We start from the raw sequence: 57671 nt of genomic DNA, 5'->3' as shown, positions 1-57671 counted from the left end.
TAATTGCATCGATGAAAACATCTGCGAGACCTGCTTGAACAGAAGGATGTAGGTGAATTTCTGGTTGCTCAAGGATGATAGTGGAATTCTCTGGAACGTAGTAGCAAAGGGTAAGGACGGGAAGGATTTGTGATACACCGAAGCCAACATCAGTAATAGGAACTTCCGCACCAGTAGGAGTGCGTCGGACACGAATTTCGTATTCCCTGCGATTCTCAGCGATTGCCTGTAAACGAAAATCATGAATTAGTCCTAGTTCCCGCAGCCAGAATGCAACATGCTCTTCGACACTTCTCTCTTCTTGATTTTGCTTGCGAGAGCGAGCCTGAGAAGAAAGAAGTGCAGGTACAGCAAGTTCTCCGCGTCTTCCAACATCCTGTGGTCTCTCACCAGACCAAGCATAAATTCGTTTCGGGTATTCTCGTAGTGGTCCTAGGTAATAAATATTTTGGAAAAGAGTTTCAAACTCCAGAATTAAACTTGATGCAAATTCAGGACGAGAAGAACCGTAGCTTTTCATAGGAGACAGTGCTGCTTCCAAAATTCGTTGATCTGGCAGCAATCCATAAGATCGCCTTAACTCAAGTCCTTCCCAAAAAAGTTCGTACTTCGAAATATAATCCTTTATTTCTTGACGACGCATTCCAATGTGAGCTTTCCTTTCTGGATTCTCAAAAAAATAAGAAAACTCAATAATGTCAGTGTTGTCAGAATCAAACTCAACTACCGCGTTAAATGTGATGGGTCCTGAGAAACGAGTAAAGCGAGTTTGGTTGCCCATGCGCTCTGGGAACGCGAAACGCCTACGCGTTGACCAGGAGAGCGAATAACTTAGATATCCAGGAACTTGATGCTGATGAATAATGTCGTAAGAAGTGCCAAGATCAACATAAGTGTGCTCATCGCCCAAATGGAGTATTCGTTGTCTGTCGCTCGATTCAACTGTTTGCTTTAGCATCAATAAAAGTTGCGAAATCGCAGTTTTTCCAGAACTGTTTGTTCCGAACAGACCAGTAATTTGAGCAAACCGAATATCTCCAGTATCTTTCCAAGATTTGAAATTTTGAAAGCTTAGGTTTGTTAACATTGCTCAACTCCTAGAACAGATTGCCTTGAGTAGGGGCAGATTGCATGTGCTCCGATGCTAACCGGGAAATCTCCGGGTAGGAGATAACCAGGCTGTTGTAAGCCATCGCTTCCTGTGTCCAGTTTTTGCGATCGCAAATGCTATAGAGTCGGTAGGCTAAATCTCTGGCGACTTCGCCTTTATCGCCCAGTTTCATCAACAGGTTCGCGGCTCCGGTTTCGCCCTGTTGGTCGAGGGTGCGAATCAAATGCTGGGTAGCTTCCCAGTCGGGCACACGGTCATCGTCTGCCGGGTTCCAGTTGTCGGGCAGTTCATCCCGACGCAGCAAACGTACTTTGCCACCTTTTGCTATCAGGATGCCTGCATTGACCATGCCCTGAACGGCAGTATTTTTAGCTTTGGAGAGGGTTTCGGCATCGCCGTAAAGCCCATCGTTGAACTGGTGCTGCTCGAACCACGCAATTGCCCACCGGCTGTCGCCATCAAACTCGCCTTCTTGCTCAGATAGAAACTGGTCGAGGGTCTGATTAATCAGTTGCAGAGCCGTGCGAACCCGCATGGGGGAACCATCGGCTTCGAGGACTTTTGCATAGCGAGAGTAGATTGCCATGCCAGGACCAATGCTGGCTTGGGCAAGGTCTACAGGCGCGATGTTGCCCTGCTGGAGTTTCTTAATTGCATCAGGCAGTTCGCGCTGGAGTTCGTTGAGGAGTTGGCGACGGGTAGCTTGAGGAGCGTTTTCGGGACGGGGGCGACAGACGAGGACAATGGACGATGCAAGAGCATTAGTTGCTACCTTCACACCAGTGGGTCTTTCAGTTCTCATAGGCCAAGTCCCATTGATTGAAAATCCTGACTGAAGAAGACCTTCTAACATAGTCTCCCAACCTGTAGAAGCTACGGCAGGGAGGTTGTCACTTGTTATAGTCTGGTTTTCACTTTCAGTTTGTTTGAATGCGTAATAGACAGAAAGTGGATAATTTGGATGGCTAGCCTTGTACATTCTCTCAAACGCTCGAGTTAAGCCCTGTTCAAAGAACTCTTGAGCTTTCTTCCGATTCCCATCAAATCTATGATGAGAAGCTACAAGTTCTTGGAATTTTGGAGTAAGAAGCGTGCCGAATATACTTGGGTAGAGCGTATTAAGAGAACGTCTTAGCCAAACATAAAAGAAGTCCGATAAGTCGGCATAACCGACATTGTCGAAATATGGCGGATCAGTTGCAATTAGTGCACAAGATAAAGGTATATCTTCTGTAGCAGCATCTCTTTGCAATACTGTTGCTGCTACGCTTGCAGGTGCAGAAGCAATGGTCTTGGACATTGATTCAGTTGTTTGTCCAAAATCGCCTGCTGCCCGAGCAAAGGGATTAACTTCTGGAAAATCCCAATTCATTGCCAAAGCTTGACGACTAAAGACATTTACGCTTTGGTCACGACTTTGAGACCATATAGCAAGTGAACAGATAGTGTTTGTTGTCCTGCTAACAGCTAGTGCAAGATATGTGGCTACAGCATCAGCGTAAACTTTGGCATTAGAAGCACCTTTATGAATAGGTATCTCACTATCATGAACACCAGCAATAATAGTCTCACGATGTATTTTGGCTTCTACTTCATCAACTAAATCGTTCAGTGTAGTCAGCGCAACTAGCTGCCGAGCAGTGAATGCGTCCCCCCAAGAGCGCATACCATACATAGGTAATCGATCTACATCATGGCTAGGAGTAGTAACTAACTCATCAGGTTGCCATTTAGGTTTAGCTGTATGAGCGATTTCCTCCTGTATTTTATCAGCAGGTAAGTAAACTCGCCCTTTGCCTATATCTGCGACAATTGCCATCATTTGTGTGGACATTCTTCCTGCTTTTCCTTCTACTCTTAAATATTCAAAGGAAGCAGGTGTTCCACAACAAATACAGGTAACTCCTTGGCGATTGGATTTATTAGTAAGTATTTCTTCTTTCCCCTTTTCTACGCCAAATAAGATAGAGGGAGGATTTTGACTGTGAACGACAGTAGGATGTAATCTAGTTTCCTTTCCCTTTTGGGTCGAGAGATTAAGCGATCGCACCAAAGGCATTTGGCATCCACATGCAGGGTTTGGGCATTTTGCGGTTCTTGTCCATAACCAAGCGATTACTGTTGCTTCTCCTTCACCGTACTCCTGCGGTAGCTTCACCTTCGGGTACAAGTGCCCAATCCGTTTCTCTGCCTCATCCCGCATCCATTTGCCGTAATAGCGCACATCCTCTGCTAAACCCTGCGCTCCCTTCCACTGGTTCACCTTTAGCTTTTGCCGCGCCTCTGGATTCACTGGAGACATATCCTTAAATTTCGGTGGAATCTCAATCAACGCCTTATTGATCAGCACTGCCACCGGATTCAAATCACTGGCATGAGCTTCTAGTCCTAATCGCTGCGCCTCTAAAGGAATTGAACCACCTCCAGCAAACGGATCATAAACGGGAGGTGCATTTCCAGCCAAATACCGCCGCACCGCTTCTGGCTCTGTTGGTGGTTTATCTCCTCGGTTCCAGGCAATGCTGCGGGCAATCTCTCTCTGCGCCGCAATCAACACTCCAGAATTAGGATCATTGATGTCATCCCAGGACACTAAACCCCGGACGACTTGCTTCGTAATGCCTTTCTTATTAGTTTCGATGGTAATCCGCCCTAAAATGTCGAAAAGCCTTTGTCGCTCTGCATTCTGCGCTTCTTCAGTCGGAAACTTATCCGGCCAACTCGATGGGTCATCCACCAATGATGCAAACAATACCGCTCGACAAGCTGCTAACGGTCGCCGCGCCCACCAGAGATGCAACGTACTGGGATGACCATGTCGAATCGACTTTTCCCGCGCCGATTCCATATTGATCGCTTCGAGCGGTAGGGCAACTTCAATCAGCTTTTTGCGGTAGGTCATGAGGGGGCTAGTTAGTTTGAGATTGGTTAGACATTATTTGGGACTGGAGCATGTGAATTAGCTCGCGTGCCCAACGAACAGTTTGAGCAACGTCCTTTGCTGTTGTAGGCGTTAAGGCATAGTCTCCTGCATGTGCTACCGAATTTCGTAACTTTCCGATAGCCTCCAGTTTTCTCTTTGCCTCATTCTCTAAACCAGAAAAAGCTCCTAGGTTCAGAGCTGCATCCCGCTTGTCGCGGAAATCAGTCGTGCTAATGCGATCGATCGCCATATTACTCTTCTGCAAGTCCTGCCATTTTTTCTCAATCCTAGGTCGCCGGTTTGGCTCGACCTTGCAGAGCCAGTCCTCCTCATTCGGATAGTTCTGCCTCAACCACTCAGCTAAAAGCAATTCAACTGATGTGATCAGCATGAATAAAACAGGACGAACTGGTAGCTTTTGAAGATCGCTCAGTGTAACAATGCCAGCAATCTCGCGCCCTCGTACAACCAAGCAAAAAGGTGTTTGATCGACCTCTGCTACAAAAGAGAGCAAGCTGGCATCTGCTGAAATCAACATTGAAGGGTGAAGTTGCCTCATTACTGCTCTTACAGGCTCATTAGGTTTAAGAGCATCCTGGTGCACTAAAACTCCAACGACGCTTTCAGATTCATCACGAACCGGAATATAGTCAAAGCCTTGTAAATCAGACCGGGACAAGACTTCCTCCATTGGGTCGTCTAGCTCGCAAGTTATGAGGTCAAACGATGTAATCAAGGTAATGGGTATCCCTTCTTCTAAAGCTGGAAGAATTTGAGTGACATCACCATTAATCGAGTTGCTGGCCCAAATGGGAACTGGGATGTTTTGTGTTTCAGAAGCTGCTCTTTCTGCTTGACTCATTCTGGCTCCTCCCCTCGTTCCCATAGCTCTTGCCAGTTGTAGTTCACACTCGTCACCCCAAAATCTGGCTCCTTCTGGAAAGGCTGCTGCACATAGCGCACCACACAGCCATCATCCCCAACGTTGTAGGTGCCCTTCGATGCCGAAACTTTAAACGCATCCCCCTCCGGGAACTCCTTCGACTCCGGTACCTGCACTAACGCCAGCACAAAATCCTCCGGCTTATTGAGCGCCGTCAAAATCTCATTCTTTGAGACCGTTACCGTCTCTGCCCCTTCAATCCGCCCCTTCACCTCGATAAACCGCATCCGACTTGGGTTCCCGTTCGTTCCCGGCAGTCGAGACTCAATATCGTACCCACACTTCTCCCGGCTCACGTCTCGTGGTTCATACCGCAGCCTTCGTTCTGCCGCCATGACCGCCTGCATTGCCAGCAGCTCCACTCGCTTCGTCTCCCTGGCAAACAACGTTGGCTCAGACTGCCGTTTCCCTTGCAAGCGTTGCAGCAGACCGCTCGGCACCACTAAAGCACCCCCAACTGCTACAGGTGGCAACGGTGACAGGCGGCGCTCCTGTTCTAAGTCTGTCAACCGCTTGTGCAGACGTGACTCTAGCTCATCGGCTCTTGCCCTGGCCTTCCCAGAATTAATCTTGGCATTGACCTTTCCTGCCGCTTCTTGCTGCTTTAACTCCACCGCCCGCTGGTCCCAGTAATTAATCTCCTTTGTCAGCCGCTCCTTCACTGCCCGTATCGTCTTGGCAATCAGTTCCTCTTTACGCTGCCGCACCTCCTGAAGATGGTCGGGAACAATGTGGGCGATCGCATAACCCGTAGCCTGAGCTTCCAGATCCGCCCGTAGCCATCCTTCCTCCAGCACTGTCTCGACGATCGTTTTCTCGTCCTCTTGCAACGGTCGATAGTTGAGATAGGGCGCATACCCGGCATTCTGAGTCTTGCTCTCTGGGTCAATTTCCACGTACTGCATCCGGCGCGACACAATCCGACGCTTGCCGCTGGCATCCGTGCTGGCATCCTGAATCGAATGTTCCAGATAAACCAGCGCTCGCACCTGCTCACCGGGGTCATTCTCGTCCACCAGCACAGCCCCCTGCTTCAGTAAGTCTCGATGCCGCTCTTGCATCAGGTCAATCACTGCATCAAGTAGTGGGTGCCCCGGACACACAAAGGTCGCCAGTGGCTTCCCTGGCACACTAATCAGACTCTTCTCAAAACAAATCCGCTCGTAGCTCCGCAAAATTGGTTCTCTCAGACCAATCTGTCTGTCTCGATTGCGAATCATGGCCGGAACATGCGTCACCTCATAGCGCTTCGGCTCTCGCAGTCGCACAGTGCCACCGAGCTGCTGAAACGCTTCCAGAAAAAAAGAAGCGATGAAATGAGGCTGGAGCCGTCGGGCTTCCGCCCGTTCCATGTCTTCGCGGATTTGCTGCACTCTGGATGCATCCATCGAATCCCGCGACAGTGCTCGTTCCTCCAGCAGTTCCAGCAGCTTAGCCTTATCAAGGCGAGAGACCATTTGATCCAGCTTGGCGCGCACATCGGGGCGATCGCCATAGCGGATTGCTTGAATCAGCAGCTCCCGAAGTTCTGTACCCGCGATCGCCTTGCCCAGAACATCAAAAACTTTGCCCCCTAACGCCTTCTGCTCTAGCTCCAGTTTCTTGAGCAATGTCAGGTAGACATCCCCCTCACGAGTTTCTGCAGAGACCAGGTTCCAGAGATGACAGACCTCCGTCTGACCAATCCGGTGAATCCGTCCAAACCGCTGCTCTAAGCGATTAGGGTTCCAGGGCAAGTCATAGTTCACCATCAGGTGTGCCCGTTGCAGGTTAATCCCTTCTCCGGCAGCATCCGTAGCAAGCAGTACTTGTACATCGACATCTTGCTTAAAGGCTTGCTCTGCCTTCTTTCGCTCCTCACGACCCATCCCACCGTGAATCATGACAACCGCTTCTGCTCGTCCCAGCAACATCCGAATGCGGTCTGACAGGTAGTTGAGCGTATCTCGGTGTTCCGTAAACAGCACCAGCTTACGCCGATGACCATGAGCATCAAACAACTCTTTCTCATTCTGTAAGAGCTTTGATAACTCCTCCCACTTCCTGTCATTCCCGCTCCGTCGCACCTTCAGCGCCAGGTTTTCCAAATCTTCTAGCTGGCTGATCTCTGCCTGGAGTTCAGCGATCGTGCGGGCAGCCGTCGCTTGGTCAACGACTTCCTGCTCAGTCGCTTCCCGCTCCTCCTCAGAAATATCCTCAAAGTCATCGTCCCAGTCTTCTGAATCGATGGTCTGGCCAAACTCAATTTGAGCTGCCAAGCCATGCTTCAGAGTTTCCTCTTCCCGCAATCGCTTCTGTAGACGCTCTCGCCGACGTTTCAGTGACTGATAAATGGCCTCTGGGGAGGAGGCTAAGCGGCGCTGCAAAATCGTTAACGCAAAACCAACCGTTCCCTTACGCCCATCGTTTTCCAGCTTTTCTGCTCGGTTAAACTCCTCCCGCACGTACTCTGTGACGCGACGGTAGAGCATGGCTTCCAGATCAGAAAGCGGATAGCTTACTGTGTGGGCGATGCGCTCGGGGAATAAAGGCTTGCCGTCAAACTTGAGGAGATCCTCTTTGACCAATCGGCGCATCAGGTCGGAGGTGTCTGCGGTATGAACCCCATCGCGGAATTTGCCCTCAAAGCGATCGCCATCCAGCAACGCCATAAAGAGTTGGAAATCCTCTTCCTTGCCGTTATGAGGCGTTGCCGTCATCAGCAAAAAGTGGCGGGTAACGTTAGAGAGCAGCTTGCCCAGCTTGTACCGCTTGGTCTCTTTTACCTCACCGCCAAAAAAGGAAGCCGACATCTTGTGGGCTTCATCACAGACCACCAAATCCCAGTCTGTCTGTGCCAGCTTTGCTTGCAGTTCATCATTCCGGCTCAGCTTGTCCAACCGCACAATTAGGAAGGGGATTTCAGTGAATGCATTGCCGGTTCGAGCCGTCTCAATGCGATCGTTGGTCAGAATTTCAAACGGCAAATGGAACTTCTGAAACAGTTCATCTTGCCACTGCGCCGCCAGGCTGCCAGGACAGACCACCATGCACCGATGCAAATCCCCTCGGATTAGCAATTCACGCATTAGTAACCCTGCCATGATGGTCTTGCCAGCTCCAGGGTCATCAGCCAACAGGAACCGTAACGGCTGACGGGGAATCATTTCTTCGTAGACGGCTGTAATCTGGTGCGGCAGAGGCTCTACCAAAGATGTGTGAACGGCCAGCAACGGATCAAACAAATGTGCCAATCGGATACGGTGGGCCTCAGAGACTAAACGCAGCAAAGCGCCATCGCCATCAAAGCTCCAGGGTCGCCCTGCGGTCACAATCTCCAACTCGGACTCGCGATCGCGTAGTACCAGCTCATTACCAAGATTGCCGCTGGCATCCTTATAAACCAGCTCAACGACATTAGAACCATGCCAAGTCACATCCACAACAGTGACCTGGTGATTTGGCAAAATGCCTTTGACCGTAGTACCGCGTGTTAAATCCTCAAGCTGAGCCATGTTTAGGCACCTCTCCATCCACTCCCAGCTTTAACTCATCCTCTGGGAAATATTTGGCGAGGAGATCCTGACCGCGATCGCCCATCCTCTCCAAAAGCTCCTTCATCCGGTCAAAGGCCATCGGTGAAGGCATCGCTTTCTGCCGCTCCCACCGACTCACGGTTGAGAAGGTGACACCTAGCTTGGCAGCAAATTTCTCCTGCGACAGCCCAACCCGCTGCCGTAGCTCATGAACAAGCGCGGCAACACTGGCTAAGTCTGCCGGTTTTGCGTCTGGTGTCATCAAATTGACCAAAATTCAGAATGTCTGGTATGTCATACGCCATATCAATTGTTCCCTAAATTCTTTACAGGCAGCACCAAACCAACCAGGATCTTTCCTCTAACTTTACTGAACAAGCGTTGAGCTAAGGTTCTTGTAAGATTGCAGCTACAACTTAAGATTTGTTGCCGAATAAATACTTTTATCTCAAAGAATTGCAATTGATCGGTGGAGTGCCAAACCTTTCTGATGCATAGTCTTCTTCCAAAACTTATTTAGAAGATTCGTTTTCCTCTGCTAAAGTGGTTACAGTTCTGATTACATCAAATAGGTCACAGCTTGAAACTATTGCCAGGTAATGCTTTCGTAAGTAGTAAGTAGGATTGCCTAAATCCTTGCACCTGATTTGCTGTGTCTATCTCTTCTTTGTGTCCTGCAGGAAGCAAGCTACAAATAGTAACACTTTTGCCTGAGATCATCCTGCTGCATATGTGGTGTTGCTATTCCTTGAGCGATCGAGCTTTAGGGGTAATGATGTCCGAGCATGGGGTGGTGGAGCACTCGACAAGCAAACGCTGGGTACTGAAGCACATACTTGGCTAATGCTTCGACGCTACTTGCAGCCGACCTACAACTCCTAAAGGGTTGACGGAAAGCAAGAGCGGCGTTTCAAGACAAGTTGAAACGCCGCTCTCATGTTGTTGCTGGCTTGCACCGCTTTCAGAATTGCCACAGGTTTGTGTAGCCTCGACTGATGATCACCCGATCATCGATCGAAATTAGGCTTAGAAACTCCTCGCAGCGCTTTTCGCTTGGACTGAGCGAAGGTCATAGCGATCGAGGTTCATCACCTTGTCCCATGCCGCCGCAAAGTCATTCACAAATTTCTGCTGCGAGTCCACGGCTCCATAGACTTCTGCAAGGGCGCGGAGCTGAGAGTTTGAGCCGAAGATAAGATCGACACGGGTAGCCGTCCACTTGGGTTCGCCGGTTTTACGATCGCTCCCCTCAAATATGTACTCCGCTTCAGAGGTCGCCTTCCACGTTATGCCCAGGTCGAGCAGATTCACGAAGAAGTCGTTGGTCAACGTCTCAGGACGATGGGTGAAGACACCGTGTTTAGACCCTCCAAAGTTTGCACCCAGGACGCGCAAGCCGCCCACAAGAGCAGTCATTTGAGGGGCTGTCAGGTTTAGCAATTGCGCCCGATCGACCAGCAATTCTTCAAGTGATTCGCTGTGTTTGCCGCTGGTGTAGTTGCGGAACCCGTCGGCAGTTGGCTCCAGTGGAGCAAAGGATTCCACATCCGTTTTCTCTTGCAACGCATCCGTGCGTCCCGGCTTGAAGGGAACCGTCACATCGTGACCCGCATTTTTTGCCGCTTGCTCAATGGCAGCGCAACCGCCCAGAACGATCAAGTCAGCGATCGAAACCCGCTTTCCGCCAGATTGCGAGTTGTTGAACTCCTGTTGAATTCCCTCCAGGGTTTGCAGCACTGTCGCCAACTGGTCTGGCTGGTTGACTTCCCAATCCTTTTGCGGCGCGAGGCGAATGCGCGCTCCGTTGGCTCCACCGCGCATGTCAGAGCAGCGGAAGGTCACTGCCGATGCCCAGGCGGTCGAAACCAATTGGGAAACAGACAGACTCGAAGCCAGAATCTTGGCTTTGAGAGCGGCGATGTCCTGCTCATCAATCAATTCATGATTGACAGCGGGGATGGGGTCCTGCCACAGGAACTCTTCTTGAGGAACCTCCGCGCCAAGGTAGCGCGATCGAGGACCCATGTCGCGGTGCGTCAGCTTGAACCACGCCTTGGCAAACTGCTCGGCAAACTCATCCGGGTTATCGTGGTAGCGCTTCGCGATCGGGTTGTAGATGGGATCCATCTTCATCGCCATGTCTGCCGTCGTCATCATGGGGGCGTGCCGTCTTGATGGATCGTGTGCATCGGGCACTGTACCTGCACCAGCGTCGCCCTTGGGCTTCCATTGCCACGCGCCAGCGGGACTTTTCGTCAGTTCCCAGTCATATTTGAATAAGTTTTCAAAGTAGTTGTTATCCCACTGTGTCGGATTGGTAGTCCATGCGCCTTCGATACCGCTAGTGATTGCATCGACACCGACACCCGTGTTGAAGGCGTTCTTCCAGCCAAGACCCTGATCGATGACGGTGGCACCTCCAGGATCAGGACCGACGTGCGTCGTTTCGCCCGCACCATGACACTTCCCAAAAGTGTGTCCACCAGCAGTGAGCGCGACGGTTTCCTCGTCGTTCATCGCCATCCGACCAAAGGTTTCGCGAATATCGCGCCCTGATCCGATCGGGTCAGGCTCGCCGTCTGGTCCTTCTGGGTTTACATAGATCAGTCCCATTTGAACAGCAGCGAGGGGATTCAGGAGCACTCGATCGCCTTCGTAGCGCTCATTGCCGAGCCAAGCTTTCTCAGACCCCCAGTAGATGTCTTCCTCTGGTGCCCAGACATCCACGCGCCCACCAGCAAAGCCGATCGTCTTGAAACCCATCGACTCCAGGGCACAGTTGCCAGCAAAGACCATGAGGTCAGCCCACGAGATTTTCTTGCCGTATTTCTGCTTGACTGGCCAAAGCAACATCCGTGCCTTGTCGAGGTTGGCGTTGTCGGGCCAACTGTTGAGCGGCTCAAACCGCTGGCTACCAGAGCCCGCGCCACCACGACCATCGCCAATCCGATACGTACCGGCGCTGTGCCACGCCATCCGAATGAAGAGCGGTCCATAATGACCATAATCAGCTGGCCACCAGTCCTGGGAAGTGGTCATCAGCTCATAGATATCTGCCCTTAGGGCAGCTAAATCGAGGCTCTTGAACTCCTCAGCGTAGTTGAACGCCTCACCCATAGGATTGGATTGGGGTGAATGTTGGTGAAGGACGTTCAGATGCAAATAATTTGGCCACCAATCTCGGTTCGCTGGCTTGTGACGAGGCTCAGATTTCTGACCGCCGCCTGCAAATGGGCATCCGCTTCCGCTGCTCATGGTATCTCCTGTGAAGTGTTGTGGTGGGGCTTTTGACGTTGCAGGTATTGCAAACAAATAGCACACCAATAACTATTGGGATAATCCATGAGAAATATAATCGACAAGAAATATAAACAACGTTAGGGTTTGAAACAATTGGTTATACTACACCCAAAAATGAGCCTGTACGTGCTCTGGTTGAGCGCAGCTGCTTTCCACAAAGCTTACAAGACGTTGAGCACTTCTAGATATGGCAACAGCGACAGATGGTTTAGCTGACAAGCTTTACGCAATCTGATGCAACGGTAATAACTACTTTGGGAGAGCGCTAATAAGCAGTGTGACAGTTAAGACTGAGAAACAAAGAGTGGCAAAAGAGAGGCTAAGAAGGACGATCGCCCTGTTCCATCATCTATTGGTTTACAGCCTGTGCGATCGCCGCCAGCGCTTCATCACACCAGGCTACCCACTCTTCCTGATAGCGAATACCACGACGAATAATGAGATGCATGTAGATGTCTTTCAGTTCTAGTGAATTGAGATGTTTGGCAAAATGCTCATCTAGTTTTTTGACGTGTTCCACCATTTTTAAATGTAGCTGCCGTCGTCGTTCAATTTCGCGAATGACGACCTGAGGAGAAACTAGATGACCCGCCAACCCCATTACTCCTAAATCTTCACGAATGGCACTGGGTTCACAGGGTTGTGTGAGCCAGTTGAGCAGTTCTTGCTGCCCCTGCTCTGTGATGGAATAAATTTTTTTATCAAGCCGTCCCGCTTGGGGAATCGCCTCATAGCTAACGCTGCCCTGCTGTTCTAGCTTAGTTAGTTCGGCATAAACCTGCTGCTGACTCGCTTTCCAAAAGCAACTGCCAAACCCTTCAGCAAACTCTTTAGCAACGTCGTAGCCGCTCAGAGGGTGACGAGAGAGAAATGCCAGGATCGTGTGCTTAAGTGCCATAACTAAAAATCTGCTTGACGAATGCAATAGATTGAGTATACCTTGTTTTTGTATTCAAACTTTTGAATACAAAAACTGGAGTAATATATGGCTAATCCTAACTGGCGGGTTAAGCGGCAATTTGGGGGTAGATGGCAAAAGCGGTTGTCTACCCGGTATGGTCCTTGGGCGCTAGTCACAGGAGCGTCCTCAGGTATCGGTCGAGAAATGGTACTGAGGCTGGCTGAGGCAGGGATAAACCTTGTTTTAATCGCTCGGAGCCAAACTGTACTGGAGCAGATGGCGGTTGCTTTGACATCTCAACACGGCATTGAGGTCCGGGTGTTTGTCCTCGACTTGTCGCTGGCGGCAGGAGTTGAAACGCTAGTGGTTGCTACTCAAGATTTGGATATTGGGTTGCTGGTGGCTGCGGCTGGTTTTGGTACATCGGGGCTGTTTCTCAACTCTCTGCTGGAACAAGAGATGGAAATGCTCAACGTCAATTGTCGATCGCTTTTGGAGTTGATCTGGCATTTTGGGCAGCGCTTCGCAATGCGTGGTCGTGGTGGCATGGTGCTGATGAGTTCGATCGTGGGGTTCCAGGGGATGCCGTTTGCTGCCCACTATGCAGCGACCAAGGCGTATGTGCAGGCATTAGCTGAAGCGTTGTATGTGGAACTCGCACCGATGGGAATTGATGTCTTGGCTGCTGCTCCGGGTCCTACCCATTCGGGCTTTGCCACTCGCGCAGGTATGCAGATGGGAATGGCTCTAAAGCCCGAGGACATCGCTTTACCAATCCTTAATGCTTTAGGTCGTCGATCGGTGTTATTGCCTGGGGTCTTGTCAAAACTGCTCACATACTCGTTGGTGCCACTGCCAAGATGGTCACGGGTGCAGATCATGGGTGGGGTGATGGGCAGTATGACGAAGCATCAGCGAGGAACGATCGCAGACCTGGCGGAGGTTGAATAGCATGAGCGCTACATTGACCAAGATGCGTCACTTACCTCTAGTTTTAGGGACAATCGCTACTTTAATTGCGGGTGGAATCGGCTATGGCGCGATCGCAAAGCGTCCCACTCCACCGTTGATCTCAGAAACTCCACCTCAAGTGAAAACGGTATCGGCGTTGGGGCGCTTAGAACCACAGGGTGAGGTCATTCAGGTGTTTGCGCCCACATCGGCGGAGGGGGCACGAGTCGAAACCATTCGTGTCACTCATGGTCAACAGATTCGCCAGGGTGATGTGATTGCGGTGCTCGATTCGTATGCGCGGCGCTTAGCAGCGTTTCAGGAAGCTCAGGAACAGGCGAGGGTCGCTCAAGCCCAGTTGAGCCAGGTGGAAGCGGGTGCGAAAGTAGGACAAATTCGGGCACAGGCGCGAGTGGTCGATCGCCAGCAGGTGGAATTACAAACTGAAACTGAGGCGCAGGCAGCGACGATCGCCCGTCTGCAAGCAGAACTGCATAATGCGGCACTGGAAGCGAGGCGCTATCAAGTGCTGTATAGCGAAGGAGCCGTTTCTGCGTCTTTGCGCGATGGGAAGCAATTAACCGCCGATACAGTGCGACAACAATTGAACGAAGCGCAAGTTAATTTGAGTCGCATTCAGCGATCGCGGCAACAGCAGGTATCTGAAGCACAGGCGACACTCGACCAGATTGCTGAAGTGCGTCCGGTCGATGTAAATGTGGCGCGATCGCAGGTGTCTGCGGCACAGGCAAGGGGTGCACGGGCAAAGGCAGAACTGGATCTCGCAACGGTGTGATCGCCCCAAGATGGACAAATCCTCAAAATCCATACTCGTCCTGGAGAACTTGTGGGTGAGCAAGGCATTATCAGTCTGGGTCAAACTCGGCAAATGGTGGCAGTGGCAGAAGTGTATGAGCTGGATGTCAGCCGCATTCGATCTGGGCAGACGGCAACCGTGATCAGCAAGAACAATGCCTTTCCAGATGTGCTGCGCGGTCAGGTTGTAGAAGTGGGGCTGGAAATCAATAAACAAGATGTGTTGAATACTGATCCGGCAGCACAGTTTGATGCGCGAGTGGTGGAAGTGAAAGTGCGGTTGGATGAAGCCTCTAGCCGTCGGGTTGCAGGTCTAACCAATTTGAGCGTGCAAGTATCCATTGATGTCAATTGAGGCAATGGCAGTGAAATGACTCAAAAGAAAAAACCGCTATTTCTCTCCTGGTTGCAGTTACGCAAAGAACGGGCACGGTTACTGGTAGCGATCGCTGGCATTAGCTTTGCCAATGTGCTGATGTTTTTGCAAATGGGCTTTCGAGGTGCGTTATTTAGCAGTGCAGTGGAATTCCACCATAGCCTGAACGGTGAGCTGGTCATGATGAGTAGCCGATCGCGATCACTGATTTCCCTCGATCGATTTACAGACCGCAGGCTTTATCAAGCAGCAGGTGTAACTGGGGTTGCATCGGTCAGCCCCATTTTCCTGAATACAATTCAGTGGCGTAATCCTGACAACAAAGAGATTTGGGATATCTACGCCATTGGTATCAATCCAGAACATCAAGTATTGAACATTTCTGGGGTAGAATCCAACCGCAAGCAACTGCGACAGCCTGATACAGCTCTGTTCAATCTCGGTTCTCGTCAAGAATTTGGCGCGATCGCTCAACAGTTTCAGGCAGGAAAGCTAATTGCGACCGAAATCAATGAACGCCAGGTGCAAATCCAGGGTTTGTTTAAACTTAGCCCCACGTTTGGCATTAATGCCTATTTAGTCACCAGTGATGTCAACTTCTTACGCATGGCGACCTTTCGTCAGGGTGGACTCATTGATATAGGCGTGATTAAACTTCAACCTGATGCAGATATCCAGGCGGTTCTAGCAGAGATGCAATCGCGCCTGCCCAGTGATGTCAAAGTCATGACCAGAGAGGATTATGCAAAAGCAGAAGTTGCCTTTTGGAATGCTAGCACTCCGGTAGGCTACACCTTTGATTTGGGTGTAGTGATTGCCTTTATTGTCGGCGCTGTGATCGTCTATCAAATTCTCTACAGTGATGTGACCGATCACTTACCTGAATACGCCACCCTCAAGGCGATGGGCTTTCGCGATCGCTATCTCCTCATGGTTGTGTTCCAAGAAGCTCTAATTTTGGCGGTTATGGGATTTGTTCCGGGGACTGCGATCGCGCTTGGCATCTATCGCATTACGAATGTGGCAACGATGCTACCCATGGCAATGGATTTGGGACGAATCGTGTTTGTGTTGCTTCTCACTGCCATCATGAGTTCGGTCTCTGCTGCAATGGCAGTGCGTAAGCTGCAAACTGCTGACCCTGCGGATATTTTCTAGGAGTTGAGCATGTCCAAATTGCTAGAAAGCAATGCCCTTCATACCGCTGCACCTGCTATTTCCATTAGCCATCTGAATCATTACTATGGTCAAGGCGCTCTGAAAAAACAGATTTTGTTTGATGTGAATCTGCACATCGATCGTGGCGAAATCATCATTATGACGGGACCATCAGGTTCAGGTAAAACCACATTGCTGACGCTGATGGGAAGTTTACGATCCGTTCAGGAGGGCCATTTAAGCATCTTAGGACAAGCGTTACATCATGCCACTAAAGCACAGATGACCCTCGCTCGTCGCAAGATTGGCTATATTTTTCAGGCGCACAATCTCTTAAACTTCCTGACTGCCTATCAGAATGTTGAGATGGCATTGGAACTTCAAGAAATTACTGCTGCCGAAGCTGATACCCGTATTCGGACTGTCTTAAGCGCAGTCGGTTTGGCAGATCGAATGGACTACTATCCTAGTGATCTATCAGGTGGGCAGAAACAACGAGTGGCGATCGCCCGTGCCTTGGTCAGTCAGCCCAAAATCATTTTGGCAGATGAACCCACTGCTGCACTCGATAAGCAATCAGGGCGGGATGTGGTGGAAATTATGGAAAAACTCGCTAGAGAGCAAGGCTGCACCATCTTACTGGTGACTCACGACAACCGCATTCTAGATCTCGCCGATCGCATTATCTACATGGAAGATGGACGTTTAGTGAATCATGCCGCTACTGCTATCGCTCAATAGCTTTTTCAGTTCTGTGACAATAGATGGCTATGATTCAGCAGCCCAACTGGAGTTCAGCTTGGGGACGACGCGCAGTTGTGGCAAACCCAGACGGACATCGAGTAGAGTTGACACAGCTTCAATAATCTTGTTGTCAAGTCCTGCGGTACAACTAGCATGTTGCAGCAGTTGATCTAGACACTCGTTTGATTGCAAGCGAAACAGCATGAAACAGGAAACACTGGCAAAGCTTCAGTCCGCAGACGACCCAGCAGAATGGGAATCACCTGTTGATTTTGACTGGCATGAGGCGATGTCTCGCGTTAGGCGACTGAAACCAGAAATTGAGCAGTTGACTGGTCGCCCCTTCGAGATCGACGAAAATGTGCAAGACGCCTCGTTCTTCACAGAATTATCACTGCACAAGCCAGGTGGGAAGCTGAATTTTATTGAGACAGTTTTAGCCATTCGGTTTTCTGCGTTTGGCAATTTATTCGCTGTCTGGAACCGTTCTTCTGAGCAGTTCCCACCAAGCGTGGTAGAACAAGTTATTAAGACAACTGAGCATTACGGGTTCATCTACGTCAACGCGGATGAACTGGACGAACAATATACGGGGCAACACGAAGGCTTCAAAACCCAATCATGGTGGATTCGCTTCTTTGACTACATCTGACCAATAGCAGCATAAAGCGCTGCACTTGATCGCCCTTAGAGGCGGGAAGGCAAATGTACGTTCGCACATTAAATGTCGCAATTCATGAATCGTTTTCGCTTAGTACAAACAGTCTTAAACAACTGTTTACCAGGTTGTTCAGGCTATTTGTACCAAAAAAGCGACATCCAAGCAGATTCGCATATTATGCGTCGCAAAGTCAGCTTCGCTAATTAACTGTCGTTTTTCCAAAGCAATTTGCTTCGCAAATTGAGTGTCGCTTTTCTAGGACTAATAGTTTCACTGGCTCATGGAGCTAATTTAATTGTGTAATGTCAAGTAAATTACTTCCTAGCCTCAAGTGGCTCTAAGTTGATTTGGAGGTTGCGCATAACTTGTTCTGCTTCGGCTACAGGCAGACGATCGAGCAGGTAAGCAAGCAGATCTTCCTGACGGCTCTGCCCAAAGACCAGCCGGTAAACTGCCAGCGATCAACGTAGAGCTAGCAAACGCTCAGAATCAGGTTGCGTCGCGAATATTGTATTGGCAAAGACTTTTTCAAGGCTACCTGCTTCACTCAGAGCAAAGTTATTTAATCTAAACTCAATTTTATTCTTTACGTTAATAGACAAGACTTTAATTGATATTGCTATTGTACGAAAATCATCAAGAGTATCTCTCTTAACTACCATGTTTTTCGTAGTCTGAAGTTATACTCAAAGACATAATTAAAAGTCTGTTTGATCGTTTGGGTATTCTTACAGTTCTTCTACATCTACTTTAACAGGCTTCAAAATATCAAGCCGGCGCTGGAAGTTCTTCTCTGTAGCAATACATGTATTCAAGGGATCTAAAGTTCCTTTGCGAATTGCCTTTTCTAACGAGTAATTCATATCTCGATGTTTAAAGACTGATATTTTATCTGCAAATAGAGTTGCGACAGTGTAAACCAATTTAATTTCGTATAGAGATTCAGCATAGGTTATTTTGACAGCAAGCAATCGTAGCTGTGTAGAAAGTTCTTTTGCCTGCTCTTGATCTAGTCCATGATCCTGAAAGTAATAATTAAGGGCTTCTGCCATCCATTGAGCGTGTTTTGCGGAGTTTTGAATTTGATGTTGTGCTGCTTCAATTGGAGCAAGAAATTTATTCAGTAGTAATTGCTGAACATAAGCATCGCGTAAACCGGAGCTTTCAATAATGGACAACTCCCTGATTTTGAGGTCATGCTGCCTCCGCTGCTCAGCAGAGACTTCATCAATAATCTTGTCTAACAACCCCGTAAGTATGAGAACACTCATGTGTAATTCCTGTGTCTTAGTGAAGAAGGATTAATTCAGCCGAATAGGCTATTCCAGGTTTAAAGGATGATGTGTTAGTTGCAGTGCTCATCGAATTTTGTGATTTCGTCGCTCTTCAGGCCGCCAAAGGTTTTACCGGAGAAGTCAGAACCGTAGGCATCAGCCGGAGCAAAGATGTAACTGGGAAATATGATTGCGTCGCAACTATTACTTAACAGCTTTACTATTGCCTTGTTCATTACCATGTAAATCTAACAGAGTTGATTGAAGCATACGGGGTGAAGGAAATCGCTGCTTCAGTACAGCGTCATCCCCAGAACAGCACCCAGCTATTTGAAATTGTGGGTTGTTGCTAGCACTCTTGATTCCGGTGATTCAACAGCTTTATTAAAAGCATCACTTCCGCTCTAAAGCCAGCCTTCTCAACAGACCTCATCCCGATCACACAGCTTGTTCACAGATTTCTAGATACGCACAACTATTACAACTTGCCTGAGACGGCTGGGGTAGGTATTGCCCTTTGGTGATCGCGATTGCTACAGCCTCAGCTTCGTCTTGCAGTTCAGTTAAGTCTTGAGCGGTAAAGGTATGCACCTGGCTGTGGCGGAGATACGCGATATGAGCAGTCGTACGCTCAGTGGCTTTTGCATAGGCCCACAACTGCAAGCGATGGTGATGGGGGTTGGGGTCCTGATCAGTCTTGAAATCCAACACAGATTCCGGGGTTAACCAATCCATGATCCCGTTGAACGTAATTTGACCTAGATTCAGCGTCATGGACTGTTCTGACAACCCTTCTGGATGACGATACGGTGCATAAAGCTCCAGTTGATGGAATCGCTGTGCTAATGTCAGTGCCTCTTGTAAAACGTCGATTGACAGGTGTGAAAAGTTTGCCGACAGTGGTTGAAGCTCTTGAATCTGATGCTGTAACGCCCAATGAGTGACTGTGCCAATCTCAGTGCCATGATTACCATTTGCTTCACGGTAGCCCAGATGTCCGTCAAGGTAACGATAGCGGAACCGTTGGGGGCACTGAGCATACTCGGTAAGCGCGGTAACAGGCAATTCCCAAAGCCCTGATCCCGCAGCGCCAGTCAGAATGCGTGTGGGTATGCTGGGTAATGGTGGCTCTTCAATATCTGTGGAGTGAAGATGATTTCCCTTTTGGGAGGCGTTGCCAAGGTGCTCCATTGAAATTTCCTCAATGGGTATCCCTTCTAGCCCAGGTTGAAAGATATCCAAACCGCCCCCTTTGCTACCTGCGGCGGTGAGAATGAGGTGATCCCGCGCACGAGTCAGCGCAACATAGAGCACCCGCTTGTTCTCCTCCTTGTCAGCCTGGCGCTTACGATATTCCAGCAACGTGTAAAGGGCTGATTTCTGTTTATCACCCTCTTCATCTGCCAGTTGGAAGGCTAAACCGAGGTCTGGATCAAACCGAACTTGTGAGGAGTCTGATGGCGATTTTCGTGTTAAATCAGCAACTACAACCACTGGCCATTCCAAGCCCTTAGAAGCGTGAATTGTCATCAACTGAACGGCATTGCCTGCTTTCAGGGCTGGACGAGGCACTTCCACCGCACTCGCCACTAGCACCTTCAGTCGCTGCACAACGCTCAGTACATCATTGCTTCCCTGTTCCAACTCCCGGACAAAAGCCAAAAAGCCGCTCCAATCAGCTTCTCGACGGGGGGCATGCGGGAGATTGGCGATGACTGCCGTGTAGCCAGTGACGCGATCGGCTAATTGCAGGAGACGAGTGGGAGCTTCGCTGCGTCGTTCGATCAACAGTTTCTCGAGCACTTCAATAGCAGTGTGGCTTTCAGCGCTTGTCTGGTGTTTCAGGTGCTTCCACCAGGAGCCTTGGTCGGGCAGGGTTTGAGCTAATTGAAAGAGCGTACGATCGCTCACAGCAAAGAAGGGACTCCGCAGCACTGCCATTAAGGCAATATCATCAGTAGGGTCTGCCAAAAAGCGCAACAGCGCCCAGCCATCCTTAGCTTCACGGGTTTCCAGAAGGCTGCCACCTCCAGCTTGAAAGATCGGCATGCCCTGGCTTTCTAGAGCCTGACCATAGAGCTCTAAGGGTCCCCAGGTGCGCGACAAAATGGCGATATCACGATATTCAATTGGGCGTAAGGTTCCTGTCGGTTTGTCGTACACCATCACCTGATCGTCCAGCAGTTGTTTGATCAGGTCAGCGATTTGTTGGGCTTCAATTTGCCGACATTGATCGATCGGCAGACCCTGTGCATCTTGAATCGTCAACAAGCGCAGATGGGGAGCGGTATGAGGTTCCTCCTGACGATGAGCATCCAGGTGCTGATGTAACCCATTCAACACCGGCTTAAAAATGGTGTTGATGCCCTGCATTAAGGTGTGATGAGTCCGAAAACTGAGGCTAAGTTCTCTGGGCGGATTGGCTGCACTATGAATGCGATCGCGCCAAGACTCAAAGACCTTCACATCGGCTCGACGGAAGCCATAGATGGATTGCTTCGCATCCCCAACGATGGTGAGCAATTGATTTGCCGTTAGTAGTTCCAGAAGCTTCCCTTGGACGGGGTTGGTATCTTGAAATTCATCAATCAAGAAAGCTTGCCAGCGTTGCGCGTAGTAGTCCCGTACCGCTTGATTTTCTAAGGCTTGCAGAGCGTGAACTTCCAGGTCATTAAAATCTAATACTCGTTGACGTTGCTTTGCCTGCTGGAGCTGCGATCTCACCTGCTCAAAGGCCTCTCGTAGAACGGGTAAGATTACTTCTGCTTGAACATCCCATGTATTAGGTTCTAGGATGATTAGACCTTGCTTTTGATTCTCCTGAGCCAATTCACGTAGGCATTTGATGGCATCTTTGACAGTATCTAAAGTTTCTTTGCCACCCCATGCTTTTGGGCTTCCCACATTAACTTTCAAATCACATAACGCTTCCAAAGATTCGGCAAGAGCGTGTCCTTGCCCTATGCTAGCGATCGCGTTTAGAGCAGATTCCCGTACATCATTGAGCTTGTCCCCAGGAGCTGCGTAACTTTGCAAAACAGCCTTGGCATTAAACCAATGCTTATGCTGAATGAACGTTGCCAACGCTGCTTGCTTCACGGCTTGAAGTGTCGGTAACCAATCTTCCCGACTTCTCGTAAGTGCCTTTGCTGCCGTTAATGGATCACCCAAGAGCGCCAGCATAATCGCTCGCATTGAAGAGTAGGGCACTTGCTTGTAAAGGTGCAGTGGAATCTGATCGAGCGCCTCTGCAAACGCTTCTGCCAGCCAAACCGTGCCAGCCAAATCATCTAGCACAGCAAAGTCTGGCGGCACCCCTGCGGCATCGGGATGTTCTCGACAAACGCGAGCTGCCAACGCATGAAAGGTACTGATCTGAGCCGCTTCCAGCTCTGCAACAAAATCAGGATTGGGTAAACGATCGCCAATGGTTTGTCGGATGCGCGATCGCAACTCAGTCGCTGCTTTTTCAGTGAACGTTAGAGCGACAATTGTAAGCGGGGAGTAACCTGACTCCAGATGGTACAGATACCGCTCTGCCAACATGTGGGTTTTACCCGTTCCTGCACCTGCTGTGACTGCAACACTATGGACTGCATAGGCGGCAGCGGCTTGCTGTTCAGTCAGCCCCATTGGTATTCTCCTTACGTGATTTGCGACTCAAGCGGCTTCCCTGACGGCAAACCATATCAAAGGCACAGTATTGACAGGCAACACCGCCCACATCTGGCTGCACTGGAAAATGACCGTGCTCCAGGTGAGCTTTACAACGATCAGCAACGTCTGCTAATGCTTGATCGGAGGGTAATGTCTGGGATAGCTTTTTCGTTTTGGTCAGTGAGTAGTAATACGATGTAGCCACCGTCTCATCTGGAAAGAGAGTAGGGGCGGCAACCTGTTGATAAAGGGGGAGTTGTAGATCAATACAGGCTTTGCCCTCTGCGTTGCTAACGCCTTTCGGGGCTGAGGAACCTGTCTTGTAATCAATGAGCACCAATCCCTGTGGTGTGCGATCGATGCGATCAACCCGTCCTATTAATTTCAGGTCATGCCAGATCCCTTCAAATTTGGCTTCTAGCGCGATCGCCTCTGCTCCGTCTGGCAAGAAGTCAGGTTGATTGAGGACTCGCTGCAACGTCTGTAGATGCTCGGTTCGCCATGCTTCCCAAACAGGCAAATCTGTGAGCTTCATTGCTTGCTCAACGATTTGGAATTGCGCTTTCAACAGTTCTGGATCGTGCAACGAACGTTGTGGGTCGTTCTGTACTTCCTTAAAGACCAATTCCAGCACTTTGTGATACAGATTGCCTCGACGACTGGGACTGAGATCATCCTCGCTTTCTTCGGGCTCACCCAGTTTCAGCACTTTATTGGCAAACCACTTAAAAGGACAAAGCCCCAAGTTGGTTAATTGAGAAACGCTAAAAACGCGATCGCGGTAATCAAGGGGCATTCCAGTAACACCGTCATATTCATCCTGCGGTGCGCTACTTTCGCGGTGACGTTCTACAGCCCAAGCGTGAATCGCGTTTTGAAGGACGACATCCTCAGGATGGATTGCCCTGCGTAAGGAAAGCTTTCGCAATGCCTCCAAACTGGCAACAGGCATTTCAGGTGGTGCGATCGCTTTCAGCCCTAGCTGAGCTAGATACGGGCTGGGTAATTGCTCCTGACGACCGTTTAAGCTTGCATAAGAGAAGACAATGGCTTCTGTAACGGTTTGCAGCAGGTAATGAAAGAGAAGCGCTTCTTGACGAGCCGCTTCAGAAGCCAGTTCAAGTGGAATGTCAACGTGTCGCAGTGCCTTGCGCTCGTGAAAGTCCAAGACGCAATCGTTACGCACTGGAGCAGGCAAACTCCCTTCTGCCATTCCAAAGACAAACAAATAGGAATAGCGTGCTCCAACTACAGAGCCTGGATTATGCAGTTCTACGCCGCCGCGACCGGGTTGGGCAGGCACTCCCTCGATCGCCAGCAGCTCTCGTATCTCTTGGGCAAAGGCGCTCCAGGTTAGTATTTCTTCCTCTGGTTTCGCTAGATTAACCAACGCTCGATTCAACGCATTGAACGCTAAGCTCTCTCGTGCCCAGCGGGAGCAACGCCGTCGCAAATCGAACGTCTTTAGCATCGTTTGAATGCGTTCAACCCAGGTTTCCCGACGTGCCCGAGGACCAAACTTGAGCACTGACAGATCAAGGTTCAAAACACTTTGGCAAACCTCCTGCCATGCCGCAAAATCAGCAGGATGGCGACGCCGAACCATGCTCCAAAATTCGGCCTCTGGGTTTGTGCAAAGCGGATGGCTAAGGAGTTTTGCGGTTGCCTCAAAAGGAAATTTCTGTTCGATGACCTCCAACACAAGGGTTATCCAGGCACCGAAGCGGGTCGTGTTGAGTGGTGTTGCATAGAGCGCTCGCAGTGGGATGCCATATTCCCAGGCAATCTCCAACAGTTGAGGACCATAGGCAACTTCATCTCTGGCAATGATGGCAATCTCACGGGCAGAAACCCCCTCATGCAACAATTGCTTGACCTGCGCCAGGGTGCCTCGGACTTCCGCCTCAATGTTGCTGTAAGCATAGGCTGAAGGACCTGCGATCGCGTTAGCGGGTGCAAAAAATTGTTGCCCTAGCTGTTCACCAATCGTCTGGGGTAGTGCTTCCAACTCATGAATCGTCCAGCCTTTCTGCTGTAGCCATTCGACTGCAATGCGACTTTCACGAAAAAGGTCTCCAGTCCCAATGGGTAAGACAACGATGCTACCATCAGCGGCGATCGCATCAATCAACGTCAACTCGTCCAAGCGCGGTTGAAAGTAACCATAAATGAGCACTGGGCGCTGTTCAAGTTGTTGCTCAACTGATCGCCACAAGGCTGCTGCTGAATCAAGCTGGCTCTGCTGCCGCAGGATATCCACATAACGCTGCGTCACTTGCAACAGCTGCGTTGCCCGTTCTGAGCAGTTTTCTAACGTGATATTAAATGAAGGCGACGATCGCAGCAAGGCTTGAACTGTTGGCATCCACGCTCGTGCTGTCCCTTCAATATCGTGAGGATGAACAGTTTGATGAATTGCCTGGCGCAAGGCTCTTTGTGCTCCCAAGGGAGATGCGATCGTTGTCTCCCGTGGTAATAGATGCATGGCAAGATCTTGCAGCGATCGCTTCTGTTTGCCTAAAGCTCTTGCTGCGGTTTTTGTAGGAGTAACCACAGCAAGCTGATTTTGATCAGCTACTTCCTTCGCACGGAAGTATGGCTGAACCTCTAAGTAGATTAAACGGCTCATTAGTTACTTTAATGACGACTACAGTTACTTTAGTGACTGCCTAGTTTGTGAAAATCTCATTCTGTAGCCAAGCATTCCCACCTTTTTAGAGTTCTAACTGTGCAAAACAGGATAATGCTCTGTATTTCTACTGAAAATTAATAAAGTTCATGAAAAGCTTACATTTGAAGAAGATCTGACAAAGCTCTCATTCAGTAGTGTTGAGGAGCATCTCAAAGCAATGTGCAAAGTGGCGATTATGTAGCTACTCCTAAAGCTGAGGAGAATACGAGCCTTTGCCAAAGCTCTGCCTATCCCTTGCTGATCATTCCTACCAAACGTGAGTTCGGGATAAGGAAGGGGCAAAGCAGTTAGGGTTTAAGTGCTTAAATTCTCATCCTTTCCTTATGCTCCGTGCGTAGTCTAAAAGACCTGTTCTGGCACGTCGATGATTTTTGGCAATGCTTTCAGCCGCAGTGGGAAAGCAACTCTTGGGTAACGGTCTGAAACAGCGAAAGCGTCCTCTGGGTCTGTGTTTGAGCGAAATTATGACCATCCTGATTGGCTTTCATTGCTCCTCCTACCGCAATTTTGCAGCCTATAGCTGGAGCCGTGTTGCTGAGTGTAGCGATCGCGTTCCCTCAAGCAAACAAGCTCTCTAGAAACTTCTCTCCTGCCCGGTGCAAGTCTCCATCGACGGCAAAGGCTAGGGTACGGACGCGAATCTGCTGCACTCTAGTATGCAGAGGATTTTGTAGCGGTTGCGGATAGATGAGAATCGCTTCGGAACAACCTTGTGTGGCTGCATAGGCGATGATTTGGGCTACATCGTCTGCTCCGGGAGCATTTGGGGTTTTGTACTTGGTATCCAGTACGTAGCGGGTTTGCCCTGTCGTGTTGTCAAAAAGCACAAGATCGATGTTAAAGGAAAGCGACCCTTCCTGATTGATGTGGACCTGGTGTTGAGCTTTAACACCCAGGTTATGAGGCAGCAATTTCGTCGCCTGGTGCGCTTTGAGCCACTCTGCGATAAACAGTTCGTAGAGTCGAGCCATGCTGACGAGGAAGGGAAGCATTTTGCGATCGCCCTCAGTATGGCTGGGACCGCTCTGCTCTAGAAAGAAGTGACAAAGGGCATGAAGCGGCTGGTAGTCCTCATTGAGGCGATGATAGAGGCGTTTGATGCAAGCTTGAGCGGTTTGGGGTTCAAGCGAGACGATGCCTTGAAGTGTATGGTAAGCCTGCCGCACGTTAGAGAGGACTTCTGGGCTACAGGCTCCACAAGTGGCAATTTTGCGGAGTGTCCAAAGCAAAATTTGGTTGTCCTCAATGTCAGGCGTATGCTCTTTGTAGTGGCACTTGATTTTGACTTCCCAGGGTCGTTGTACCAATTGCCGTGAGTCCATGCGTCCTCGCACGAAGGTCATCCGATCGCTCTTGGGAATGTAAGTACGATACAGACCTTTTCTGGTGCGATCGTGAATGCGACGTGCCAGGATGTTCGCCAAATAATTGTAAAAGTCTTCTAGTTTGTCGAAGTTGCTCAGACCGTTTAGAAAATGAAAACTCTTGAGCTTGTAGGCGTATTCCAACATGCCAAAGATGTTTGCCAGCCCCACTTTAGGTTGGAGCCGAAAGCCTAATTCGTCTGACAGCGGAATGTAGCCAACCCATCCCTGGGACGTTAGCCGCCACTGTCCAACTGTGATGGGCGTGGGAAAATCAACGTCCACTACCCCTTTTCGCAGGGCACCGTTTGCACCATACGACTGCCAGAGAAGCGTTCCCAGTTCTAAGGGGATGAGGTCTTCGGCGAAAAGCTTTGAGGCGTACTCAGTCAGTTCGTAAACTATAGGATGAGTGGCATTCATGGGCGTAATTGCCCCTCAACCTGTGCCCATCTCAAGTTTTTCATTTTGTCGGACTGGTCAAAGAAGAATTCTTCCAGATACGGCTCAATTTCCAGTTGCCAGATGCTTTTAAGTTCTGCGTCGAGGTTTTCTCGCAGAAAGAAGCTGGTGCCAAGCTGATAGTGCGAATCACCAATTTGAGCGTTAATGTGCTGCAATAAATTGACGAGATTTTCCGTGGCATAACCAGTCAATTGGTGGTATTTTCTCAGACCTTCGTAGTTGGGCGGGACGTAGAGAAAGGCAAAACGGCGACGGAGTGCATGATCAACCAGGGCAATGGAGCGATCGGCCGTATTCATTGTGCTGATGATGCGAACATTGGTTGGAATACGAAACTTTCTACCACTGGCGAGATTGATCTCCTCGTCGCGATACTCAAGTAAGTACATTAGCTCACCAAACACTTGAGCTAAATTGGCACGGTTGATTTCATCAATAATCAGCACGCAGCGATCGTGGCGTTGCTCAGCCTTTTCGCAAAACTCCAGCAAGCGTCCTGGAACGTGAGGATATTCCAGTCCACTTTTACCCATTTGGGGACGGATGCCTTCAATAAAGTCTTCATAGGTGTAGGCAGGATGAAACTGGACAAGTTCGACAAAGCCATCACCTTCACTAATTAAATGCTTGGCGAAGCATCTTGCCAGGAATGTTTTACCTGTACCAGGAGGACCATAGAGCACCGCCTGACCTTTGCGCTCGATCGCCTCTACCCAGTCGCCTAGAAGGCTTTCATCAAGGTAGGTGCTCGCAGCGCAAGCAGCCAGGGAGTAAGGAGTATTTAAAACTTTTGCTTCAATATCATCATCGTCTAGCGGTTCAAGGTAATCCAGCAAGAGCGGCAAAGGCTCTTCAGTGATCGCCAGCAAGATAAGTGGGAAAAAGCGTTTGTAAGTCTGTGTAATCTGGTCAATTAACTGCTCTGTAGAGCGACTTAGCACGTCCTGCCGGGACAACCGCATATCGACGTGGATGTCTAACCCCTGCGGATTTTTGAGCCAATCCTTCCAATCGAGTTTCGTTTGACTGCCGCGAATACCATACCAGATGTCATCATCCGCCAGGCTGGGTTCAAGTAGAGTCAGCAGGGCATCATAGTGGGTCTGGCAGTTGGTAAGGAACTGCTGACGCTGAGCACCACCATATGCTCCAATGTAAAAGCCGAATTCTAACCGCTCGTGGTTCATCCAAAGGAACAATTGAGCATCCTCAATGCGCTTGCCCCCTTTAAGATAAAAAGCGCCCCAGTAAAAGTCCCAGGCTCCGCCGTGGTTAAAATCATTTTTAGGAATGCGAGCAAAGAGCTTACGCTCCGTTTCCATCTGCTCAGTGATGGCTGCTGGTAGTTGCGTTGCCACCTGTCGAAGTAGTTTCTGGAATGGTTCTTCTAGCTGCTGCTTAAAATCATCTCTTCGTGCAAGGTAGGTCGTTTTTCTTGGGCTGGCGTTGAGTTCTGCCAACAGTTCAAAGGTTTTTGCAGTAAAGGGGCATTGAGAGTTCACTTGTGAAGGTACTGTTTGAGGAAGCATCGTGTCACCAACAATTGCTTCAAAAATTTCTGGGTTCAGGGCAACCAACGTTCTCTGCCAGTCTTTTTGGTCAACGTCTTTAGGTGTCAAGTCATGCCAGTGAACGGGTAAGCGATGTTTTTGTCGAGGAGCATTTGGCTCAAAGTAATAAGTACCTGTCACAGTGCCAATGCCAAGCACTTTTGTTTTGCCCTTGTTGGCGACGATGTAATCACCGGGCTTAATCTGAGCGAAAACATAAACTTGATTGACTCCAGATTTTTTCCATTTCAACTCTGGATGCTGGGCAATCAGTTGATCGCGACGCTCATCAAATTCTTTGTGATCTAAAGTGGAAATATCGCCGAGTTCATCCCACTCGATCGCAATGAAACCCTGATCGCGGCATTCTTCCCACTGCCATGCGGTTTCACCCGGTGCAATCTTCCAGTAGCGCACATCGAAGGTGTATTTTTTCACTGCCACTAGCCAGTGGCAGAACATATCAAACAGGTCATTATTATGCAAGGCCACATTAGGGCAAATTTGGCGCATTTCGGGTGCAACCGCCTGAATCATCCGTTGTAGCTCTGTATTGATTTGCGGATAGCCAGTCAGAAGCGCGTTATAGGACGTGTCCTCAAAGTAGTTAATGACGCGCCAAGGTTTTTTGTTGACCAGCAAAAACTCGTCTGGGCGGAGGGCATTGAGAATGGGGGTTAGCATTCCCACCTGAAAGCCTTTACTGCAAGTGAGACTGGAGAATTCAAGACAGGCATCTTTTAGCTCTGTGGGGTCGGTGACACAGCGTTGCACAAAGTTGAAAATCGCTTGGGCGATCGCTGTCCAGTCGTAGCTTTTGCCGTCACTCTCGTACCACTTCTTTAAATTCCCTGAAATTGAAGGAGCATGGTGAACCCAGGCTCCTCTCGCCTCGTTGCTAACTGTACCAGCATGGGGCAGTAGCTTCAGCAATACGAGGTCGGTGATATCTTCACCACGGGCTACGGCAGCTTGAATCTCCTGAAAGTTGTGGCGACCTGTTTGACGATTTTCGTCGTAAAGGCTGATGTGCTTTTGCCCGTCTGACGTAAATGGAAAAGCGTCTGCAAATTCTTGGAAGAGATGGACGAATTCAGCCTTTTTGCTGCCAAACATTGGAGAAGATGTCCTGTTTTTGGGAATGGAGGGAGTCTCAGGCACTCTGTTGAAGTTCAGCAAACTGCCACCGTTTAGTGTGCCCATCTTCACGGCAGAGAAGTACGCCAAACCATTCGAGACGCTCCAGGTTTTCGGTGATCGCACCTTTATACCGTCCACCTCCTTTGAACTGAGCGGCAATCTGTGCCACTGTCCATTCGCCGCCAGTGGTGCGGAGAAGCTCGCGGATGATGGCAAGTTGTTCTTTAGGGTGTTTCGGAAAGGGTTTTTGTTCGACAGGGGCGACTACAGCTTCTTCGGCTTCGACAACTCCGGCAATCACCTGTTAGGTCTGCACTTCGTTAGGTGCCTGGTAGTCGGGACGGAGCCAGCGAATGATGCCGTTGCGTTCTTTTTTGGCACGTTCGGCGTTGAGGGCAACGAGTCGTTCCAGGATAATTTCGTCGATGCCATCTTTCATCTTGCCACTAGCATCTTGCAGGTCTTGCCAACCGTAGGCATCGAGGACGGCAGCATCAAGGTCATCGTGGATTTGCTTGAGGATGGAGACGAGTGCTTTGTCGCTGTAGGCGGGATCAGCATCCGTAAACGGTTCGCCCTTGCGGAGTTTTTCCAGTGGGTTATACATCCCGGTAATGGTGACTTCGGGATACTGCGTCTGAATGCGTTTGCGGTGAGCTTTGAGATGGCTCCTAACAGCATTAGAAGTGCTCCCAAGGCAGCTCTTTGGGACGAGCTTTCAAATTTTCTTTAAAGTAAACGGAGGTATTGGATTCTCTAGCTTGCCTCATTAAAGCCTCAACCCAAACCCATTCAGGCTGAAATTCAGGTTCCTTACTAGTACGACTTTGACCACCAATGGCAATCAAATCAAACATATCCAAGCTCTCAAAATTCAATGGCTCTAACATTGGCTCAATAGATAACCATTTAACCTTAGCTTGAATGTTTTTGAATGATTTTTCTGCGAGAGATACTCTTGACTGAGTATCAACAGTGGTGCCAACCCAAACATTATCTGGAAAGCCACCTAGTTTATCATTAATCTCCTGCAATCTTTGTGGGAACTTTGTCAGAAAAAGAAAATTCCATTCGGGAGAAAATTTAACTGCTTGAAAGACCTGAAAAATCCAGTCTTCGGGAACCCATTTACCAAACAAATCTGCCATTGAGCAGGTAAACACATTTTTGGCAAATATGTGGGCATCTTCAAGCTTAATTCGTCTCTTTTGGGCTTCGTTTTTTACCCGCTCATGAGACATTGGCTTCATATTTTGAGGCGCATGAAGTCTATTCGGATAGAAGGTTGGTTCAAAATTAGTTTCATAAAATCGATTGGCAATGTCCCGGGCGTAGCAATATGAACATCCATGCCAGCAACCAGTCACAGGATTCCAAGTCCACCAAGCCCAGTCAACCATCTCATTTGTACTGTTGAATTGAGACTTAGTCTCACTCTGAACAATATATAATTTACGTCCATCTTCTAGATAGAGAACTTGCATGTCCTCTTGCTCTTCAAAAAGAGAAGGTTGTAGATTTTTTTTCATGATTCAGTCTCCTATTCTTCACTATCCAATACATCCGAATTCTGTATATCGAAGTTCAAGTTGCCTTGAATTGAAACTGATCCATCTTCATAAATGCCGGGTAATGGATTGGATTTAGGATTAAACAGATGGTCTAAAATTCCTTTGTCAATATCGCCATCGACGCTATAAAGTTGAATTTTAGTTAAATCTTTCTGTTTAGCCCAATTGGTAGCGTAAATAAAAGTCCACTTTAAGGAAGGATTCTCAGGTTTCCGTACAAAAATCTTTTCCTTGCCATGCCCAGTAATAATCTCTTCAAGAGAGTAAACTTCCCAGTTTGCTTTCGGATTAGACTCCCAACGCTTTACGTACGTGGTTGCAACATTCATCAACAGATCTACTCTTCTCATTTGAGAAAGTTGAAAAACTTCCTTAATCTCTCTAATTGGAAAATCTTGTTTGCCATTGGGGTCTGAATACACCAAACCCTGAAATTGAGAACTAGTGAGATCCTGGGATATGTTGAGTAGTGAGTCTTTATTGTCACCTAGCCAATAACGAGCCTCACACTTCAGCTTTAATTTTTCTACTGTTCTCTTTAAAATTTCTAGAGATTCTTCATTGGCATCGCAAAAGTGACATATTGGCTCAATACCTTGTCTATTAAGCTCTTGTAAAGCAATGATAGGTGAACCAAGTGCTTCATCACCAAATTTCCTGTAGTCAGGTTGGTAACCTGCTCCACAGTTTAAATCAATGTAAATATATGGCTGATTAGTCTTACTGAGAATCAACTTACACACGCGAGAGTGATAGCCCATGAGATAACGAAACCCTTTGAGCTTGTACGGGGTGGAGGCAGAGTACTGCTGTCCAGTGCACGTAGTATCTTTTGGCATGGTTTTCAATGTTTTGCATCTTTAAGTTTGATTTCCTAGGAAGTACATGTATACTACCCTGTTCTGAACGATGTCGGAGTCATGAAAATTCACACGACCTTAACTACTCCTCACCCTTAAAGTTTGATGTGCCCCTATGCGGCTCTGCTACTTCTTGTCCAATGCCCGCTCCAGCAACGTTCCAAAAATGGCAGACTCCCTCCGCCCAATCTTTCTCTGCCGCCTCATACAGCGTTTCTAGCTATGCTTTTGGCAGGTCAAACGCCGTTGCATCCGCAAAAAAGCTCCCGTTGAACTGCAAAATGCGCTCAAACCCAAAATTGCCGCCTGTGTTCATCGTTTGCTAGAGGCTCTCAATTTCTGGCTGAAACAGTTTTGGGTCGGTAAGCTACCGATCCTTCAACGCCTTCGTAAAAACCTCACCACGCACCAGATCCATATCTTCCGCAAACATCGTGAAAATGCAGCGCATCAAGAAGTTGGCAACCTCCTGCGGCTCATTGCCTTGCTCTTCCACCCATCGCGCCAGCTTCGCCAACGTAGCGGCAACTTCCCGCGTCACTTTTGCCCCGAATATCCTTGTCAAAGGCATAGGGATCGCTGGGGATATTGCCCTTTGGCGGTGGGCGATCGACTCCCAACGCATCACACAGGTCAAGAAAGAAGCCCTGATAGTTGGCTCGTTCATTGCCCTGAGAGCCCTGCCATGTTTTTAGAAATTGCTGGACTCGCTGCCTGCCTGCATCATCCATTCGGCACTCCTTAGCTGAAGCAGAGCGGCATCGCTATGAAGGAACCAAGTCTGCTACCTTACCTCCCCATACAGTGTTGACACAGCTACAGCCAGATAGAACACATTCTTCAGAAAGTCATTACAGTCTGCTCACAAATACTCTGCACATCAGCAGTCTCCTTATGCTCCCTTAAGAAAAGGCATGGTCATTGAGAAATCCGCTCCCTCTACCGCTCCACTCGCTCTAAACAGCACTGGGGTGAAATATCGAAAAATCGACATTCTGAAAGCTGAGCACTTTACGAGCAGGCATGGTGCTGCTGAGGGTGGCGATCGCTTCTCGCAACTGTGCCTTAAATTCAGCATTCATCTACTCGCTGGAACGTCCATGTAGCTACTACACTACAGAAGCGAAACTGACAACTTTAGGCAGCAGCGATTAAGCCTCAACAGCATGGCAAGAAAACCTTGCCATTTGGCAAATCTCAATAAGTTATTCTCCGTGGCTTCTTGTGATACATCGTCCGCAACACCCGCAAATATTCCGGTTCTGTCTCGATCGTCGTCCAAATATGGTGGGTCAGAGCCAGCTTCTGCTGATGCTTCTCACTGGGAAACCGACGGTGCTCTCCCTGCGAGAACCAGTGGTTAACCGTTGTCACTGAACAATCGCAGATGAACGCTAGCTCATCCCGTGAAACCTCCCAAAGCCGCAGAAACGTCTCAAGTTCCATCAATTCATTGTGCGCCAGTTGCAGATAAAGCTTTAACGCACACCAGTGTGTATGAGACGGCGGTCGAGGAGCAAGAGTCATGTCAATGAATTTGTCATCGTGACAAGGTTAGAGTATGATGCCTTATAGAATAGCAGTACACTTGAACTGTTGTTGAATTGCTTAAAACTTTTCGGTCGCTTGATCTACTGGATCGTTTTCAACCATGAGCATCATTACGATTCACTGCCGCCTTGTCGCCTCTGAACCAATTCGACGCCACCTCTGGTACCTTATGACCGAGAGCAATACCCCCTCGTTAATGACCTGCTAAACCAAGTCAGCCAGCATCCCGATTTTGAAACCTGGCAACGTCGAGGGACTGTCCCAGAAAAAACCGTTAAAGAGCTTTGCGAACCGCTCAAAGCCTCTTATCCAAGTCAGCCTGCACGTTTCTATGCCTCAGCGATTCTCATGGTGACGTACACCTATGAGTCATGGTTAGCACTCCAACAGAACCGCCGCCGCCGTTTAGATGGGAAACAAAAGTGGTTGTATGTGGTGAAGAGCGATGCGGAACTACTTGAACTCAGCGGTACCACTTTCAAAGCCATCCAGCAGCAGGCACAAACGATTCTGAACCAAATTGATGTAGAGCCTGAAATCCAAGCATCTCCTAACGCCAAGAGGCGTAAGCCAGCGCAAAAACAGGCTAAGTCTGTCAATACAGCAAGTCTCATGACGCGTCTATTTGAGGCTTATGAAGCGACAGACGAGATCCTGAGCCGTTGCGCGATCGCCTATCTCATCAAAAATGGCTGCAAAATTTCTGAAACTGAGGAAGATCCAGAGGCATTTGCTCACCGCCTTCACCGCAAGCAGCAAGAGATCGAGCAACTGGAGGCTCAAATGAGTGCCCGCCTACCCAAAGGGCGAGATCTAACCGGGGAAGAGTTTCTGAAGACGCTGGCGATCGCGACGCAGCAGGCTTCTGAAAGCGTCACCCAAGCGAGAGAGTGGCAAGCTAAACTACTCACCCGGCCAGCCTCCTTGCCCTATCCCATTCTCTACGGTAGTTCTACAGATGTACTTTGGGGAAAGACAGCAAAAGGCAGACTCGCCGTTAGCTTCAATGGCATCAGTAAATATCTAAAAGCAGCTGATTCTGACATCAAAAATTGGTTCAAGGACAACAAAGAATATCCGTTCCGGTTGTATTGTGACCAACGGCAACTGCCCTTCTTTCAGCGTTTTCTAGACGATTGGCAAGCCTATCGAGCTAATGAAGATACTTATCCAGCAGGCTTACTCACTCTCAGTTCAGCCATGCTGACTTGGAGAGAGGGTGAGGGCAACGGTGATCCCTGGAATGTTAACCATCTCACTCTGCATTGCTCCTTCGATACTCGCTTGATGACTGCAGAAGGAACCTTGCAAGTCCAGCAAGAGAAACTAGCTAAAGCTATCAGGAACCGGACTCTTGAAACCTCTGACCACGAGTTGACAGAACACCAGCAAAAGTTCCATCAGCGCAATGCCTCTACTCTTCGCCGCCTGACAAATTTGCCCCATCGCCCTAGCCGGAAACCTTACCAGGGCAACCCTGAAATTTTGGTGGGACTTAGTCTTGGGCTGGCTAACCCAGTTACAGCCGCCGTTGTCAATGCCAGTACAGGCGATGTGCTGTCTTACCGCACGCCTCGTACCTTACTCGGCGATCGTTACCACCTGCTTAACTGTCAGCGCCAACAGCAGCAGCAAAATGCTCTACAACGTCACAAAAATCAGAAGCGGGGGGTGGCGTACCAGCCATCAGAATCAGAGCTGGGTCAGTATCTTGACCGGTTGCTGGCAAAGGCAATTATCCAGCTCGCTCAAATCCACCAAGCAGGCAGCATCGTCATTCCAAACCTGACGCATCTGCGAGAATTACTTGCCAGTGAGATTACAGCAAGGGCTGAACAGAAATCGAGCTTAGTTGAAATTCAAAACAAGTATGCCAAGGAGTACCGCCAGGCGATCCATCGCTGGAGCTACAACCGACTCATTGACAGTATTCGTGGCAAAGGGCAGCAGCTCGGCATCATAGTTGAGTCAGGCTTTCAGCCGCTCCAAGGCACCCACAAAGAACAAGCAAAAGATATGGCGATCGCCGCCTATCATGCCCGTACGATTGCCACAAAATAGGCATGTGCTTTAGTACATTTGAACCTAGACAAGTTAATATACGGAACAATAGCGCCGCAGTTCAAGCTCTTCGAGCCGCTGAACTGTGAAAAATGAGGGTCAGTTTGGTCGTCGTGAGACGGCTGTGCTTTCCGACCCTAATAGCTGTCCGCTTACTGACTGCCATCCTGGTGCAGATTTCACTTTGAAGTTTGTGTGGAGATGGGAAGCTGCATTAGTTGAGTCCGTTCTTCAAATGTAGCGCAGGTGCGCACCCAGCAGAAGTAAGTGAAGCCTTCATCATATGGAGGGACAGGAGCATCATCCATTTCAATTTATTGATGGCGGTGGTGTGACTGAAGTGGCGGCTACTGAATCGCCTCTGATCAAGGAGGAGTCCTCCATTATTTTTGGCAAACCGAAGCAAGGGCGAAATCCTTGGGGGGTTCGCCAAAATCCTACAATCTCCTTCTGGCAGTAATTTCATTAGTTTGAAGATTGCCAGCGTGAGCTCTCAAAAAAGTTGAAAGTGTACTTTTAGACAGGTTTGCCAAAAGCGAGCTTGGAGAGCTTACAGGTAAAGGATTCTAGCGCTGGGAGTCGCAATCGCCTTTCCAGCAATGGAAGGGCTGAAAGAGATCGTTGTCTCGCGTTGAATCGTCAGCTGGAAAGAGGTCGCAATCGCCTTTCCAGCAATGGAAGGGCTGAAAGGATCAACGTTGCATAGCTCGGATACATCAGTGTTGGGTCGCAATCGCCTTTCCAGCAATGGAAGGGCTGAAAGAGTATCAAGACGGTTTTACGGTTATTATTACAAGCACGCCAGGTCGCAATCGCCTTTCCAGCAATGGAAGGGCTGAAAGCGAACTGCCTGAACAGACCCGCTATCCCCATAAGGCAAACGTCGCAATCGCCTTTCCAGCAATGGAAGGGCTGAAAGGAAAAAGCCATGTACCTAGAAGAGCCTCTTTTTATAGTCGCAATCGCCTTTCCAGCAATGGAAGGGCTGAAAGTTAAGTCCGTCTTTTCGTCAACAGCGTTATCCCCGATGAGTCGCAATCGTCTTTCCAGCAATGGAAGGGCTGAAAGACTTCGCTAAGGTTGCTGACTCTAAAATGAACCAGGTTGCAATCGCACTTCCAGAAATGGGCAGGCTGAGAGAGGCTAGTTTTGAGTAAAGCTTTGGAGGACTGAAAGGAGCGCTGCGATCTCACCCTTAAGCGAACTAAGCTTAATCTGGCGATTGCAGCAGAAACGACATTAATCTGCGAAATGCTAGCAAGCTCTCACTTAACGACATTAATGTGCGAATGCAACAAAAATGCCCTAAAACGACATTAATCTGCGAAGCGCGACATTTAATGTGCGAATGTACAGCTGTTGTCCATTAAAAAGTAATTTGCCCAGCTTAAACATTTAATATCAAGCCTAAATTAGAGCCTGAAGAACGCCTACAAAGCACACTTCAGGCTTTTTCAGTGGGTTTTTATTTTGCAGTCGAAGTTAAACAGCTATTTGCTTTTTTCTGAAAACAACTGAAAACAGCTTAAACTGATAAGTGCCTTTTTTCTGTCAACCGCTAAAGCCTATCAGGTTTAGCTTATGGAAAGTCTAGAAACTGCATCTGCTGCTCAACCACCCGCTGTTCCTACCGGGGTAACTGCCCTTGTAGAAGAAGATCAGCAACCCGCGCATAAGATTCTGATTGAGCTTATTGAGGATCTGGACAAGCGAAGAGAGGTGATGCGGAAAGTCGAGGCGGTTGAAGACATCATCCAAGCTTCTGATGAACTCAAGCAAGAGAGAATCCAGTTGTGGGCAGACAGGCTGGAAAAACACCCTTCAACGATAGACCGATGGGTAAGGAAGGCAATGGGACCGGATGGTCTAGCTTCGCTCGCTAGAGCTACACGATCTGATGCAGGGCAGATTAAGGGTTGCAAGCGGTGGAAGCAATCAGTTGAGTATTGGACAGAGTTTATTCTCAAGACCTATAACGATGGCGTTAAGGCAAAATTGGGCATGACCCGCAGCCTTGTCAATAACCAATTGAAGGGGCATGCTGAACTTGATTTGGGATTGAAACAGGGTGAGTACCCCTCACACATGTTTGTTTACAACATTCTAGATCCCCTTATTGAGAAGAAGAATCGAAAAGTTCGCAACCCAGGGCAGGGACCTGGAATCATCATCAAGGTTACGACTGGCAAAAAAGATGGTAAGTGGGTTGAGGAAGATATTGAGGTTATTCGTAGCAACCAGGTTTGGCAAATCGACCATACGCGACTAGACAATCTACTTACAGATGAAAGCGGGGGTCTTGCTGGATCTGTGTGGATCACTGCGGTGATCGATTCCTGGTCAGGCTGTGTGATGGGCTACCATCTTAGCTTTGGTTCTGCCGGATCGCATGAAGTCGCCTTAGCCCTTCGCCACGCCATTTTGCAAAAGCACTGCGAACCGGAGTATCAACTCCGACATGAGTGGGAGGTTTGTGGTTTACCTGAATATATTGTTACTGACCGAGCGAAGGAGTTCAGATCGGCACACCTGAAGCACATTGCATCAGATTTGAACATCAAACTGCGTCTGCGTCTCTACACGGAACAAGGTGGTATCGTAGAGCGATTATTTCTGGCAATAAAAACCGAATTCTCAGCACTGGTGTTGGGGTTTAAGGGCGGCAGTCTCAAAGAACGTCCAGAGCATCCTGAGAAGTATGCCTGCGTTGTCTACGAAGACTACGCTAGGTGGCTAGTGCAGTATCTCGTGGATCATCACAATCAGCACTTATACCCAAGGGTTGCGAACCAAACACGCTTGATGCGATGGTGGGCAGGTTTGCCGGATCTCAAGCCTAGAATGCCTGTTAGTGAGCGAGAACTTGACCTTTGCTTGATGAAAACTCTAAAACGCAACGTTGAAGAACGGGGATGCGTCAATTTTGAAAAGCTAGTCTATACAGCAAGTTTAAGTCGTGATGTAGAGGGGCATTGGCGTTACAACAAGTCGGCAAACTTTCTTAAGGATTACGAAGGGAAGAAAGTCATCATCCGGTATAACCCAACCAATATCATTTACGTTCTTGTTTACACACTCGAAGAAAATGGTCAGCCATCTAAGTTCTTAGGCACAATTAGGGCAAGAGATTTGGAGGAGGAGCGTCTATCTTTGAAGGAATGGGAAGACCGCAAGAGGAAAATGCGCGAAGAGGGCAAGGCGATCGACCAAACGTCCATTCTCGCCCAACAACGCGACTTATTCAATACTTCAATTAAGCAAGCCAAAACACTTAGGCAGCGGCGCAAGACGGAAAATAACCGGCTTACTAAACAATCTGAACATTCGGACAAGGTAGTGCAGTTATTTCCTCCAGAGGCTCCCCCCTCAGAGGTTGAACCAGAAAGTAAAGATGTTAGAGGCATAACCGAACCACCCACATCAGAGGCTTTGTACGAACCACTTCCGGCAGAGGATTTGCAATCCACACAAGAAACTCCTAAAATCCAGATACAACCTGCACTCTACGTTGTTTCTGATTGGAATGAGTTTGTTGAAGAGGGATGGTAGACCAAGATGAGCCAGTCGAACTTGGCAGTTCAGCCACTTGAGGAAGAATCTCATCACTCCAAAGTTCAATCTGGAGCGGCACAATCTGACGCAAACCCATCAACTCCTAAAGCCCTAAAGCTGGGGGCACAGAAGGAGCGATCGCTTGAACAACAAGTAGAAGTTGAGCGGATTTGTCAAATTGACCTATACGTTCAGCTAGAAAGAGATGAGAACTTATTCACTGCATTGAACCAGTGGCGGGAAACTGGCATTTGTGGTTGTGTAACTACAATGGATCGCTTGGGTTTAGCTAAGTCTTTAATATTTTATACACAGAGTCATATTAGACGACGTGGTGGTTTGTTGATGACTCCTGCACCCCTTGCTTACATCGAAATTGAACAAAATGGCAGTCCGACAGACTTGTTCCTTTTGATTCTAGAGTTTCTGGTTAATCCTCTCGATTGCGGTTATCTGCGGCAGCTTCGCTCTCGCACATGGGGAACGCTCAAGTCGTGTGGAGTTAAACTCTTGATTGTTAACAACGCAGACTTACTATCTTTTAACGCTTTTAATGAGCTTGTACGAATCACCGAAAAACTGAAAATCTCTATCGTTCTAGCAGGTTCTCCCTACCTCAATGATGTTATTGATCCGAGACTTGACAAGAAGAAAAAATATATCACTACTTACAATACTTTCTTAAAACAGCACCCTTACGTCAGACTTAGTAAAGAAAATATAGCTACGGTTATAGCTGAGTGGGAGAAAAAGTTGGGCTGGACAAAGCCGCTGAATTTGTTAAAGGACAAGGGGATTATCAATACGTTGGAGGCTAGCTCTCAAGGACAGCTTCGAGTGCTCTATGAAAACCTCCGAGAGGTTGCGATTTGGAAAATTGATCACCCTAAAGCACAGATCAATCCCCAGAATATCTCTAAGGCTTTGGGTGTCTGCCAACAACCGATATTGAAACTTTAGGATGCTAAGAATAGGCTTCAATATTGTTGTCTGAGATAGACAACTTTTTCTTGCGTAGGGTTTTGGATAAAGTCATAGATGCAAAAAGACGAAAGCCATCAGTCACTTCTACACCTTCTCCCATGGGATGATGAAAGCATCAGTCCTTATCTTGGACGTTGGTACCGTCAAGAGGTAGTTAGTACCGATTCTCATAGCCTGGGAAAAGGATTGAGGTTGGGTAAAATTCTATGGCGATGGGAAAACTTCTACTTCAATCCGCCTCCAACTTCTCAAGAATTGCAGAAGTTAGACACATTTACGGGGCTGGGAATAGAAAGGCTACTGCTGCTGTTTCCACCTGAGCATGAGCCTATTAAGCCTAGACCAGTCCGAATTTGTGCAGCTTGCTACACTGAGGCTCCTTACCATCGCATGAGTTGGCAGTATCAATCCACAGAAGGGTGCGAGCATCATCGGCTTCGCCTTCTCCCAAAATGTCCAGAGCCTAAATGTGGAGAGCCTTTTCCTCTTCCGAGCCAATTGACAGTTTTGCAGTGCAAAAAATGCGGGATGCCATACAAGACAATGGCAAAGAAGCAAAAGCCTTATTAGTTGGAATAAGGCAACAAACAAGGCTTCCTTTCAGCCAACTCGCTTGAATAACTTTTTGCCTAGAGAAAAAATTTCTGGACACCCAAATTTTTTGGGGTTAGGGTGAAGCCAAGACAGGAGTGAATAGACACCTTTCCTCCCTTGACTCTTTTGAAGACCGGATGGGTACGCTGTAAAGGGATGAAGTTCGTCTGCTAGAAGCGATCGTCTCAGGGGACAAGCGCATCGCTATGCCGGAATCAGACTTAGAGATCGGAATGAGAATGATTGATCACTGGCACTGGTGCTAGGTAACGAAAGGACAGAAAGCCGATGATGCAGTAGAAAACAAGTCAGAAATAAATCTTTAGAAAAGTGTAAAAGCCTTACAGGTTGCACTTTATAAGTCTGAACGCGAGAGCAGACCACCCACCCCCTCGCTGCCTCCACCCCCCCGGGAGGTGTCCCTTGGGAGCACCAAGGGAAAAAGTGAGTGACGCGACCCACTCCCAGGTTTCTTCCTGCTCTTCTCGTTTCATCCACAGCACAACACGCTCACGAATGCGGATTTTGCTCACACGCCAACCTACCGCCACATTAAACTCCTCAACGTTCTGTCCTACTTCCTCCCAGATTTTCTTCTGCACGCTGAAGCCAAACTTGCCGTCACTGTATTTTACCCAGAGTTGATCGATCGTGCGGAGGTCAGTGCAAGGAAACTGTTCCATATCATCCGCAAGCAAGTAGCCTCGCTCCTCCTGTCCTGTCGCCTTTAACATAACATTGCCTGTTTCCTTATCCGCTTCTTGCCATTGCCCCGCTTTCAGCAAATCCCGCAGTCGGGTGTAGTCTATACCTTTCTCAGAGGCAAGTTCGTTAGCGCTGGCTGTTTGAGCCGCCTGCCGTCTTGGCAGTTTCTCTCGTCGTTGCTGCTCCAGCACCCATTGCCGTTCTAATTCTTCCTGTCTTAGCCTTTCTGCCTCTATCTGCTGTCGCTTCAATTCCTCGGCTTCCTGCCATTGTCTCTCCTGCGCTTCCATCTGTCGCAGCTTTTCAACCCCCTCTTGTTCGAGTTGTTGTTGCCGTTGCTGCTCTAATTTTTGCTGCCTTTTCAGTTCAAGCTGACGCTCTGCTTCTTTTCTGCGTTGCTCTTGATAGGTAGCTTCTTGAGGTGCAACAAGCGGTGCTTCAATTCGAGCAACATCTTTATCACTCAATTCCAAAGACTGCTGAAATTTGGTTAATCCATCTCGAACAAAAGAATCGAGCGGGTATTGAGCAGCGATCGCCTTCGTAAACTCTTCCTCATAACGCCGTAACCGATTTTCATACTCTACCCGTGCCTGTTCCTGTCGTTGGCGATTGGCTTCCTGTCTCAGTTTCTCCTGGTATCTAACTTCCGCTGGCTGCACCAGTGGTTGTCTAGCCCGAGCAATATCTTCATCCCTCAGTCCTAAAGATTGCTGCAAATTGCCTAACTCTTGATGGGTTTGCTGACTGAAGGGAAATTCTCGTTGAATTGCATCGTTCAAAACCTGCTCATACTGAAACAGGTTTTGCTGATAGGCAGCCGATTGCTGAGCAAACTGCGCTTCAACCGCCTGCTGAATGGGCAAAATATCCTCATCCCTCAACCCAAGCATCTGCTGGAGCGTATTCAAGTCTTCACGGGCAAACTCACTCAGCGGATACTCATAATCTGCTTCTGCAATCAACGTTTCCCGATACCGTTGCAGATTCGCCAGCCGCTCCTGGTAAGGACGCAATACCTCAACTTCAATTTCAGTTGCTTCTTCGAGCGTCAACCCTAACTGCTGTCTCAATATCTTCAGAATAGCCTGCCCTCTGGGTGGAATTGTGCCTGCATTGGCATAGCGTAAAGCAGCTTTCCGATATTTCAGCTTGGGGTCAGTCACCTTTGCCTTGGCAAGCACAATTTCAAACCCCTTATCTTTCAGCACAATAATTTTGGGGGTCATCTTGGGTGCTGTTTCCTGTACTTTGCTAGCAGCATACTCATGCAACTCCAGCACTGAAACAAAACCATCCTCATTGCGATCGCCTGCTCCTGTCTCAATTCCCTCTACTAGATAGCGGGTGTAGATCGAGAGCTCTGAGCCTTGCTGCTCAAAGGAATACTCAGTCGAACTGGAAGAGGTTAAGACAACCCGCCCCTCAGCCCCCAGTTGGCTTTGCAAATCCACCGAGCCATCATCTTTAGCTCGCAATGCTGGATCAAACGCTCCACTAAAGCAACAGTCCAAGATAATTGCCTGCCGCTTGCAACGACTATTGTTCATGATGTCGTGAACAAAGCTCGTTGGTACAGCGGTTGATCGCATTAAGTCTCCCTTAGCGTTTTTCTGAGTGATCCGGCTGGCAAAATATAGTCTACCGCTGTCATCCTTAATCCCATGCCCAGAGAAGAACAGCAACACCAGATCATCTTTGGTGCAACCCGAAAACAAGGTTTCAATCTCGTATTGCATTGCCTGTGGGTCAGGATTAGCAAGCGGCTTCGCCTCATCGAACCCACCCATCTCTGGGTCAAGCAAAACCCGCTGCATCGCTGCAATATCTTTCACTGCTGCAGGTAATGGGTTTAACCCCGGTTCATACTCACTGACCCCAATCAGCAACGCAATCTTTGCCACAGTTTTCCACCTATACCATTACAAAATCTTGGGCGGCTTTAATCGCCGCTTCTAGCTCTTCTCGGCTGTGCGCTTTCACCTTGAGCTTCTTGCCATTTGCTTCAACTTCCAGTTCGATCGGCTTTCCACCCAAGCGATCGCCCAGAAATCCCATCACCTTTTGGGCATTCTCTTTATTCACCTGAGCCGTCAGCAGCCCTACCAAAATTGCGCCCACTGCTTTATTTCCTGCTGGTGGATTCGGGTCAAGCACGCGATCGACCGTTTCAATCTCGTCTAGGTCTTTCAGTTGCGCCAGCAGGTTTTGGGCTTGCTCTTCTAGTTCCTCGTTGTCCAAATCCGGGTCATTGAAGGCGATCGTCAGCTTAACGTTCGAGATCTCTGTCATGTCAATCCTGTCTGTGGGGAGATAAGCTGTGGCGTTTATCCCTCTTTATAGCAGGTAAAAAAACGCACATCCGCTAAAAGAAAGAAATCCTAAAGAACTTTACAAAATTCTCCAAGCGTCTGAAGCCAAACACAGCAAGCTACTGGTCGCGTTCTTAATCGGTAGGGCTGACGCTTAACCCTCATTTCCCAAGGCACTCGCCAGAAAGCTATCACCGTGCCTCACCCATAATCGACACTCCCTGCCCGAAGCTTTACTCCAGGCTATGACAAGCTTTCCTTAAGATTCCCTCTTTGTAGAGGAATGACGGTTTTGACTTGATAAGGTTGAAAGAACGTGTATTTGAGACCAATTAGCCCTATCGTTAAGCTCTATCTCAGGATAGAGATTGTAAGTGTAAATTAGGTTAAGTTGATACCTGCTTTCAATCAGACTGGCTTGAAACTGGAAATTTGTAGAAGATTAGGAACGCAAACATGGCGAAGGTCGCATTGCTGATTGGGGTTGGAAATTACGAGCATCCAGATGCTTTGAAACCACTGGTCAGCGCGCCTAAAGATGTGGCAGCCATGCAGCGAATTTTGCAGAACGCGCAAATGGGGGAATTTTCTGAGGTCATACCGCTCATCGACCCAGACCCGATGCAGATGCAGGAAGCGATCGAGACGCTGTACCGCGATCGGGCAAAAGATGACCTCGTCCTACTCTTCTTCTCTGGGCACGGCATCAAAGACGATAGCGGCAGACTGCACTTTGCCACACGCCTCACTCGTAAAACACCGAAGGGAGACCTAATTCAATCGACAGCGGTTTCTGCCCGCTTTGTGCAGGAAATCATGGGCAAAAGCCGGTCGCGGCGACAAGTCATGATTTTGGACTGCTGCTTCAGTGGAGCCTTTGACCCCGCACTCAACGCCAAAGACGATGGTTCGCTGGATGTTCAGGGGCAACTCGGTGCCGAAGGGCGTGTTGTCCTGACCTCTTCAAGTTCGACTCAGTATTCGTTTGAGCAGCAAGGCTCAGACCTCTCGATTTATACCCGCTTTTTAGTGGAAGGAATTGAAACCGGAGCAGCCGATCGGGATAACGATGGCAAGGTTTCGGTGCAAGAATTGCATGAGTATGCTACCCAAAAGGTGCAGGAAACGGCACCGACGATGAATCCTAAAATCATTGTGCTAAAGGATGAAGGCTTTGATGTCGTCTTTGCGAAAGCGCAAATTACTGATCCGAACTTGAAGTACCGCAAAGAAGCAGAGCGCTATTCGATGCGGGGTGAAATCTCGCTAACCGGACGAGCCTTGCTTAATGCACTGCGAGAGAGGTTGGGAGTAACGCGTGAAGAAGCACAAGAGATTGAAGAGCAAGTTTTACAACCGTTTCGGGAACGTCTGAAACGGATAGAGGATTATCGTTCAGCATTTGTTGCAGAAGCCGAACGTCAATACCCTCTAACCCAGGAAACACTCAGTGAGTTGAAAGACTTACGAGAGATTCTGGGACTGCGAAAAGAGGATGTGACACCAGTTGAACAAGAAGTCATCTCACAAATTGTTAGCAAGTCAGAAGTTTATCGACACAGCCTACAACGGTATGAACAAGAATTTACCAGAGCCATTCAGTCTGAGTATCCATTGAGTCAACCCGTTAGTGAGAGCTTGAACAAGTTTCAAGCTGACTTGGGATTGATCGATGAGGATGTGGCACAAATCAAGCGACCCATTCTTGAGCGTCGAGCGGCTGAGGATAGGCAACCACAGTTAGAGCCGCAAAAGCCACAGGATACAGAAAAAGCACGACAACCAAACGAGGAAGTGCAAAAGCTGCAACCCGAAAGCCGACAGGGGGAACAACAACCAACTCCTCCACAACATAGGACTGTTCGTTCTTCAAACAAGGTGCTACTGGTTGGAGCCTGTCTTTCATCAATACTTATTGCCGGAGGACTTTTCTATTTCAACTCGACTCATCCACAATCTCTACCTGATGTTCAAAAATCGCCTAGTCCTTCTATTACACCAACTCCCATAGCTTCTCTGCCTTCTTCTCCCAAGCCCGTAACTTCTCCATCGTCGCAATTCGGTTCAACTAATACTCCTGTATCTTCTTTACCCACACCAACACCTAGCCCAAACCAAACTCCTACCCCAGTACCAATAGCTCCTCCGCCTCCGCCTACCCCAACTGCCATACCTTCAAACGAGCTTAAGTACAGAACTGTTCAGACTCGTGATGGAAAGGTTTCTATGCGAGAGGGTACTAAGACAACCAGTAAAATTATTGCTCAGCTAAAACCAGGCACAGTTGTATTTTGTGGAGACACAAAAGAGGGAGATAATTTTGATTTTCGCGGTCAGTCTAGCAAGCAGTGGATGTACTGCAAAAAGCTTGGTGGCTTCAGTGGCTTCATTCACTCACTTCTCCTTGATCCCGTCTGAACACGGAGAAGCGTAGTGGTCTAACAGCCTCAGTGCACACCGATCGACGAGAGGTTATTGGTTAGAGTTCAAGATTCTCTACGGTGTTGACTTAAAAAGTTATGCGTCGGCGAATTGTGGAAGAGGGCGTTAGTGCCTTTCTACCGCCACAATCACCGACTATAGGGTACATCTTGTGATGCGTGAAAGCGACTGTGGAGATTAAACTCGTGGAGAGCGTTGGTGCAGTGCCGATAACACTTAAGCCAATTATGCTAGGGCGACAACTGAGGCTTCCTTGGAAAGAAGTGCGATCGACAGATTTTTGCCGAAGACAAATTAGGTTTGTAACGACTGATCGATCGCATCCAGTTCGTCATCCAGAGTTGCTAGTTTGGCTTCCTCATCCTGAATTTGCTTCTGCAACTGGAACTTGACGGCTTCGCCTGTCTCGATCGCGAAGCTTTTCCGTAGATGCCCTAGTTTCTCACTACGAATGTTTCGTTCGTCCTCCAGGGCTTGCTGACGTTGCATTAAGCGGCGTTTTTGAGTAGGCGTTAATTTCGGAGGGGCTGGTTGAGTTGTGATGGTTTGAGGCGGTTGCACTGCTGGTTCAGGTGTTCCTGAAATCAGGACAGGGACTGGCACTTGTTGCTCAGTGACATTCCCTGGGAAGCTTAATTCCTGCGCTGGCTTCATAGGTTCTGTCTGTCGTTGCGATTCAGCGTCCTGTTCAGACTTGACTCTTAAGGGTGCCAGTACTCGCGCTGCAATGGCTGCAATGTCTGCATCTCGCAACCCTAATTGCTGTTGGTATTTGTTTAATGCAGTTTCATTCGCAACGCTAAAAGGGTACTCGATTTGCACTGCTTCAGTTAAAGCCTGTTCGTACTCGTATAGCTTGCGCTCATACTGGCGATATGGCTCCAATACTGCGTCTTCAATCGCTTTGGCTTCCTCAACCGAAATGTTCCACTCAGCACGTTTACCTTCTAGTAACTTCTGAGTAAAAAACAAAAGTTTACCTTGTCCTGCTTCAGCAGCCGTTTGCACTTCCTTGCGATACTTGAGCTTCGGGTCGTCCTGCCGTGATCGCGACAGCACAATTTTGTACCCCTCCTCCACTGGGTAAAACTTAGGGGTCATTGCAGGTGCTGCTTCCTTGACCCGGCTAGCGGCGTACTCATGCAGTTCTTCTACTGCAATCCAACCATCTCCGTCCACGTCAGCGGCTCCTGTCTCAATCCCTTCGACTAAATAACGGGTGTAAATTGATAACCCTGCGTCATCATGCCCTGCTGCTGCGCCAAACGAATACTCAGTGGAAGTGGAAGAGGTCAGAATCGCCCGTCCCTTGCCGCCTAGATACTCTTTCAAGTTGACGGTGCCATCATCCTTAACCGTCATCCCTTGCGCGATCGCGCCACTAAAGCAGCAATCCAGAACGATCACCTGTCGCTGTGATCGACTTTCGTTGATATTCTCATGCAGAGACGCAGTGGCTACGGCTGATGGTCTGACCAACCTGCCGTTAGTGTCCTTGCGAGTCACACGGGTCGCCAGGTAAAGCCTGCCATTCTCATCTTTAATGCCATGACCAGAAAAGTAAAGCAGCAGCAGGTCATCCTTTTTTCGATCACTGAAGAGTCGATAGATCTCATCCTCCATCTCCTGCCGCTGTGGATTTTTCAGCACTGTAATGTTCGCCTCGGCAAAACCTCCCAGTTCTGGATCGGCTAAGACTCGTTGCATAGCATCGACATCCTTCACCGCTCCAGGTAAGGGATTTAGCCCAGGCTCATACTCACTCACGCCAATCAGCAATGCAACCTTTGCCATTTCAGTGCCCTACGCTGCTGCAAATTTCTGGGCTGCTGCGATCGCCGCTTCCAACTCTTCTCGACTGTGCGCTTTCACCTTGAGCTTCTTGCCGTTTGCTTCGACTTCCAGTTCGATCGGCTTTCCACCCAAGCGATCGCCCAGAAATCTCATCACCTTTTGGGCATTCTCTTTATTCACCTGAGCCGTCAGCAGTCCTACCAAAATTGCGCCCACTGCTTTGTTCCCTTCCGGTGGATTCGGATCGAGAACCCGCTCGACCTCTACTTCGTCCATCTGCTGCAATTCAGCCATGAACCGCTGCGCCTGCTCTTCTCGTTCTTCCGCATCGAGGTCAGGGTCATTGAAGGCGATCGTGAGCTTAACGTTTGAGGTATCTGTCATGTCAATTCTGTCTGTAAGGAACAATCTAGAGCGTTTATTCCCCTTTATAACCGCTAAAAACTCTACATTTGTCAAAAGCAAGAAAGATTAAAGAGAGGAAAATGCTGCGATTATCTATGTTGCCTCAACGACGGCTCGCTGCATATCCAGCACAAAGTTGCCACCTACTCAAAAATCCCATACTTGAATGACGACTGAATAGCCTGCTTCTTCCAGAACCTAGTCAACCCACTCTGCTCAGGTGCGATCATTCCCGGCATAACTTATGAAAAAATCTTTCATGGTTTTTAGGAGGTAATAGAAAATAATGGGCTATTTTTCGGAGAAACTTAGGTAGTTCAGGTAGGCTCCTATGGACCAAATAACTCTTCCAGATTCTTAATTCGCTATCAGGAAATTGACGCAATACAGTTGAAAATTGAATTTATCTTGTTCCACCTCCAAGTCTACGCTTAAGCAATGGATCAGACTTACCTGATTTAGATGGAGATTGTGAATCTGTAGAATTCATTCGCGTAATGAACTAGATTGTGAATCTGTAGAATTCATTCGCGTAATGAACATTGCCCACCCACTGCTTGAACTTTCTATAAAGAAGACTTTATTTAGAAACTCATTAGTGAGTAAAACACGACTACCATCTGTGTTTGTATACCCTGTTAAAGGATTCCCCCAGGGATCATTTGCAATAAGCCCTGACTCTGTGTAGCCTATCAAACAAACCACTGAGCCTGAACGGGTGGTCGACATGGCAGCCAGTACAGGACGACCACTTGCTAATTGTTGTTTAACTTGCTCCAGTGTTCTATTTAGACCCATAACTGCTTCAAAACCGTAGGTTTTAGCCACTGCTTCCGTAGCCTCCCAGTCGCTAATATCACCAAATTCTTGATATTTCTGATATAATTCGTCCTCTAGTTGGACTCCAGGCGTTTTGGGCTTTACTCCGTAATATGACAAAGCCATTGCTAAAGAGGTAGATTGACTAGCTCTGAAATTCACATAGACGTTATCTCGTTGAGACAAATAGGGAACAGACAACTCAACGTTTACTGGAAGTGATTGCTTTAAATTAGGAGATGAGCTTGATGGTGTATTAGATGGGATAGAGGGGGATACTCCAGGCACGGATGGAGCATTAGTAGCGGGTTGCTCCCGAGTCTTTAGCCGCTTCCGAGCCATCGATGGTCCAAGTGTGGGTGATGCAGAAGGACTGCCTTGAGATGAGGGTGTTGCAGAACTTGCTACGTCAGGCGTTTGCCGAGAGTCAGGCGATCGCAACCTGTACTGTATTCCAATGAAGATAAGTACTGAGGCAATCGTGCCGCCTGCGATCGCAATGGGCAAGCGTAGTCTGTTCCGAGACAATGTAGGTAGTCCTTCTGACTCCTGACTCTTCGGCAAAGTCCCATTCAGCACATCGGGAATCGTTAGATTGATGCCCTCAATCCGCACCTCATAGTTGACATCTACTGCTTGAGTCATTTGGGCAGTAGCGGCGGCTAAGTTACCCCGCGCCAAGTCTGCCATAGCCCCGCTGTAGTTGAGTAAGGATTGAAATGCAGAGAGCGGTTCTTCCAAACTATTCACCAACGCAGCCATCCGTATCCATTCGGCTTTGTCGTCTAACGCTAGTTGAGCTAATACAATGGCGATGCTATGCGCAGCTTCGGATGGATTCTTGTACGTCAAAGCTCTCCACTGCTGCCCCTGCGCCAGATCCTGCACATCCAGATCTGGATTGTCTAACTGCTGTTCGACATACGCCATCACAAAATCAGCCAGTTCTCGAATGCGTTCCAAGCCAAAGCGGGAATCGTTCTGTAATTGACTCAGCAGGTCATCTCGGACCGCTTTATCCATCTCGTAGAGTTCATTGCCGACTTCTTTGCACAGGTTAGACAGCATTAAGTCAGCGACTGCAATCCAGGGAATCTCGATCGCCTCGCCGTGAGTATCTCGCTGAAAGTTTGCCCAGAGCGAATACAGTAGGTCGGGAGTGAGTGCGAGAGGTAGAGCAGCATGACAAGCTAGCCAGAAGTGCCCCTCACCAAAGCGTTGACGAAAGGCTTCAATACGTCGGGTTGTCGATCGCGTCTTGGCATTCGTGGAGGACGATCGTGTGCTGGTCATTTTTGACCTCCCAGCAGTGCGGCTAATAAATGATGGCGACCACGTAAGGCATCGATCGCCTCATCTAATCCCTGACGCGTAGCTTCAAACATGGGTACTTGAAGGGCAATTTCTCTAGCGGTGCTGGTGTTCCATCGCGCTTTGGGCATCGGGTTTAGCCATGCGACATACCGTACCTGCTGTTTAAGCTGTTGCAAGAAAGTAGCGGTCAAGTCGGCTCGCTCAAGGTTTAAGCCACCCCGCGCCGCGCCTGCATCACTAAAAATTAGGACAGCCGTGCGATCGCGTTGAAACTCTCTCAGCACTTCCTCAATGGGTTTAGCCTCCTGATGCGTCGGGTCGTTGTAAAGATAGTCAACGGGGCAGTTATGGAAATAGTACGCCCCAGCCTTGCCCAATCGTCCTCCCCGGAGTGCCGTTTCTACCAAACGAGCCGACAGCGAATGAAAGGGCACCATTGAGCCATCCTGATCAATCAACAATACCAATTCAGTACGATTGGTGCGTCGAGCGACCAGAACCGGGTTCAGCAACATCCCATCGTGAGCAATGCGATGCACGGTTGCCTCCACATCTAATTCGGTTGCCATCCCTTCTCTCACCATCCGACGCAGATGTCGCCAGCTTTGCTTCATTTGCCGCTGAGTAACCGGAAGGTAATCGGTTGTTAGCAAAAAGCAATCGCCTGATTTCCCTTGCTTTTGGCTAGTCACTTGCCGCATAGCCTGAGCCACTTGTACTTCGTCTTTGATTGTGTGTAAAAGTTTAGAAGGAGGAGTGGAATTAGGCTTAGACGAAGACGTTGAAGGGGGGGAATGACGCTGAAAGCGCTCGACAATTTGATAGCCCCGCAGTAACCAAACAGTACCCAGACCAATCAAGCCTGCACTAACTAACAGAATCAAAAGTAGCCCTGCTGGAGGAGGCCCAAAAATTTGATTCGATGGAGACCACGGTTGAATTGGCTGAGCCGTTTGAGTTGGTTGAACAGGCACGTTGGAAGTGGATGGAACAGGAGACGTAGAGGGTGAGAGAACTATGGGTGTTGTAACCTTTGATTTAGGTGGAGTCCATGTTGTGACAACTAGCAGCACCGTAGTGAATGCTCCACCACCAACAAGCAAAACTAAGCTATCTTTAATCTTTTCTCTGCTAAGAATGTCTTTAACGAAGGTTTGCGATTGCCTTCCTCCTTGGTCGGGTTGATCAGTCTTGGTCGCCAAGGATTCTGGCTGTGCAAGCTCACGTTCAATCGATTGGTTGAAGTAATAATCAAATAGCTGTTGCTCATTGAACGATCGCACCCATAGTGTTTGGCAAAGACGAGCAAGAGCTGCGCGATCGGGTAAGCCATAACCTTTCTGCAATGACTTTACAGCCGCCTCGTAGTCTGCAATACCCAGGGGTAAGCCAGCTTCACGCAGACGGGTAAATAGCTCTAGCAATGGCAGATCATCCACGTTTGCCCAACCTCAAATAGCGGATGTGGTCTTCCCAACTCTTCAACAACACACCCGCGAAAGGGAGTTGCCCACCCAGATGCCCCAACGCCTCTTCGTGCGGATAGCGACGCAACACCCGAAACCAGTCAATCAACTCACTGGTACTCACTTTCTTGCCCGACTCACCTTTATCTCGCTTCATGTCTTCCCGCAGTTGGAGAAAGCGAGCCACGGCTTGATTGACTAATGCTTCCGGGGTTGAGGGAAAGCGCGAACGGATGATTTGAATCAGGCGATCGTGATTCGGAAATTCAACGAAATGAAACAAACAACGGCGCAGAAAGGCATCGGGCAAATCTTTTTCGTCATTGCTAGTAATAAACACAATGGGAGGCACCTTTGCACTAATTGCTTCTCCCGTTTCTTCCACCAGAAATTGTTGCTTATCCAGTTCCAGCAGCAAGTCATTGGGGAAATCAATATCTGCTTTGTCAATTTCATCGATCAACACCACGGTTCGCTGCTCATTCAAAAACGCACGACCCAACGGTCCCCAGCGAACGTAGGTGGTGGGATCATCTGCCCTCCTGATCTGTTCCTCGTTGAGGCGACCCGACCCTGCCAGTTGAGCATCCCGTAAACGCCCCACCGCATCATAGGTATACAATCCGTCTCGTGCCCGACTGGTCGATTTCACGTACCAGCTTTCCAAGGGCAAACCCAACTCATCGGCAACCGCAGACGCCAGTTGAGTCTTGCCGCAACCAGGTTCACCCTTGAGCAGCAGCGGACGCTCTAAATAAATCGCCAGATTCACCGCCTCTATCAATTCCCGACTTGGCAGATAGGGCAACCCATCAGTGGCTTTGGGCTGAACCGTTCCAACGTATTCCAGGGATGCGCTTACAGTTTCAACCATTTTTCCTCGTTGTCATACCAATTAGAACCTGCCTGCCGACAAATCTCGTCCAACGTGGGTTCTGGAATGCCGCGATCGCTGTTCTCCAAAATATCTTGCACCGTTTCGTCGGGTTCGTCCAACAGATTTGTAGGCAGATCATCGGCTGAAAATTCCAACCAGTTCAGCAATTCGTCCTCCGTAAACTCACCAATTAGCGGCAGCTTCACAGGAATCACAGGTTGCCATGCAGCATCAAGTTGCTCAGTAAAGGGAACCTTCCAGTTGCCGACACAGCCGTCATAGTCCACCAGAAACATCAAAAGCTTGTAAGCGCTTTCTGGCTCACCTCCTGACCAGGCTCGAACTGCCAGCGGCATCCAAAAATCTCGCAGCAACTCGCTTAGAAAGGTTTCTGGCAGAACATCAATTTCATAGAGGACCAGCAAGACATTTTGCGTCTGCCACCACTGATAGACGCGATCGACAATTTCGGCGATCGTTCCCTGCCGACCTAAACCAACACGTCCAGCCAGTTCTCGCCACAGAGCTGCAACGTCACTTCGTCGCGCAACACGACTCAGATTCAGCTTGACTACCTTGCCTGTAATACTGTCTCGCGTGTGCTGCACCACCAGGCGATTGAGCAACCACCGTTGCCCATAGTCAGAAGCACCATGAATGAGAAAAGCAGCGATTGGGTGGCTTTGGACAAACTTGCGAAAAATCTGAACTTGCTTGCGGTATCCCAGTTTCAGAAGCGCCTGGTAGAGTCGTCCATCCTGCGACAGCCTGTCCATTTGAACCAGCCGTTGCTCTAATGACTCCAGTTCTGCGTCAACTTGCTCAATCTGCTTTTTCAGTTGAAATTGCATACTGGGGTCAGCCGCAATGGCGGAGCTTCGCCCCAACTCCAACCGCTTCTCGCTGAGCAGGCTGTACTGTTCTTGTAAAGCCTCTCTTTTTGCCTGTAATGGATCAAGTCCTTGCATTGAGGAAGCTTAACAGAATTAACTTCTACAATTACACCTTGTCTCTGTCCAACTCAGCATTTCCTACGCAAGCCTTAATATCAAGTTTGCGAACCGCTACATTCTTTTTAAGCTGATACCTTCAGCATTCAGAAGCTGTCCGATCCATTCAACAATAGTGGGCAGTGCGCCCTATGTTCCTAAACTAATGTTCATCTGCTTCTTAAGTTAAAACCGCACAGCCGCATTCGCCTCAAACGCTGCATTTCGCCTCAGTTCCAACCACTTCTGACTTAACAGGCTGTGCTGTTCTTGAAGTGTTTGACGCTGGGGCTGCAATGGGTCGAATTGCGACATTGAGCGATGTCAGCTAAACACTCAGCGCATACCTGTATTTTCTACCGTTATAGCTTTAATTTAAGTGTAAGTTTCTGCTTTAGTCAAATCCTTTCAACCGCAAGCGTTTAAGCCTCACTGCGATCGCTGCCTTACGTTGGTAAATGCTAAATAGTTCGCTGCTGTTTCTACGTCATCCCAAATCTGCCTGATCATTGGACGCGTCCTCAACACCGTAGCGGACAAAAAGGTCAGAAACCTTGATAGTGAGGGCTTTTGCTAACTTCTCAATGTTTTCCAGAGAGGGGTTGCGATCGCCCCTCTCAATATCTGAGACGTAAGTTCTGTGAAGCTCGGCACGCTCGGCAAGCTCCTCTTGGGAAAGGTCTAACTCTCGGCGTCGCCGCCTGATAGCCTTTCCAAACCGCTGTTTAACATCTGACTGGCTTTTGTCTCCCACGGGACAATCGTGGGGAAATGCAGCTAACAAGTCTACATGAAATAAGTGACTTTATGTAGACTATAAGAGTATAATTACTTTGTACTGATTGAACTTACTGCTGAAGGATGTTCTCGACTCTCCCCCCAAAATTTCCGCATGGGATTGGTCAACCGAAATTTTCGATTGGCGATCGCGCCCGCTTTGTCCCCCTTTCTGCCGAAGATTACGGCATCATCGTCGGACTCCAGTTCGTACCAGCGGCACACCTTTCGGGCTGGGGGTGGCGTTACACCCTTTGGCTTGATCCCCAGTCAGCCAGTCGTGCTTGGACTGACTCAGACCTGGTCTGGGAAGACGACCTGCAACGTTTCACGCTTGACTCGGCTGACCCTTTGTCCCAGGAGCAACCCGTATGACCCCGCAAACCTTAGGCAGACGCGAACTTGCTCTGCTGCACTTTTACTGTGGCTGTCAGTTCAGCATGACCCCGCACGCGTTTTATGCTCGCTGGGGCGTCACACATACGCAAATTGCTCAAATTTGTGGCGTGAGTGAAGCCTCGGTAGACCGCTGGTTCTCCCACAGCAAGCACCGTCGTGTGGCTGAAGTCAGGCACCGCCGCAAGCTGGCAGAGATGCATTTTATCTGGGAGCACTACGAGCGCGTGCCGCTGGCACTGGTCGCTCACATCTGCTCACCCCCACCCAATGGTCAAGTCCCCTCACCGTGATAGCAACCATTTCCCTTGTACAGCAGGGCTGTTTTATGGTGAGGGAACCTTGCACTCAACCCAGTGGCTTTGTGATTGAAATTTCCCTCGAAAAACGTTGTCTCACCATTGACCGCATCACAGGTGCGATCGCCCAGGCTGCTTATAGCCGTTCTGCCATGAAACCCGAACTGCTGACACGTCTGGGGCAACTAGCCGCTCCCTATGCGCCCCTCCCCTCCTGGTCCGTACATCCTAATACCATACGTGCCCTGGTGCGGCGTTATTCGGAACAGGCTGCCTTTTACCCTTTGGAAGAGATGGCGCAGTGGCTTGCCTACCAGCGCTACGGGCTGTTCCTGCTCCCAGGACACCAACCCCTCTTTTATGCCCGCACAGAGCATAAACCCATTTGCCCCAATCGTAGTGCCACGGCGGCACTCGGTGAAGCCTGCTTGGGTTTGGTGATGCAGTACCTCTACCACGGTCGGCTCTTAGCAAGACCGATCGGCGATTATCCGGATGCTGTCTGTGCTCACCCCATAGACCAGGCAATCTACTTGGGTGAGGCAAAAGCGACAGCGGCGCAGACAGTCGATGACATCAAGCATGTGATCGATAGTGAACTGCCACGCTTCATCCCCTTTGTAATCGCAGCCAATGCCCTCGACCATACATCCACTAAAGTGCTGGGGCTACTGGTCGGGACCACGATCTTGAGCAGTGACCAGTGGCATTGCGCGATTTCCGAAGTACAGGTCTAAAGCTGATGGTACAAGCTATCTCCGATCGTGAGTTTATCCTGCAACAAGTGGTGCGTATGCTGCTCGAAAACGTAGAGACTAGCAATGAAAGTAATCTGGTGCTGCAACTAGCACTCACTGAACTGGTGAAGCAGGTGATGCGCGAACTGGCGCAGGCTGGTGCAGCCAACCAGCTCCAAGGCAAGCTGCTCCAGACCGCGATCCAAACCACTATGCAACTGCTGGAGGCACGGGCAGCAACAGTTAATCAGGGCGACCTGTCCCCTTATTGGGCACGCATCGCCCGCTCGCTCCGCTGGGTTGCCAAAGAAATGACCACGTTGGGGTTGCGGCTCCAAGAAGCACGGCAGGGTGAAGTGATGCGTGCGCCCAAGGTGGTGTCTGCTGCCCCCGTCCCTTTCCAGATTACTGAGTTGGGGTCACGGGGTCATCTAGAGGGGTTGATTGTCCACCCCCTGGCAGACTGCCGTTTAGATTTGGAGCGCGTCCAGCAGTCCTACCGGGTCCAAGCCAGCCGGGGCTATCCCTGGGAAGTGGAAAGCGAGGGGATCACGTTCGTCGTTGAGGCGGATAGCAGCATCATCACTTTTCTAGAGGGCTTTCCTGACGCTGTGGTTGAGCAGGCAAAGTCAGCGTTGGAACAGCTTGCCCATGACTTGTATACATCAGTGGGTGCTGGATGAACTCTTTCGTTGGTATTAAAAGCGGTAGCTAATCTCAAATGATTTTGGCTCAATTACGGTGAATAGGCAATAACAGAGAATCAGTTTGTAAACCTAATTAAGCTGAACCAAAAATAGTCACCAGTCTGTAAGTTAAAACGTAATATCGCCAATGGTTCAAGGAAGGCTTTATAAGAAATAGAATAACCTTGCAGCACTTCTCAAAGAGACTCCGTGCCTATGTGATGATATTTTCAATTGTGCCTATATGGTGAGATTCTGCTGAAGTTCACATTGATTCAGAAACTTATTTATGGCTATTTTTACAGTTCGAGCGCGGGTGATTCCAAGCGAAAGAAGTGCCAGTAGGAAGACGAAGGGTGAAGTTTTTGCTCATGCCAGCGAAACAGTAAAACAGGAAACCTGGGAGTCAGCAGTAATTGTTTCAGATCTGATTGAAACGCTGCGAGTCGAAGTTGCGGCACACAGTGATTTTGAGGTCTGGAAACGGAGTGGTAAGCTTGCTAACAAGGAACTAAAGCAGCTTTGGAACGACCATAGAGCGAATGCGCCCTACGAAGACTTACCTGAGCGCCTTGCCCGCTCAGCTTGGCTAACAACTAGATCAATCTACGATAGTTGGTTCGCCCTGAGAGAAAGCTTGCAAATCCGGGTAGATTGGCTCAAGCGTTGGCTGGACATAGCTAAAAGTGATGTTGAATTACTTCAAGTGTGCGGCTGCGAGTTGGAGCAGATGAAAGCAAAGGCACATGAAATCCTTGAAGTAGTCAAAGCTGAGTTTGAGGCAGATCAATCTAAACAGACGGTTAATGCAGTAGGTCAGAAAGTGTTTGTAAATGCTGGTTAAGCAGGTTTCAAGTTCCTCGTTCGTCGGTTGTTTGTTAACCGCCTCAGCATCAACCGAATCATGACCACATAAACCATGCCTTCATGATTTTCAGG

General features: G+C 48.9%; 45 protein-coding genes, 1 pseudogene and 1 CRISPR repeat array (1 of these 47 running past the window's edge). Of the genes and pseudogenes, 17 read left to right on the top strand and 29 right to left on the bottom strand.

Annotated features, from left to right (window positions below; translation table 11 throughout):
- The 5 genes in view from H6F86_RS16670 to H6F86_RS16650 are tightly spaced (at most 10 nt apart) and all read right to left on the bottom strand, a layout consistent with a single transcriptional unit that may run on beyond the window.
- Window positions 1–1087, bottom strand: partial view of a DUF3696 domain-containing protein gene (locus H6F86_RS16670; protein ID WP_190449859.1) — the 5' portion only. 278 nt of this gene lie to the left of the window's left edge; only the first 1087 of its 1365 coding nucleotides appear in the window; it begins with the start codon at window positions 1085–1087; its stop codon lies off the left edge, out of view.
- 10 nt (window positions 1088–1097) lie between these two features.
- A complete protein-coding gene (locus tag H6F86_RS16665; protein WP_190449858.1) occupies window positions 1098–4013 on the bottom strand; it encodes a DUF1156 domain-containing protein in 2916 nt (971 codons plus the stop codon).
- A gap of 7 nt (window positions 4014–4020) precedes the next feature.
- Window positions 4021–4896, bottom strand: a complete 876-nt coding sequence (locus H6F86_RS16660; RefSeq protein WP_190449857.1) for a hypothetical protein — start codon at window positions 4894–4896, stop codon at window positions 4021–4023.
- Window positions 4893–8471, bottom strand: a complete 3579-nt coding sequence (locus H6F86_RS16655) for a helicase-related protein (RefSeq protein ID WP_190449856.1) — start codon at window positions 8469–8471, stop codon at window positions 4893–4895. Before H6F86_RS16655 ends, H6F86_RS16660 begins: the two co-directional genes overlap by 4 nt.
- Window positions 8458–8754: a helix-turn-helix transcriptional regulator gene (locus H6F86_RS16650; RefSeq protein ID WP_190449855.1), complete on the bottom strand. Its 297-nt coding sequence runs from the start codon at window positions 8752–8754 to the stop codon at window positions 8458–8460. Before H6F86_RS16650 ends, H6F86_RS16655 begins: the two co-directional genes overlap by 14 nt.
- Window positions 8755–9227: 473 nt before the next feature.
- Here H6F86_RS16650 and H6F86_RS16645 point away from each other — a divergent pair, with 473 nt between their 5' ends.
- Entirely contained in the window at window positions 9228–9374 is a 147-nt protein-coding gene (locus tag H6F86_RS16645; RefSeq protein ID WP_190449854.1) for a hypothetical protein, read from the top strand.
- Window positions 9375–9518: 144 nt separating this feature from the next.
- On the opposite strand, the gene katG is transcribed toward H6F86_RS16645, so the two are convergent.
- Both katG and H6F86_RS16635 read right to left on the bottom strand, forming a co-directional pair.
- Window positions 9519–11747 (bottom strand): catalase/peroxidase HPI, encoded by a 2229-nt coding sequence (katG, locus tag H6F86_RS16640; RefSeq protein ID WP_190449853.1) that lies wholly within the window; start codon window positions 11745–11747, stop codon window positions 9519–9521.
- 394 nt (window positions 11748–12141) lie between these two features.
- Entirely contained in the window at window positions 12142–12690 is a 549-nt protein-coding gene (locus H6F86_RS16635) for a PadR family transcriptional regulator (RefSeq protein WP_190449852.1), read from the bottom strand.
- Window positions 12691–12777: 87 nt separating this feature from the next.
- Between H6F86_RS16635 and H6F86_RS16630 the strand changes: the two genes are divergently transcribed.
- The 5 genes and pseudogenes from H6F86_RS16630 to H6F86_RS16610 all read left to right on the top strand — a co-directional run bounded on the left by H6F86_RS16630 (window position 12778) and on the right by H6F86_RS16610 (window position 17390).
- Window positions 12778–13644, top strand: a complete 867-nt coding sequence (locus H6F86_RS16630) for an SDR family NAD(P)-dependent oxidoreductase (protein ID WP_190449851.1) — start codon at window positions 12778–12780, stop codon at window positions 13642–13644.
- Between the two features lies 1 nt (window position 13645).
- Window positions 13646–14815, top strand: a pseudogene (locus tag H6F86_RS16625) (ABC exporter membrane fusion protein).
- 15 nt (window positions 14816–14830) lie between these two features.
- Complete coding sequence (devC, locus tag H6F86_RS16620) at window positions 14831–15994, top strand: ABC transporter permease DevC (RefSeq protein ID WP_190449850.1); 1164 nt, start codon at window positions 14831–14833, stop codon at window positions 15992–15994.
- 9 nt (window positions 15995–16003) lie between these two features.
- On the top strand, window positions 16004–16735 hold the full coding sequence (locus tag H6F86_RS16615) for a DevA family ABC transporter ATP-binding protein (RefSeq protein WP_190449849.1): 732 nt from the start codon (window positions 16004–16006) through the stop codon (window positions 16733–16735).
- Between the two features lie 205 nt (window positions 16736–16940).
- Window positions 16941–17390, top strand: a complete 450-nt coding sequence (locus H6F86_RS16610; RefSeq protein ID WP_190449848.1) for a hypothetical protein — start codon at window positions 16941–16943, stop codon at window positions 17388–17390.
- 737 nt (window positions 17391–18127) lie between these two features.
- Here the strand turns inward: H6F86_RS16610 and H6F86_RS16605 are convergent.
- The 3 genes from H6F86_RS16605 to H6F86_RS16595 form a co-directional block, all read right to left on the bottom strand.
- Window positions 18128–18670 carry a hypothetical protein gene (locus H6F86_RS16605; RefSeq protein WP_190449847.1) on the bottom strand — a complete coding sequence of 181 codons (543 nt, stop codon included), beginning with the start codon at window positions 18668–18670 and terminating at the stop codon, window positions 18128–18130.
- A gap of 441 nt (window positions 18671–19111) precedes the next feature.
- A complete protein-coding gene (locus tag H6F86_RS16600) occupies window positions 19112–22306 on the bottom strand; it encodes a UvrD-helicase domain-containing protein (protein WP_190449846.1) in 3195 nt (1064 codons plus the stop codon).
- Complete coding sequence (locus H6F86_RS16595; RefSeq protein WP_190449845.1) at window positions 22293–24959, bottom strand: PD-(D/E)XK nuclease family protein; 2667 nt, start codon at window positions 24957–24959, stop codon at window positions 22293–22295. Before H6F86_RS16595 ends, H6F86_RS16600 begins: the two co-directional genes overlap by 14 nt.
- A gap of 440 nt (window positions 24960–25399) precedes the next feature.
- Between H6F86_RS16595 and H6F86_RS16590 the strand changes: the two genes are divergently transcribed.
- Window positions 25400–25600 (top strand): hypothetical protein, encoded by a 201-nt coding sequence (locus H6F86_RS16590; protein WP_190449844.1) that lies wholly within the window; start codon window positions 25400–25402, stop codon window positions 25598–25600.
- Here the strand turns inward: H6F86_RS16590 and H6F86_RS16585 are convergent.
- From H6F86_RS16585 to H6F86_RS16550, 9 genes are all read right to left on the bottom strand, one after another.
- Entirely contained in the window at window positions 25580–26809 is a 1230-nt protein-coding gene (locus tag H6F86_RS16585; RefSeq protein WP_190449843.1) for a restriction endonuclease, read from the bottom strand. The two genes, H6F86_RS16590 and H6F86_RS16585, sit on opposite strands and share 21 nt — an antisense overlap.
- Entirely contained in the window at window positions 26806–29517 is a 2712-nt protein-coding gene (locus tag H6F86_RS32315; protein ID WP_190449842.1) for an AAA family ATPase, read from the bottom strand. The genes H6F86_RS16585 and H6F86_RS32315 overlap by 4 nt, the downstream gene beginning before the upstream one ends.
- Window positions 29518–29554: 37 nt before the next feature.
- On the bottom strand, window positions 29555–29842 hold the full coding sequence (locus H6F86_RS16575; RefSeq protein ID WP_190449841.1) for a hypothetical protein: 288 nt from the start codon (window positions 29840–29842) through the stop codon (window positions 29555–29557).
- 3 nt (window positions 29843–29845) lie between these two features.
- Window positions 29846–30148, bottom strand: coding sequence for a hypothetical protein (locus tag H6F86_RS16570; RefSeq protein WP_190449839.1), 303 nt, complete (start codon window positions 30146–30148; stop codon window positions 29846–29848).
- Window positions 30149–30221: 73 nt separating this feature from the next.
- Window positions 30222–31070: a DUF5131 family protein gene (locus H6F86_RS16565; protein WP_190449837.1), complete on the bottom strand. Its 849-nt coding sequence runs from the start codon at window positions 31068–31070 to the stop codon at window positions 30222–30224.
- An 11-nt stretch (window positions 31071–31081) separates the two neighbouring features.
- Window positions 31082–31951, bottom strand: coding sequence for a three-Cys-motif partner protein TcmP (tcmP, locus tag H6F86_RS16560; RefSeq protein WP_190449835.1), 870 nt, complete (start codon window positions 31949–31951; stop codon window positions 31082–31084).
- A 497-nt stretch (window positions 31952–32448) separates the two neighbouring features.
- Entirely contained in the window at window positions 32449–32703 is a 255-nt protein-coding gene (locus tag H6F86_RS16555; RefSeq protein WP_190449833.1) for a type IIL restriction-modification enzyme MmeI, read from the bottom strand.
- A 225-nt stretch (window positions 32704–32928) separates the two neighbouring features.
- On the bottom strand, window positions 32929–33054 hold the full coding sequence (locus H6F86_RS32860; RefSeq protein WP_277881679.1) for a hypothetical protein: 126 nt from the start codon (window positions 33052–33054) through the stop codon (window positions 32929–32931).
- 115 nt (window positions 33055–33169) lie between these two features.
- The gene (locus H6F86_RS16550) at window positions 33170–33499 is read right to left on the bottom strand and encodes a hypothetical protein (protein WP_242033556.1); all 330 of its coding nucleotides are present in this window, start codon (window positions 33497–33499) and stop codon (window positions 33170–33172) included.
- Window positions 33500–33682: 183 nt separating this feature from the next.
- Here H6F86_RS16550 and cas12k point away from each other — a divergent pair, with 183 nt between their 5' ends.
- From cas12k to H6F86_RS16530, 4 genes are all read left to right on the top strand, one after another.
- On the top strand, window positions 33683–35584 hold the full coding sequence (gene cas12k / locus H6F86_RS16545) for a type V CRISPR-associated protein Cas12k (protein ID WP_199305331.1): 1902 nt from the start codon (window positions 33683–33685) through the stop codon (window positions 35582–35584).
- A gap of 283 nt (window positions 35585–35867) precedes the next feature.
- Window positions 35868–36044, top strand: a complete 177-nt coding sequence (locus H6F86_RS16540) for a hypothetical protein (protein WP_190449829.1) — start codon at window positions 35868–35870, stop codon at window positions 36042–36044.
- A gap of 118 nt (window positions 36045–36162) precedes the next feature.
- Window positions 36163–36724: direct repeats of the CRISPR family, unit length 37 nt; unit sequence GTCGCAATCGCCTTTCCAGCAATGGAAGGGCTGAAAG.
- Between the two features lie 441 nt (window positions 36725–37165).
- Window positions 37166–39133 carry a Mu transposase C-terminal domain-containing protein gene (locus tag H6F86_RS16535; RefSeq protein ID WP_190449828.1) on the top strand — a complete coding sequence of 656 codons (1968 nt, stop codon included), beginning with the start codon at window positions 37166–37168 and terminating at the stop codon, window positions 39131–39133.
- 6 nt (window positions 39134–39139) lie between these two features.
- Window positions 39140–40096, top strand: a complete 957-nt coding sequence (locus H6F86_RS16530) for an ATP-binding protein (protein WP_190449826.1) — start codon at window positions 39140–39142, stop codon at window positions 40094–40096.
- A gap of 959 nt (window positions 40097–41055) precedes the next feature.
- Here the strand turns inward: H6F86_RS16530 and H6F86_RS32310 are convergent.
- Together H6F86_RS32310 and H6F86_RS16515 are read right to left on the bottom strand one after the other, a co-directional pair.
- A complete protein-coding gene (locus H6F86_RS32310) occupies window positions 41056–43323 on the bottom strand; it encodes a GUN4 domain-containing protein (protein WP_190449822.1) in 2268 nt (755 codons plus the stop codon).
- 10 nt (window positions 43324–43333) lie between these two features.
- Window positions 43334–43711: a hypothetical protein gene (locus H6F86_RS16515; protein WP_190449805.1), complete on the bottom strand. Its 378-nt coding sequence runs from the start codon at window positions 43709–43711 to the stop codon at window positions 43334–43336.
- Between the two features lie 476 nt (window positions 43712–44187).
- On the opposite strand from H6F86_RS16515, the gene H6F86_RS32305 reads away from it, so the two are divergent.
- Window positions 44188–46149 (top strand): caspase family protein, encoded by a 1962-nt coding sequence (locus H6F86_RS32305; RefSeq protein WP_190449803.1) that lies wholly within the window; start codon window positions 44188–44190, stop codon window positions 46147–46149.
- 318 nt (window positions 46150–46467) lie between these two features.
- Here the strand turns inward: H6F86_RS32305 and H6F86_RS16505 are convergent, their stop codons facing one another.
- The 8 genes from H6F86_RS16505 to H6F86_RS16475 form a co-directional block, all read right to left on the bottom strand.
- Window positions 46468–47967: a caspase family protein gene (locus tag H6F86_RS16505; RefSeq protein ID WP_190449802.1), complete on the bottom strand. Its 1500-nt coding sequence runs from the start codon at window positions 47965–47967 to the stop codon at window positions 46468–46470.
- Window positions 47968–47976: 9 nt separating this feature from the next.
- Window positions 47977–48351, bottom strand: a complete 375-nt coding sequence (locus H6F86_RS16500) for a hypothetical protein (protein ID WP_190449800.1) — start codon at window positions 48349–48351, stop codon at window positions 47977–47979.
- A 507-nt stretch (window positions 48352–48858) separates the two neighbouring features.
- Window positions 48859–50484 (bottom strand): C39 family peptidase, encoded by a 1626-nt coding sequence (locus H6F86_RS16495; RefSeq protein WP_190449798.1) that lies wholly within the window; start codon window positions 50482–50484, stop codon window positions 48859–48861.
- Window positions 50481–51944, bottom strand: a complete 1464-nt coding sequence (locus tag H6F86_RS16490) for a VWA domain-containing protein (protein WP_190449797.1) — start codon at window positions 51942–51944, stop codon at window positions 50481–50483. Before H6F86_RS16490 ends, H6F86_RS16495 begins: the two co-directional genes overlap by 4 nt.
- Entirely contained in the window at window positions 51937–52845 is a 909-nt protein-coding gene (locus H6F86_RS16485; RefSeq protein ID WP_190449795.1) for a MoxR family ATPase, read from the bottom strand. Before H6F86_RS16485 ends, H6F86_RS16490 begins: the two co-directional genes overlap by 8 nt.
- Window positions 52830–53816 carry a hypothetical protein gene (locus H6F86_RS16480; RefSeq protein ID WP_190449793.1) on the bottom strand — a complete coding sequence of 329 codons (987 nt, stop codon included), beginning with the start codon at window positions 53814–53816 and terminating at the stop codon, window positions 52830–52832. The genes H6F86_RS16485 and H6F86_RS16480 overlap by 16 nt, the downstream gene beginning before the upstream one ends.
- Before the next feature lie 207 nt (window positions 53817–54023).
- Window positions 54024–54152 carry a hypothetical protein gene (locus H6F86_RS32855; RefSeq protein ID WP_277881678.1) on the bottom strand — a complete coding sequence of 43 codons (129 nt, stop codon included), beginning with the start codon at window positions 54150–54152 and terminating at the stop codon, window positions 54024–54026.
- Window positions 54153–54324: 172 nt separating this feature from the next.
- Complete coding sequence (locus H6F86_RS16475) at window positions 54325–54621, bottom strand: helix-turn-helix transcriptional regulator (protein ID WP_199305327.1); 297 nt, start codon at window positions 54619–54621, stop codon at window positions 54325–54327.
- A 77-nt stretch (window positions 54622–54698) separates the two neighbouring features.
- On the opposite strand from H6F86_RS16475, the gene H6F86_RS16470 reads away from it, so the two are divergent.
- From H6F86_RS16470 to H6F86_RS16450, 5 genes are all read left to right on the top strand, one after another.
- A complete protein-coding gene (locus tag H6F86_RS16470; protein WP_190449792.1) occupies window positions 54699–54989 on the top strand; it encodes a hypothetical protein in 291 nt (96 codons plus the stop codon).
- Window positions 54986–55303, top strand: a complete 318-nt coding sequence (locus tag H6F86_RS16465) for a helix-turn-helix domain-containing protein (protein ID WP_190449790.1) — start codon at window positions 54986–54988, stop codon at window positions 55301–55303. The genes H6F86_RS16470 and H6F86_RS16465 overlap by 4 nt, the downstream gene beginning before the upstream one ends.
- Window positions 55304–55338: 35 nt before the next feature.
- The gene (locus tag H6F86_RS16460; protein WP_190449788.1) at window positions 55339–56046 is read left to right on the top strand and encodes a hypothetical protein; all 708 of its coding nucleotides are present in this window, start codon (window positions 55339–55341) and stop codon (window positions 56044–56046) included.
- Complete coding sequence (locus H6F86_RS16455; RefSeq protein WP_190449786.1) at window positions 56013–56729, top strand: hypothetical protein; 717 nt, start codon at window positions 56013–56015, stop codon at window positions 56727–56729. Before H6F86_RS16460 ends, H6F86_RS16455 begins: the two co-directional genes overlap by 34 nt.
- A 292-nt stretch (window positions 56730–57021) precedes the next feature.
- Entirely contained in the window at window positions 57022–57576 is a 555-nt protein-coding gene (locus tag H6F86_RS16450; RefSeq protein ID WP_190449783.1) for a hypothetical protein, read from the top strand.
- Window positions 57577–57671: the final 95 nt, after the last annotated feature.

The sequence above is a fragment of the Phormidium sp. FACHB-592 genome, from assembly GCF_014695795.1.
Classification (GTDB): Bacteria; Cyanobacteriota; Cyanobacteriia; order Leptolyngbyales; family Leptolyngbyaceae; genus Stenomitos.
Note: the sequence above shows the minus strand (reverse complement) of the source record. Positions and strands in the feature narration are given on the sequence as shown.

What these genes read in the sequence shown, in the direction of transcription:
- devC (WP_190449850.1), top strand. Translation starts at nt 14,831, where the DNA reads ATGACTCAAAAGAAAAAACCGCTATTTCTCTCCTGGTTGCAGTTACGC.
- tcmP (WP_190449835.1), bottom strand. Translation starts at nt 31,951, where the DNA reads ATGCCAAAAGATACTACGTGCACTGGACAGCAGTACTCTGCCTCCACC.
- H6F86_RS16655 (WP_190449856.1), bottom strand. Translation starts at nt 8,471, where the DNA reads ATGGCTCAGCTTGAGGATTTAACACGCGGTACTACGGTCAAAGGCATT.
- H6F86_RS16600 (WP_190449846.1), bottom strand. Translation starts at nt 22,306, where the DNA reads ATGGGGCTGACTGAACAGCAAGCCGCTGCCGCCTATGCAGTCCATAGT.
- katG (WP_190449853.1), bottom strand. Translation starts at nt 11,747, where the DNA reads ATGAGCAGCGGAAGCGGATGCCCATTTGCAGGCGGCGGTCAGAAATCT.
- H6F86_RS16590 (WP_190449844.1), top strand. Translation starts at nt 25,400, where the DNA reads ATGCTTTCAGCCGCAGTGGGAAAGCAACTCTTGGGTAACGGTCTGAAA.
- H6F86_RS16585 (WP_190449843.1), bottom strand. Translation starts at nt 26,809, where the DNA reads ATGAATGCCACTCATCCTATAGTTTACGAACTGACTGAGTACGCCTCA.
- H6F86_RS16570 (WP_190449839.1), bottom strand. Translation starts at nt 30,148, where the DNA reads ATGTATAACCCACTGGAAAAACTCCGCAAGGGCGAACCGTTTACGGAT.
- H6F86_RS16650 (WP_190449855.1), bottom strand. Translation starts at nt 8,754, where the DNA reads ATGACACCAGACGCAAAACCGGCAGACTTAGCCAGTGTTGCCGCGCTT.
- H6F86_RS16660 (WP_190449857.1), bottom strand. Translation starts at nt 4,896, where the DNA reads ATGAGTCAAGCAGAAAGAGCAGCTTCTGAAACACAAAACATCCCAGTT.
- H6F86_RS16500 (WP_190449800.1), bottom strand. Translation starts at nt 48,351, where the DNA reads ATGACAGATACCTCAAACGTTAAGCTCACGATCGCCTTCAATGACCCT.
- H6F86_RS16495 (WP_190449798.1), bottom strand. Translation starts at nt 50,484, where the DNA reads ATGACCAGCACACGATCGTCCTCCACGAATGCCAAGACGCGATCGACA.
- H6F86_RS16485 (WP_190449795.1), bottom strand. Translation starts at nt 52,845, where the DNA reads ATGGTTGAAACTGTAAGCGCATCCCTGGAATACGTTGGAACGGTTCAG.
- H6F86_RS16565 (WP_190449837.1), bottom strand. Translation starts at nt 31,070, where the DNA reads ATGAAAAAAAATCTACAACCTTCTCTTTTTGAAGAGCAAGAGGACATG.
- H6F86_RS16630 (WP_190449851.1), top strand. Translation starts at nt 12,778, where the DNA reads ATGGCTAATCCTAACTGGCGGGTTAAGCGGCAATTTGGGGGTAGATGG.
- H6F86_RS16665 (WP_190449858.1), bottom strand. Translation starts at nt 4,013, where the DNA reads ATGACCTACCGCAAAAAGCTGATTGAAGTTGCCCTACCGCTCGAAGCG.
- H6F86_RS16595 (WP_190449845.1), bottom strand. Translation starts at nt 24,959, where the DNA reads ATGAGCCGTTTAATCTACTTAGAGGTTCAGCCATACTTCCGTGCGAAG.
- H6F86_RS16515 (WP_190449805.1), bottom strand. Translation starts at nt 43,711, where the DNA reads ATGACAGAGATCTCGAACGTTAAGCTGACGATCGCCTTCAATGACCCG.
- H6F86_RS16540 (WP_190449829.1), top strand. Translation starts at nt 35,868, where the DNA reads ATGGAGGGACAGGAGCATCATCCATTTCAATTTATTGATGGCGGTGGT.
- H6F86_RS16480 (WP_190449793.1), bottom strand. Translation starts at nt 53,816, where the DNA reads ATGCAAGGACTTGATCCATTACAGGCAAAAAGAGAGGCTTTACAAGAA.
- H6F86_RS16605 (WP_190449847.1), bottom strand. Translation starts at nt 18,670, where the DNA reads ATGAGTGTTCTCATACTTACGGGGTTGTTAGACAAGATTATTGATGAA.
- H6F86_RS16550 (WP_242033556.1), bottom strand. Translation starts at nt 33,499, where the DNA reads ATGACTCTTGCTCCTCGACCGCCGTCTCATACACACTGGTGTGCGTTA.
- H6F86_RS16555 (WP_190449833.1), bottom strand. Translation starts at nt 32,703, where the DNA reads ATGGATGATGCAGGCAGGCAGCGAGTCCAGCAATTTCTAAAAACATGG.
- H6F86_RS32305 (WP_190449803.1), top strand. Translation starts at nt 44,188, where the DNA reads ATGGCGAAGGTCGCATTGCTGATTGGGGTTGGAAATTACGAGCATCCA.
- H6F86_RS16535 (WP_190449828.1), top strand. Translation starts at nt 37,166, where the DNA reads ATGGAAAGTCTAGAAACTGCATCTGCTGCTCAACCACCCGCTGTTCCT.
- H6F86_RS16470 (WP_190449792.1), top strand. Translation starts at nt 54,699, where the DNA reads ATGTTCTCGACTCTCCCCCCAAAATTTCCGCATGGGATTGGTCAACCG.
- H6F86_RS16615 (WP_190449849.1), top strand. Translation starts at nt 16,004, where the DNA reads ATGTCCAAATTGCTAGAAAGCAATGCCCTTCATACCGCTGCACCTGCT.
- H6F86_RS16530 (WP_190449826.1), top strand. Translation starts at nt 39,140, where the DNA reads ATGAGCCAGTCGAACTTGGCAGTTCAGCCACTTGAGGAAGAATCTCAT.
- H6F86_RS16505 (WP_190449802.1), bottom strand. Translation starts at nt 47,967, where the DNA reads ATGGCAAAGGTTGCATTGCTGATTGGCGTGAGTGAGTATGAGCCTGGG.
- H6F86_RS32315 (WP_190449842.1), bottom strand. Translation starts at nt 29,517, where the DNA reads ATGTTTGGCAGCAAAAAGGCTGAATTCGTCCATCTCTTCCAAGAATTT.
- H6F86_RS16450 (WP_190449783.1), top strand. Translation starts at nt 57,022, where the DNA reads ATGGCTATTTTTACAGTTCGAGCGCGGGTGATTCCAAGCGAAAGAAGT.
- H6F86_RS16610 (WP_190449848.1), top strand. Translation starts at nt 16,941, where the DNA reads ATGAAACAGGAAACACTGGCAAAGCTTCAGTCCGCAGACGACCCAGCA.
- H6F86_RS32855 (WP_277881678.1), bottom strand. Translation starts at nt 54,152, where the DNA reads ATGTCGCAATTCGACCCATTGCAGCCCCAGCGTCAAACACTTCAAGAA.
- H6F86_RS16635 (WP_190449852.1), bottom strand. Translation starts at nt 12,690, where the DNA reads ATGGCACTTAAGCACACGATCCTGGCATTTCTCTCTCGTCACCCTCTG.
- H6F86_RS16460 (WP_190449788.1), top strand. Translation starts at nt 55,339, where the DNA reads ATGGTGAGGGAACCTTGCACTCAACCCAGTGGCTTTGTGATTGAAATT.
- H6F86_RS32860 (WP_277881679.1), bottom strand. Translation starts at nt 33,054, where the DNA reads ATGAATGCTGAATTTAAGGCACAGTTGCGAGAAGCGATCGCCACCCTC.
- H6F86_RS16465 (WP_190449790.1), top strand. Translation starts at nt 54,986, where the DNA reads ATGACCCCGCAAACCTTAGGCAGACGCGAACTTGCTCTGCTGCACTTT.